Genomic DNA, 57,671 nt, shown 5'->3' on the forward strand with positions numbered 1-57,671 from the left:
CGTGCTTGCTGAGCGGCTCGTTGCGGTTGCCGCACTTGGGTGAGTGCACGCAGGAGGGGCAGCCGTTTTCGCATCCGCAGCTTTCGATTGCTTCGAGGGTGGCGCTCAGCCACTGCGTAACCGCGTTGAAGCCGCGCTCGCTAATGCCCGCGCCGCCGGGGGCGGCGTCGTAGACGAAAATGGTTGGCCTGCCGGTATCCACGTGAAGCAGCGTGGAGAGCCCGCCCAAGTCCCAGCGGTCGCTGGTGGCGATGAGCGGCAGCAGTCCGATGGCGGCGTGCTCGGCGGCGTGCAGGGTGCCGGGGCCGTCCTCTTCGGTCACGCCCGCGCCGAACAGGTAGCTGGGCTCGAAGGTGAACCAGACCGCCTCGGTCATGAGCACTTCCGGCGGCATGGGTTGTGCCTCTTCGCCCAGGTATTCGCCGCCGTAGACGGAGAATCGCCGGTACCCGGTGACCTGGTCGGTGACCTGAACCTGCCCGCGGTGCATGGTGAGCGGGGCAAGCTGCTGCGCGTCGGTTTCGGGGATAGAGATTCCGGGAACAGGCTCGCCAGGAGCAGACTCGGCGGGAATATGTTCGCCGGAAACTGCTTCCCCAACAGCGTTTTGCGCACCGTAACTAACCCGCGCACGCTCCGCCAGAATACGCACCTCGGTGCTCTCAACGGCGCGCGTGTAGTAGTCCGGGTAGACGCGGCTGAGCAGAATCACGCGCTCGCCCTCGCTGAGGGACTCGACCACGTACTGCGCGCTCTGATGAATATAGATTGCGCCCGGGTGCCCCTGGCTCATGGCGTGCGCGGCGTCCATGGTGCCAACCAGGGTGCCGTCTTCGGCGTCGATGAGCTGGTAGGGGCCGCCACCGGTACCGCGGATATCGACCAGGTCGGCGGCTGATTCGGCGTGCGTCCAGTACCAGCCGTCCGGGCGGCGACGCAGGTACCCCTGCTGCACCAGTCGATCCAGCAGTGCGGCGGTATGCGGCCCGAAGAGGCTCAGCTCTTCGGTGCGGATGGGTGCCTCCTGCGCGGCGGCGCACAGCTGCGGTGAGAGCACATACGGGTTCGTCGGGTCGAATACGGTTGCCTCAACCTCCTGCCCGAAAATCGCCTCCGGGTGGTGCACCAGGTAGGTGTCGAGTGGGTTGTCGTCGGCAATGAGCACGGCGAGCGCGTCCTGACCGCTTCGACCTGCGCGGCCCACGCGCTGCATGAAGGAGGCGCGGGTACCCGGCCAGCCCGCCACGAGTACGGCGTCCAGTCCGGAGATGTCGATGCCCAGCTCCAGCGCGGAGGTGCTCGCCAAGCCGAGCAGTTCGCCGTTGCGGAGTTTGCGTTCGAGTTCGCGGCGCTCTTCGGGGGTGTACCCGGCGCGGTATGCGGCGACGCGGTGGGAGAGGCCCTCCTCCACCTCGTCGAGGTAGCGTTGGGTCTTCTGCGAGAGGATTTCTACGCTGCGGCGCGAACCGGCGAAAACCAGGGAGCGGGTGCGGGAAAGCACCAGGTCGGTGAGCATTTGCGCGCCCTGCTCCACGGGGGAGACGCGGCGCGGCGCCTCCTGCTCAGCCTTCGACTGGACTGCCTGCTGCTGGGTGCTGCGGGCGCCCTTAGTGAGCTGATCGTGCGCCTTGGGCGGCATGAATTCGGGCTCCCAGAGCGCGACGGTGGTTTCACCGCGCGCGGAAGTGGACTCGGTAATGGCGGTGACCGCCTGCTGCGGCACGCCAATGAGCTTGGAGAAAGACTCGACCGGGTTGGAACTGGTCGCGGAGGCACCGTAGAACACGGGCACGGTGCGGTAGAGCGCGCAGACGCGGCGCAGGCGGCGCAGCAGGTTGGCGATATGCGCACCGAAAACGCCGCGGTAGCTGTGTGCTTCGTCGAGCACCACGTAGCGCAGCCCGCGCAGGAAGGATGCCCACTGCCGGTGGTTGCTCAGGATTGAGTAGTTGAGCATGTCCGGGGTGGTGAGGATAAAGTTGGCGTGTTCGCGGATCCAGCGGCGTTCGCCGGTGGGGGTGTCGCCGTCGTAGCTTGCCGCGTGGAGCCCCGGCAGGTTGTAGGAGGTGAGGGCGGTGAGCTGGTCGGCGGAGAGTGCCTTCGCCGGTGAAATGTAGAGAACGTTCGCTCTATTATTAAGGTTTTCAGCCCCGGAATACGCGGAAGTTGAGCTCACCAGATCACCGCACGATGCACGATAAATCGCATCCAGGGTAGGCATCAGATAGCTCAGGGTCTTGCCCGAGGCGGTACCCGTCGCCACAATCACGTGCCCGCCGCTGCCGGTGCTCTTTACGTCTTCGGCGTGCGCGGGAGTCGGTGCTTCAACCCGCTCAGCCTCAATCCGCCCCGCCTGCCAGCCGTAGCGTGCCGCACTCGCCGCCAGCGCCGCATCAAGACCCGCATGGGCGGCGTCTGCCGCCTGCACCTGGTGGGCGTAGGGCTCGGCAATACCGAGCGATTCGAAGGCCTCCACCACACGCGGATGCAACCACTGCGGCCACGGCGCGTAGCTCGCCTCTCTGGCGGCAATGGTGTGAATATGGGTCACCTGCTCGGGCAGGCTTCCGGTGCGTTCCGCCTCCGGCAACAGGGATGCCAGCACCTGCTGTGCGCTCGCGGGCAGCTCGCGGTAGCGTAGCGTTTTTGGGTGCGCTGCAGACTGTCCCTGCGGCTGTTCGGGCTGGTGTGTGGACTGCTGTTCGGGGTGCTGGTTGGCGTTCTGCGAAGGGGTGCTGTGCGGCATGGGTTCCATTGTAGAGCGGCGGGCTACAACACCCCGACCTGCCGCCGGTCATGTGCCGTCCTGAATCTGTGCCCCGTGCCTGTCTGAACCCCGCCTCGGCACCGCTTTTGTGCTGCCGACCCCGTAGTCAGCGCGCACATATCAAAAAATCTGCATGCTTTAGGCGTATATGACGATAAAATAGTTTCGTGGCTCAAAATAAGATTATTCTGTATTACCAGTTCGCCCCCATCGCCGATCCGCAGGCGGTCATGCTCTGGCAGCGTGCCCTCTGCGAGAAGCTCGGCCTGCGCGGGCGCATCCTCATTTCCAAGCACGGCATTAACGGCACCCTCGGCGGCGAAATCAACGCGGTCAAGGCGTACACCAAGGAAACCCGCAAGTACCCCGGCTTCAAGAACATGGAGTTCAAGTGGTCCGAGGGTGGCGCGGAGGACTTCCCCCGTCTGTCCGTGAAGGCACGCGACGAGATTGTGGCTTTCGGTGCTCCCGACGAGCTACAGGTGGACGAGAACGGCGTCGTTGGCGGCGGCGTGCACCTGAAGCCTGAAGAGGTTAACAAGCTTGTTGAAGAGCGCGGCGACGAAGTGGTCTTCTTCGACGGCCGTAACGCATTCGAGGCGAAGATTGGCAAGTTCAAGAACGCTATCGTTCCCGACGTGCGCACCACCCACGACTTCATTCGCGAGATTGAGTCCGGCAAGTACGATCACATTAAGGACAAGCCGGTCGTCACCTACTGCACCGGTGGTATTCGCTGCGAGATTCTCTCCGCGCTCATGAAGAACCGCGGCTTCAAGGAGATCTACCAGATCGACGGCGGCATCGTGCGCTACGGCGAGAAGTACGGCGATAAGGAACTCTGGGAAGGCTCGCTCTACGTCTTTGACAAGCGCATGCACATGGAGTTCACCCCGGACACCGTCACCATCGGCAAGTGCGAACAGTGCGGCGCCCCCTCGAACAAGTTCGAGAACTGCTCTAACGAGAACTGCCGTGAGCTGGTTCTGCTCTGCCCCGAGTGCGCAGCTGATGACGCGAAGCGTCATTGCGTGCCCGAGTGCTCGGTGGACCGCGAAGCAGCTGAGGCGAACGCCTAATGGCAGCCGCTAAGGGCGGCGCGGTTCAGATCTCTGAACCTCGCATTGAGGAGCACCCGGCGATGGTCGTTGCCGGCGTTTCGCAGGTGTTCCCCCTGGATGGCGACTTCTCCTCGCTGTGGGATGAGCTGAATCAGAAGGCGTCCCCGGCGATGCTGGATGTTCTGAACGTGACCCAGTATCTGGGTGTGTGCACTCAGCCGAACCCGAAGGGTCAGGTCCGCTACACGGCGGGCTTCCTGGTGTCGGAGCCGGCGAGCGCGGCGAAGCTTGGTCTGGGTGTGCTGGAGTTGCCTGCGAGCATCTACGCGGTGGTTGAGGTGACTGGCCCGATTTCGGAGTCTATTCCGGCTGGCTTTGCGAGCTTTGAGGAGGCGTTCTTCGCGAAGAATCCGCAGTATCGCCCGGTGGGTGGCCTTGAGGTGTACGGTCGCGGCGATATGCAGGCGGCTGATTACCGTATGGAGCTGTGGGTTCCGCTGGTGAAGCGTTCCTAGGGCAGCTTGTTTCTGTAGTTTTAGTTGCAGTTTTAGCTGTTGAATAGAAGGGTCCGGTGGTGCGATGCGTTCGTACCGCCGGGCTTTTCTGTGCCCTTTTCGGCTATATTTTGCGCCAGCATTTTGTGGCGGTATGTGTGCGCTGGGTGGGTGGGGCGTGCGGGCGGTGTGTGCGGCGAAAGTGGGGGGAGTGGTGCTCTGTGTGATACCCCGAAACAAAATACTTGACATGTAAAGTATCTGGGTTTAGATTTAAACCACCAGCCCGGCACTACACAAGCCCGAGCGCAACTCGCTAAGGAAAAACCATGAGAACCCCCACCACCCCCACCAACCCCGGCACTCCGCAATTCGATCCGCAGCTCGACGAATCCATCCGCATCAGCCACCTCGAACCCATGCGCGGCGACGAGAAGAAGCTCGGCTTCCTCTCCTTCGGCCACTGGGCTGAGGTTCCCGGTTCCCGCGTACCGAACGCTGCAGAATCTCTACACCAGGCAATCGACCTTGCCGTAGGTGCCGAAGACATCGGACTGGACGGCGCGTTCTTCCGCGTGCACCACTTCGACCAGCAGCAGGCGACCCCCTACCCGCTACTCTCCGCAATCGCCGCCAAGACCGAACGCATCGAGCTCGGCACCGGCGTGATTGACATGCGCTACGAAAACCCGCTCTACATGGCAGAACTTGCCGCCATGGCAGACCTCATTGCGGCGGGCCGACTGCAGCTCGGTGTCTCCCGAGGCTCGCCCGAATCCGTTATCCGCGGCTTTGAGAGCTTCGGCTACTACCCGGCAGAGGGTGAAAACGAGGGCGACATGGCGCGCCGCCACCTCGACATTTTCCTCAAGGCAATTGAGGGTGAGGGCATGGCGCCCAGCGCTCGCGTGGCGGGCAAGTATGCCCCTGTTCAGCCGCAGTCGCCGGGTCTGCGTGAGCGCATCTGGTGGGGCGCGGGCACTGATAGCACCGCCGTGTGGACCGCGCAGAAGGGCCTGAACCTCATGTCTTCAACCCTGATGCTGGAAGATAAGGGCATTCCGTTCGATCAGCAGCAGGCGCAGCAGATTCGCCTCTTCCGCTCCGAGTGGGTGAAGGCGGGCAATTCGGGTGTTCCGCGTGTTTCGGTGTCCCGCTCGGTGCTGCCCGTTATCGACGAAACCTCGGCACGCTACTTCGGTCGCCGCGCCGCGGAGGACTCGCAGGATTACACCGGCATTATTGACAACAGCTTCTCCCGCTTTGGTCGCAGCTACATTGGCGATCCGGCGGATATTGCCGAAGAGCTCGCCCGTGATGAGGCGGTCCAGGCGGCGGACACCGTGCTGCTGACTATCCCGAACCAGCTGGGTGTGGACTTCAATCTGAAGATGCTTGAGGCAATCGTGAAGGAGATCAAGCCCGCGCTGACCACCAAGTAAAGGTCCTGGGGTAAAGACCCCGTAGCACCTTCTGTGCCAGCTGGGTTTCGCGCCAGCGTGCCGCCGTCGCTTCCGTGATGGGCGGTGGTCGCTGATGAGCGCGAACTCTGCCGCCTCCTGAGGGCAAGGGCGCGGAGCACGTGCGGCAGCCAGCACAAGTGGACAATTGGTCAGTTATCACTGTATAGTCATCGTATGCTGACTATTGCTTCACACCTCGACGTCATGAACCGGCTCGGCCGCGCCATGGCCGACCCGACACGTTCCCGGATTCTGATGACCCTCCTCGGCGGCCCGAGCTATCCAGCCGTGCTCTCGCGCGAGCTGGAGCTGACCCGCTCGAACGTGTCCAACCACCTGACCTGCCTGCGCGATTGTGGAATCGTCGTCGCCGAGCCCGAGGGCCGCCAGACGCGCTACGAGATCGCCGACCCGCACCTCGCCGCGGCGCTGACGTCCCTGATCGACGTCACGCTCGCGGTGGACGAGGCCGCGCCGTGCATCGACCCGGCATGCTCGGCGTCGGGCTGCTGTGGAACGGCGGCGGGAGCATGAGCGAGACCCTGACCACCGCGCGCCGCGCGATGCTGCACCGGCGCGTCCGCTTCATCATCGGCTTCACGATCACGTACAACGTAATCGAGGCAATCGTCGCAGTCTGGGCAGGCGTCCTCGCCTCGTCCGCGGCGCTCATTGGCTTCGGGCTCGACTCGGTTGTCGAGGTACTCTCGGCCGCGGCCGTCACCTGGCAGTTCACCCGCAAGGACCCTGAGCGGTGGGAAACGGTCACCGTCAAGGCCATCGGCATCGCGTTCTTCGCGCTGGCGGCCTACGTCTCGACCGACGCGGTGCTGGCCCTGGTCGGCCAGGAGGGCCCCGACCACAGCCCGCTGGGTCTCGGTATCACCGCGCTGAGCCTGGTCGTCATGCCTCTGCTGGCGTGGATTGAGGTCCGCACCGGGCGGGAGCTGGGCTCCAAGAGCGTGATGGCCGACGCCAAGCAGCTCATCCTGTGCATCTACCTCTCCGGTGCAGTGTTCATCGGCCTCGTCCTCGACAGCCTGTTCGGCTGGTGGTGGGCTGACTCGGTCGCGGCGCTGGTCGTGGCGGTGCTCGCGGTGCGCGAAGGCCTGGAGGCCTGGCGCGGCGACGTCGAGTCGCCGTTCGAAGTGCTAGAGGACCTCGAAGACGACTGACCCGTCACCCGACGATGAAGAGCCAGTGCTGCAACCCAGACATGCGCTACGAAAACCCGCTCTACATGGCTGAACTTGCCGCCATGGCCGATCTCATTGCGGCGGGTCGACTGCAGCTGGGTGTGGACTTCAACCTGAAGATGCTTGACGCAATCGTGAAGGAAATTAAGCCCGCCCCGACCACCAAGTGAAGGTCCTGGGGTAAAGACCCTGAGGTAAAGACCCCGTGCCATGCTGTTTCCAGCGCTCTGTAATGCGCTGAGATGAGCTTGAGCCATACATACAGCGATGCCCCGGCAGGCACCCGCAAGGGTTCCGCCGGGGCATTACTATGCTCACGTTCTTAGAAATCCTTCTGTCTAAAAGTCTTTCGTCTTTTCCCAGGGCTCAATAGCGCCCGGAACCGCCTCAAACAGCGGATGTGCACACGCCGCCAGCTCGCCGCGTGCCGCCAGGCGCTCGTTCAACCGGTGCTCCCACTCGGGGTCGCGCCCAGCCACCTTGTGCCGCAGAAAGGCGAGCTCGTACTCCAACTGACCCAAAGGAACGGGAATACGCGCGACCGAAGCGTACGGGTCTTCCGCCTTGTCGGCACCGTTTTTACCTGCGCTATTTTCGCCCGCATCATCTTCGCCCGCGCCAATCAGTGCGCGGTTGAACGAGTAGCCGCGGGCATCCGCCTCATCCGCCAGCCCGGACAGGTAGGCGGCAACCGCCTCCAGCGGCTGCGGATGCGCGCGAAAACGAATCAGCTGCGGATGATTCGTGTACCCGCGAGTCAGACCCCGCAGCACCTTCTGCGCCAGCAGAGTTTCACGCCAGCAGGCGACCAGGGCGCGCCGATCGAGCAGACAGGGGTGAAGGGACCAAATGCGCACGCCTAGCCCTACGCTTCTGCAGTGTTTTCGCCAGCCGATTCTGCGCCCGCGTGCTCGTCGCTAAAGTGCAGGAAGCTCTTGAGGACCAGCTCACGCACCGCATGCAGCAGGGTGTCGCGCGGATGCTGCTCCTGCGTACCGCGTGCCGCGGCGGCCGCCCCGTCGTATTCGGGCCAGGACAGCAGCATGGCAAGAGCCGCCACAATCTGACCCACGGCAAGCTCGCCATCGCTCGCCGACGCAAAACCAGCCGTCTCGGTGGAGAGCAGCTGGGTGCGGCACAGACCCGAACCAGCACGCAACAAAATGACGCTGGGATGCTCGGCGCCGGGGCGGCCGTGGCGCTCCTCGGTGACATCCTCGGCGACCTCCAGATGCGCGGCAAGCAACGCCTCATCGTCCATGGCGGCGAGGCGGTCGTAGCGGCGCACGGACTCGGTGAGGGCGCGGGCGATGGGCTGCTGAATCGGGTAGGTGATCTCCTCGAAACGCTGCAGGGGCTCGGTCACGCCTGCCGCGGTCGCCTCGGTCGGGCGGCGCAGCCAAATCATGCCGAAACCAATAGAATGAACGTTCCGGGAAGCGAAGTCGTTCAGGTACGCCACGTAGGTCTGTTCGTAGTGGCTGCGGTCGCGGTTCTCGCTCGCGTCCTTCAACCAGGTCTCCGCGTAGGAGGCGGGGGTCAGCGCCTCACGCTGAATAAACCACGCCTCCGCGCCGCCGTCGGCAACCCAGGCGCGCGGGCGCTCATCCCACGGACGCGGTGCTTCCGGATCCGCCGAATCGCGAATAATTTCCCAGTTGCCCAGCATCTGCGCGCGGCCACCGGGCACCAGCACCGACGGCAGCTGACGCACCATCGTGCTCACAATTTCGTCACCGGGCAGGCCGCCGTCGCGGTAGGTGAACTGCTCCTCGGCGCTCTCACCGGCAACGCGCGGGGTAATCACGAACGGCGGGTTCGAAACCACCAGGTCGAAAAGCTCACCGGCGACCGGCTCCAGCAGGGAACCCTCACGCAGGCTCACGCGCGCCTGCGGGTTCTGCGGATCAATATTGAGTGCCTGCGCGTTCAGCAGCAGGTTAAAACGGGTGAACGCCAGGGCACGCTCCGAAATATCGGTGGCGGTCACGTGCTCAGCGTGGGCAAGCAGGTGGAAGGTCTGAATACCGCAGCCGGTACCCACATCCAGGGCACGCTTGACGGGGGTGCGCTCGGTAATCTGCGCCAGAGTCAGGGAAGCGTGACCAATGCCGAGCACGTGATCCTTACGCAGCACGCCGGGGCGCTGATGCGCACCCAGGTCGGCGGCAACAAAGATTTCGGTGCCGTCATCGGCGGCGTGCGGGCGCAAATCAACGCTCGCGGACCAGCGGGTAGAATCCGCCGAATCGCACTCAATCAGCGCGGCATTCTCAAAATCAACCAGGGTATTGCCGAAAACCTCGGCTGCCTCCGCCTCAGTGAGCGGGCGAGCCAGCAGGAAAAACGCCAGCAGACGCGCCAGGTTCTTCTCACCCACACTGTAACCGCCGCGCAGAATGTGCTCCACACGCCACAGGCCCGGAACCACCTGGTCGCGAGCCATCGCCTCAGCCGCCTCAACACCGAGCAGCTCCTGCACAGCGTCATAACTGTAGTTCAATGCCAACAGGCGTTCACGGATGCGGGTCAGGCGGGCGTAATCATCGCTGCGGGGAGCATCCGCAACGGCGGCGTACTCGGGAGCGAAAGAGGCGGCAGAAATAGTCATGCACACCATTCTACGCATCCGCCGCATCTGCCCGGGCGCGCCCACCGCGTATAGGCGGCAGTGCAATGACACAGCCCCGACCCACCCACTGACCAAAACCGTCATCTGCGCAAGAGCGCCCACCCCATCGCATACACTGAAACCATGAGTAACCTGTACCCCGATGAAAGTATCAGCGTCGACAAGTGCTGGGAGCGTCTGCACGCAAACACTCTCGGCCGCCTCATCCTCACTGACGGACAGCACGTTGATGTGCTGCCCGTGCTCTACGCCGTCGCCAGCCAAGACGACAAGCAGGAAATCTACATCCGCACCACCCGCGGCAACAAGTTCTCCTCCGTGGTGGTCAGCCGCCGCGTCGCCTTCGAAATCGACGAAACCCTCGAAGACGGCATCCGCTCCGTCATCGTGGTCGGTATCGCCCACTGGCTGCCGCCGGAAATGACCCCGCAGATTGTGCGCACCTTCGACCTGCCCGATTCCGAAACCCACGAAATGCAGTGGGTGCGCATTGCGCCGCAGACCGTGTACGGCCGCGAATACCCGCTGCTGCCCGCATACCTGGATGGCACCCACCCCGACTCTGACACCCTCACCAGCTAGAAACGCAGGTGAGCGGGTGCGGTGCGCCCCAGCGCTATACCCTGCATGAGTTCCGCACACACACCACCGTGCACACACCACCGCTCCGGTACCGTATGATGTACCGAGTACCCTGCGCACTTATGCAAGCTCAACACGCCCGGTCCTCATCAACCAGAACCGGGCCAGCTCGCCCGGTGCCGGGCCACCGCGCGCTCGCCGCATGAAACGCACAGAGCGCACCACATCAACCCAACATAAACTACACCCCCACCGATCACCTCACCCCACGTACACCACACCCCGCCGGCGCCCACAAGCGCCAGCGTAGGTTATGGTTGAATACGTAGCTTTTCAACACACAGATAGAGGAGTGCCGTGCCCGCTCAGGCAAAGACCGGAAAAGCCCTGCTGATTGTGGAGTCTCCCTCCAAGGTCAAAACCATTAGCAGCTACCTCGGCGAGGACTACCTTGTCGACTCGTCCATGGGCCATATCCGCGACCTTCCGCAGCCCTCCGAACTGCCCGAAAACCTCAAAAAGAGCCCCGTCGGCAAGTTCGCTGTCAACGTTGAAGAGAACTTCGAACCCTACTACGTGGTCAACCCCGACAAAAAGAAAAAGGTCGCCGAACTCAAGCGCAAGCTCAAAGAAGTAGACGCGCTCTACCTGGCAACCGATGGTGACCGCGAAGGTGAAGCCATCGCATGGCACCTGAAGGAAGTCCTCAAGCCCAAGGTACCCGTCTACCGCATGACCTTCCCCGAAATCACCCGGGAAGCCATTCAGCGTGCCTTCGGCGAACTGCGCGACATCGACCTGCACCTGGTCGACGCGCAGGAAACCCGCCGTATCCTCGACCGCATCTACGGTTACGAAATTTCCCCCGTACTCTGGCGCAAGGTCGGCCGCGGCCTCTCCGCAGGTCGCGTGCAGTCCGTCGCAACCCGCCTCGTGGTTGAGCGCGAACGCGAACGCATGGCATTCGTCGCCGCCAACTACTGGGACCTGACCGGACGCTTCCTGACCGCAGCCTCCGAAGGCTTCGACGCCAAGCTGGTCGCCGTAGACGGCAACCGCATCGCCACCGGCAAGGACTTCGCTGACAACGGCACCCTCAACACCTCCAAGGTCACCCACCTGAACGAGGAAGCCGCCCGCGCGCTCGCTGCAGCCCTGCAGTCCGCCGCGTTCTCCGTACGCTCCGTTGAGACCAAGCCGTACAAGCGCCGCCCCGCAGCGCCGTTCACCACCTCCACCCTGCAGCAGGAAGCCGCACGTAAGCTACGTTTCTCCTCCCGCGTGACCATGCAGGTGGCGCAGCGCCTCTACGAAAACGGTTACATCACCTACATGCGTACCGACTCGGTGGCGCTGAGCGAGCAGGCGATCTCCGCCGCACGCCGCCAGGCATCCGAGCTGTACGGCGCAGAGTTCGTGCCCTCCGCACCGCGCGTGTACACCTCCAAGAGCAAGAACGCGCAGGAAGCCCACGAAGCAATCCGCCCCGCGGGTGACACCTTCCGCACCCCGGACGCTGTGCGTGGCTCCCTGTCCAACGACGAGTTCCGCCTCTACGAGCTGATCTGGAAGCGTACCGTCGCCTCCCAGATGGCTGACGCGACCGGTTCCACCGCCTCCGTGCGCCTGGGCGCCGTGGCATCTAACGGCCAGGACGCCGAGTTTGCTGCATCCGGTACCGTCATCACCTTCCGCGGCTTCCTCGCCGCCTACGAGGAGGGCGTTGACGCATCCCGCGTGGCTGAGCGTGAGGCGAAGGACGCTGAGAAGCGCCTGCCGAACCTGACCACCGGCGAGGCACTGACCGCCGAGGCGATTGAACCCGCCGGCCACGAGACCCTGCCGCCTCCGCGCTACACCGAGGCATCCCTCGTGAAGACCCTGGACGAGCTGGGCATTGGCCGCCCGTCCACCTACGCGGCAGTTATTTCGACCATCATGGACCGCGGATACGTGAACGTTCGTTCTGGTTCACTGATCCCGTCCTGGATTGCGTTCTCCGTGGTGCGCCTGCTCGAATCCAGCTTCGGCCCCTACGTGAACTACGAGTTCACCGCGCAGATGGAAGAAGACCTCGACCGCATCGCACGCGGCGAAGAATCCCGCGTCGAATGGCTGGGCGAGTTCTACTTCGGCGGCGGCTCCAAGCGCGGTCTGAAGCCCATCGTGGACAACCTCGGCGAGATTGACGCCCGCAGCATCAACTCCATCCCGATCGCGGACGGTATTGTGCTGCGCGTGGGCAAGTTCGGCCCCTACCTGGAAGCCGAAGGCACCCTCGACACCGAGACCGGCGAACTGACCGAACCGATCCGCGCGAACGTACCCGCCGACCTGGCACCGGACGAACTGACCGAAGAGAAGGCACGCGAACTGCTCGAACAGGGCAAGTCCGACGGTCGCGTGCTCGGCGTTGACCCGGTCTCCGGCAACCAGATCGTGGCACGCGACGGCCGCTACGGACCCTACGTCACCGAAGTCATCGAAGAGATGACCGAGGAGCAGATCCAGGCGTACCTGGACGCGCAGCCGACCGAATACTACAAGAACGGCAAGCCCAAGCCGAAGAAGAAGCCCAAGCCCGCCAAGCCGCGTACCGCGTCCCTGTTCAAGTCCATGGACCTGGCGACCGTGACCCTGGAGCAGGCACTGCAGCTGATGAGCCTGCCGCGCGTGCTTGGTACCGACGCTGAGGGCGTGGAGATTACCGTGCAGAACGGCCGCTTTGGCCCGTACCTGAAGAAGGGCACGGACTCCCGCTCGATTGGCAGCGAAGACGAGATCTTCACGATTACGCTGGAGCAGGCGCTGGAGATTTACTCCCAGCCGAAGCAGCGCGGTCGTGCGGCGGCTAAGCCTCCGCTGGCTGAACTGGGCGTGGACCCGGTCAGCGAGAAGAAGATCGTGGTGAAGGATGGACGCTTTGGCCCGTACATCACCGACGGTATTACGAACATTACGGTTCCGCGTGCGGAGTCGGTCGAGTCGCTGACCCACGAGCGTGCGGTGCAGCTGCTTGCTGACAAGCGCGCGAAGGGCCCGGTCAAGCGTAAGACCGCCGCGAAGAAGACCACTACCGCTAAGAAGACGACTACCCGCAAGACTGCGGCGAAGTCTACTACCGCGAAGAAGACGACCACTCGTAAGACCGCGGCGAAGAAGACCGCCGAGTAATCTGCCGCGTTGTCAGCCGAGTAGCGTTTCTACTTGAAGGCGTAGGATGCGTCCCGAACCCCTTAGTGGGGTGGGGCGCCTCCTGCGCCTTTTGCGTGCCCGGGCTTTTGCGTGCCCGGCGCGTTCGGAGGTTCGGCACGATTTTTGTGCCCGCGCTGTGTGTCTTAGGCTTGCGCTGTGCTGATGTTGGGCATCCGTCCGGATTGTTTGCGGAGTGAGCCGCGCCTCTGACAGACTGGAAGAGGCGCCGCACCTGCGGTACCGCACACAGACAATATCCCGCCGCGGGGCGGGGGAGGGGAGCGCATCGTGCGCCTGGGAGTTCTGGATGTCGGGTCGAATACGGTCCACCTGCTACTGATCGACGGCAGCCCTGGAGCGCGCCCCGAACCGTACGCGTCCCATAAGATTCCGCTACAGCTCGTGCAGTACCTCGACGCCGAGGGCAATATCTCACAGGAGGGCGCGGACGCGCTGACCCGCTTCGTGACCAGCGCCCGCGACTTCGCTATCGAGAATGAGGCGGAGGACCTGCTGGCGTTCTCCACGAGCGCTATCCGCGAGGCGGGTAATGGCGCGGCGGTGCTGCAGCAGGTGCGTGAGCAGACCGGCGTGAGCCTGAACGGTATTTCGGGCGACCAGGAGGCGGCGATTACGTACTTTGCGGTGCGCCGCTGGCAGGGCTGGGGTGCGGGCCGCATCCTTGATTTTGATATTGGTGGCGGCTCGTTTGAGTTTTCGACGGGTACGAATGCGTTGCCGGATGCGGCGATGAGTGTGCCGCTGGGCGCGGGCCGTCTGACGCGTGAGTTTTTTGATGAGCAGCCGCCGAAGCCGAAACAGGTGAAGCGTCTGCGTAAGTATGTGCGTGAGCAGATCGCCCCGGTGGCGGAGAATTTGCTGCGTTATGGTGCGCCGGATATGACGGTGGGTACGTCGAAGACGTTCCGTTCGTTGGCGCGTATTTGTGGTGCGGCGCCGTATTCGGCGGGCCCGCATGTGAAGCGTGAGATGCATTTGCAGGATTTGCGATTGTGGACTCGTCGTATGGAGGCGATGACGGTGTCTGAGCGTGCTGACCTGCCGGGTGTTTCGAAGGCTCGTGCGGAGCAGATGCTGGCGGGCGCTATCGCTGCGGAGGCGGCGATGGAGGCGTTTGGGGTTGAGACGATGCGCGTGTGCCCGTGGGCGCTGCGTGAGGGCCTGATCTTGAAGCGTATTGAGCACCTGGCGGAGGGTACGGGTACTCCGGTCAACCCGAAGACCCTCCTGGGCGAGTAGACCATGATGATGAACCCCGCAGGCTGGTGCGTAATGGGCACCCGCCTGCGGGGTCACCGCATTTCTTTTGTATATAACCCGCCGACAAAGATGTAGGAAAGGAACAATCACCGATGAAAATCCAAGACATTATTGACGAGGTCAATGAAGCCTGGGGTGAAGAGCACGAAGAAAAACGAAAAAAGATATTTTGGGATAACCTTGTCCGTATCCCATGTGGGGAATTTTTTCTGTGGACTTTAGTTTATTTATCACCATTAATTATTCTACTTCCTGCTTTATTTATTTCGCCTGAAAAAACTGACAATCTTCCACTGCCTCTGGCTCAATTTTGGATTAATATACCATATTATTTGCTGGATATAAGGGCTGGAATTATTGTTTCACTTGCCAGTATTCTATTGAGCTTATATGTGAGTGTGGGTAAATTTGCTGATGGGGTAGAAGGAGTTAGTGGTGATGCGCGCCGAGCCACGTATAGAAAGTTTGCACGCATTGTTGGTGAAATTGTCTTTGTGGTGTTTGTAATTAATTTTTGGTATGGGCTTATTGCTGGGTATCTTCAAGGTACGTCTCTTGTCCCTCAAATATTTGGATCCTGGAGTGTTGGTCCAGGGTGGGGCAAACTCATTGTTTCCGAGCATATCAATCTTGCTCGCTATCAAGAAATTCCTTTATGGGTTCTGTTATTTTTTGCCTGGTTTACCATGGTCTCTTCTCGAATGCTTACTTATAGCGAAAAAGATATATTGGTTAGAAGCTCAATTTATCTTGATAGGTTAAAGAATGCGAATGGAAGCGGAAGCATGTCATATTCTAAAGAATACGACATAGCGAAATATGAGTTCGAAGAAGAATTTTTTGGAAAACAAACGGGGAAGAATGTTCTAGCTCTCCCCGGTGGATCTCTTCGGGGTAGGGAAGGTACCTACTCTGGAATGTTCTACTCCGGTGCAAGATATGTGGGATTTGGTGTTAATGTAAGTATGAAGTCTTATATTTTGCATTGGCAATTCCTGAAGATTTCTATTTTATGGGCTGCAGTGAGCGCGCTGGCGATAATTACTATGGGGATTAATGGTTTTATTTCTGTAGTCATCGGAAGTGTTTTTTATGGTATGTATTTATTTATGGTTATCCAGTCTAGTGTTAATCTTGACTCGGATATATATAAATTAAATGTTATGCGGTTGGATAAGGGGTATCGCAGGGTTCTTGAATATGTTTCGTTCTATTGGAAAAACTGGATCAATAGGGTTGCTGCTTATATATCTAGTGGTATTATATTTATATTTCTGTTGACTGAATATCAGGGCGAGATGGCTGATATATTTGAAATTCTTGGCCTTTCGAATGATGAGGCATCTGTACTTTTTATTATAGTTTTTTTGGTGGTTTCCGTAGGATTGACAGTTGTTATTGTTTATGTTGTGGAAAAGTTTGTCTATCTGTCAATGAGGCGGATTATAGGAGAGTACTCTACTGTTGCTCTGGAGAAAAATATAAAATATTCTGAATTTTCGGAAGAGGATAGGGGGAAAATCGACTTTTTGATGGTTGCTTATATCTATTGTTTAATGCTTGGAGTGAATAAATACTATATGGATTATAAAGCTGAAGTGGGGCATGCTGACCTATCGCCGAACCAATCTGAATTGATTAGAAGTAGGTATTCCAGACCGACTATCTATAAGACATTTAAAAGCTCCAGTCACAAGTAGTTTGTCCAAAGATAAACGTTGAGAAGTCACATTGAGAAGTCACATGTGTTTCGAACAGCCACATCATAAGTGGCTTCTCGAAACATATGTGGCTTTTCGCTATGAGGGAGCTGTACCCCCCGCAGAATTTGTGCCATGGTTTAGCTTTTTCGGTAATGGGTTAGTGACTTCGGGCTGGGGTTTTAACCATTACCAAAGACGCTAAGTCATGACTGAAATTGCTAAGTCATTACCAAATTTCCGCCCCGCACCGAGCAACCCAAACGAAACAGAGCGGCCCCGGACACACACACGCATCCGGGACTGTCTCCTTCGCTTTTTTGACGAATTCTCTATTGCTATTTTGATATAATCATAGGAGATGTAATTAATAGCCAGAAGGACTGGGCAATATTGATATATTGCAGAATTTTTTCATATTAAAATTTAGTGACGTAACAAGAGAAGTGACTCTATGAGAGGCTATTGGAGGTATCGATGACTTTTCTAAACTATAACAAAGATGAAAAGTTGGAATTTAACTATAAGAGGGCATGCGGTCTGTGGCTAATTGTGGTAGCGGCAGTTATAGCAATAGCCACCATGACCGGAGGAAAACAAATAATAAATATGCAAGTATTCAGCATTGGCTACGTTATTAGCTTTTTCTCGATCAACATGAACAAGAAGGTGCTGAATAGACTAGCCGATGGCCCTTCGAGCGAATTTCAAAAGAAAGTATCTTCACGTGCCGTTATTCTATTGTTTGTCTTGATGGTTTTGCTGGGCGGCCCATTCTTTGCAACTGAAAATTGGAGACTGATTTGGCTGGGAGCGCTGATGGCAACCGCGCTGCATTTCTTCCCATACTATTTTGTGCATGGAAAGTCAATGATATATCTGGGTCTTATCTGTGCCATCAACGTGTTTGCAGGATATATTTTTACCAACATTCCGTTAGAAGTAATCGCATATATCGACGCGGCGATTAAGATCATCTTCGGAGTCTATCTGCTATTCCTTTCAAAGCCGTCAAAGCAAATTTAAGGCAGTTCTTCGGCACAACAAATCAGGGCGGCCCCGGACGCACACGCATCCGGGGCCGCCCCTATTTCTGAAAGCTACTTCTTAGAACCGAACGCCCGCGTCCACGCCCAGCGGGTCAGCACCGCCGTACCCACCGCAACCGCCATCGGCAACCACGCACTCGCACCCTGACCCGTAAAACCAATCAACAACGTCAACGCAGATAGCGGCGCATTCATCGAAATACCCAAAAACGCCGCCGTACCCGTCAACGCCGCCGCATACAACACCATCGACGCACCACCCGGCACCCCGCCCAAACCCGGGAACGCCCACAGCACCAGCGCCGCCACACAAAACGCAGCTGCCGCACCCAACGCCAAACCCGGCGTCAACGTACCGCCATAAGAACCGAAACGCAGACTCAACACCACCACGGCAGCCTTCGCAACAGCCAACGCCAACACGTACCCCACCGCTGCCGCGGTCAAACCGCCCGCCGCCGCATCCAACGACACATTAAACGTGTGCTGAGTCAGCAGACGACCATTACCCAAAATCTCCGGAAGCCACAACGAAACCACCGCGACCAGCGCAAACGCCACAGGAATACGCCACAGAAGAGAACGATCCTTCGCCTTCAACTTCTCCGCACGCTGCGACAACGCCCTAAAACCCAACGCCAACGGAGTCAACACCACACCCGTCAGCGCCGCCACAGTCAGCGTCGTCGCATCCAACGGAAGCTGCGGCACCGGGTACGTCGGCTCATTGACAATCACCAGATTCGCCATGACCGTCGCCGTCCACACCGTCACCGCACCCACATACAGCGACCGCAAGCTCAAACCAACAGCCATCGCCTCCACAAGGTACACCAGGCCACCAATCGGCACCTGATACACCGCCGCCAAACCAGACGCCGCACCCGCTGCCACCAGCAGACTGCGCTCACGAACACCCAACAGCGGGGCACCATCAGCGCCCACAAAACCAAGACGCTCCAGCAGATTCGAGGTACGGCCAGCCGCCAAAGCACCCAGCTCACGAGGCGCGACCTCCTTACCCACAGGAGAGCCCGCACCCACCGCAACAATCTGAACCAGCGAATGCGAAATCTGCCGCCACAGCGACGGGGTGCGGTCCTCCTCTGTAGCACCGGCAATCTGCGACTTCACGCCGACCACACGACGCCCACCAGACTGCAGGTAGTACCAGACCAACGCCACAAACGGGCCCAGCGCCGCCAAAACCAGGGCACGACGTGCCGGATCAGCACCGTCAGTCACCATCGGGTGATGCCCCTCAGCCTGACCGAAAGTTAGCTCCTGCATAAAGTCCAGAACATAATGCAAGGCAATCGCACCCAAGCCGCTGAACACGCCCGTGACCAGTGCGGCAAGGGTCAGCCCCAGCAGGAGGCGAAACGAAAAAGAACGGAAACCCGCAGGATTCTGCGGGCTATTCGGGGAAGAACTCGAGGAAGAACCGGTATGAGAAGACATAGAAAAAAGGGGTTTGCGTGTTGCGTGCTGTGTGGTTTGAAGGCTTCATGCCCGGCACAAACTGCCGTGGGTGGAGCTGTTTTCATTCTACGCCCGCAGAATTACGCCCTCCCCGGCATGCCAGAACGTGAGAAGCGGAGCCCCGCGCATTGGGTCGTGGAGCATGAGGTGAAGCCGCCGCCCAGAAAACGCGGAAGAAACACGAGCCAGGTCACATGCCCGTAGCCGCACCCGCTATGCTGGAAGGGTACGCCTCCACGCGCCCGCCGCGCACCGAACAGTAGCCCCCGGAACACACCGGCGGCACGCCTGCCGGCACCCGGCGCAGGCACCCCATTAGGAAGGATCAACGATGACCGCAACTATCGCTTTTCTCGGCACCGGCTCCATGAACGGCTCCATCGCCGCAGGTCTGCTCGCTGCAGGCCACGACCCCGCCCACATCCGCGCTACCGTGCGTAGCGAAGAATCTCGCGCCGCCCTCGCCCAGCGCCTCGGCGACAAGGTAGAAATCATCACCACCGGCGGCGAAGCTGACGGCAACCATAGGGCAACCGCCCACGCAGACGTCGTGCTGCTCGGCGTGAAGCCCTACGGCATCGTTGAGCTTGCCCGCGACATTGCACCCGCCCTCGCGCCGAACGCTGTTGTGGTGTCAGTTGCTGCTGGCGTGACCCTCGAAACCCTCGCCGAGTGCCTTCCCGCAGGTCAGCCCATTGTTCGCTGCATGCCGAACACCCCCTCCTCCGTGGGCAAGGGCGTGCTCGCCATCTCCACCACCGACACCGTGAAGGACGAGCAGAAGAAGCTTGTCGAAGAGGTCCTGGGCACCGTCGGCCTGGTCGTTGAGGTCCGCGAAGACCAGATGGATGCGGTCACCGCCGTCTCCGGTTCCGGCCCGGCATACGCGTTCCTGCTTGCGGAGGCGATGGCAGCCGCCGGCGAGAAGCTCGGTCTGGACGCAGACACTGCCCTCAAGCTGGCCAGCGCAACCGTTGCCGGCGCGGGCTTCCTGCTCGACACCAACCCGGATGCGCCCGCCCTGCGCCGCGCCGTGACCAGCCCGAACGGCACCACCGAGCGTGCACTGAACACCTTCGTGGACGGTGGCCTCTTCCAGCTGACCGAGGACGCGATGCGCGCCTGTGCGGCACGTTCGGCGGAAATGAGCCAGCTGTACACTGCTGACGAGGACTAATCAGCGGGAACTAACCAGTGGAGACTAATACCGTCCGGTAGCATCCCCCTGACTAGGTGAAACTATAGAAAAACAGCCTCCTCCCGGCAGAACGGGAAGAGGCTGTTTTTCTATGTCTATTTGCTTTTCTATGTCTAATCACGGGCTCCTCAAACGCAGGTTCCTCAAAACCAGCAGAGCTGGGGAAGATAACCGCCGCAGCGAGGAAAAACGCGCTTAGGGTCGAGCCGCGAAGCGCTCGATCAAATCCACCTGACCGGACACAATCAGAATGTCACGCGAGTGAATGCGGGTGGTGGCGTCCGCGTAGGTGAAGTCCTCACCGGGCGACTTAATACCGACCACGGACACACCGTACTTGGAGCGGATATCCGACTCGGCGAGGGTAAAGCCGTGGGTTTCCTTCGGCGGGCGCATCTTCGCAATCGCGAAGTCGTCATCAAACTCAATGTAATCCAGCAGACGACCCGAGACCAGGTGCGCGGCGCGGCGGCCGGCGTCCGCCTCCGGGTAGACCACGTGGTGCGCGCCAATACGCTCCAGAATCTTGCCGTGCGCGGGGGTAATAGCCTTTGCCCAAATACGCTCCACACCAATGTCCACGAGGTTCGCGGTAATCAGCACGGACGCCTCCACGGAGGTACCCACACCCACCACGGCGGAACCGAAATCGTCCGCACCCAACTGGTGCAGGGTGTCGATATCGGTCGCATCGGCGGAGACCACGTGCGTCAGCACGCCGGACCACTTCTGCACCAGCTCGGGGTCCTTCTCAATAGCAAGGACCTCCTTGTTCTGCAGGCGCAGCTGGGCCGCCACCGCGGAGCCGAAGCGTCCCAGACCAATCACGAGGACGGGGGCGTTATGTGCACTAGCCAATGGTGGGCCTTTCTTCGGGGAACTTGTAGAGGCGGCGGCGTGAACGCAGCGCCAGGCCGGTCGCGGCGGTCGTGGTGCCCACACGGCCAATGAGCATCAGGCCGCTGAGCACGTAGATACCCGCCGGCGGCAGGCTGGAGGAGAGACCATTCGAGAGGCCGCAGGTAGCGAAGGCGGAGATGACCTCGAAAATGACTTCCTTGAGATCCGCACCGCTAATAATCAGAATCGACGCGGCGCCGACACCTACCACGGTAGCACCCATAACAATCACGGAGATAGCAATACGCAGGGAGGACTCGGGGATGGTGCGGTTGAACGCGACAACCTTCTGATCGCCTCGCGCCTCAGCAAGGATAGACAGGGCAATCACGGCGATGGTCGTGACCTTCACGCCACCCGCGGTCGAGCCGGAGCCACCGCCAATGAACATGAGCATGTCCGTCAGGAGCGTGGAGACGGGGGTAATGCTGCTCATGTCGACCAGATTGAAGCCGCCCGAACGCATCATTACAGAAGCAAAAATGGCGTTCAGAACCTTGTCGCCTGCGGAGTAGTCGCCGATGGTGGCGGGGTTGTTCCACTCGAAGAGACCCCAGAAGAACGCGCCAAAAGCAAAGAAAAACAGGGTCGTCACGGTGGTCAGCTTCGCGGTGAGCGACCAGTGGCGGGGGCGGAAAGGATGATGCTGAATCGCAATGAAAACAGGGAAACCGAGCGAGCCCAAGAACACGGCAATGCAGATGGGCACGAGCAGGAAAAGGTCATGACCGTAAGGCACGATGCCGTCGGAATGTGGAGTAAAGCCAGCATTATTGAAGGCTGAGATGGAATAGAAAATGCTGTGCCAGATCGCCTGGAACGGGTCTTCGCCGAGGGTCAGGAAACGAGGAATCAGCACAAGCGCAATGATTGCCTCGATGGAGAATGAAGCATAGGAGACGCTCTTGATGATGCCACCGACCTCGCCAAGACGGCTGATGTTCAGGTCTTCCTGTGCGATGAGTTTGGTGCGCAGACCCATCTTACGGCCGATAGCCAGCGCCAGCAGGGAGGTAATGGTCAGAGTACCCAAACCACCGACCTGACAAGCCACAAGAATCATTGCCTGACCGAAGGTGGACCACTGCTCGGCGGTGGAGACGGTAGTCAGGCCGGTCACGGTCACCGCGCTGGTAGAGGTAAAAAATGCGTGGTGGAAAGGCGCGGGCTGCCCATCATTGGAGGAGATGGGCAGTAGCAAGGTGAGCGTAAAGAAGATGATGACCAACAGAAACGCAGTGATTGCGGTGCGAGAAGGCGAGGCAAGAACGGTCACGTCAATAAAGTCACGGAACCGTTCGAGGGTCTGCAGATTGAACCCCATGGGGGCGCGCTTACGCTGAACCTCGGAGGTTTCGCTCACGTGGTCGCGTAGGGCGAGCAGACGATCGAGGTCAATACCGGGCACGCTCGTGAGGATGCTAAGGTTTTCGGCTTCGAGGCGGTCGCGGCGACTACGGCGGACTTGTTGCTTTTGGGGTTCGGAGGTGGCACCGCTGAGGGTGTCCCAGCGGCGGTTGAGCTGGCCCTGGGGGTGGTGGTGTCGGCGCCGGGTGCGGCGGATGATGCGTCCCATGCGCCTCCTTCAGCTGGTCTGGGTGTTGGTGTGTTGGGTGGCGGATATGTGCCTGTTTTGACGCCTTCTAGTGTATCGCGCCTAAGGTGTGCGGAGGGGGTTGAGGCTCTGGTGGTTTGGGGGTAAATATGTGAGCTTGGAGAAGGCGTGCGGTTGGTTTTGTGGGTGGAACCACGAAAACTATATATTCTGAATTAGCTATATAAGTATTGAGGGTCTGGGTGGCTCGCATATGCCTAGGATGAGATACAGGAAATCTCCACGAGATGTGATAGGCACTTCATGCTTTTCTCCCCTTCAGTGCTTCATATTGAGGTAGCATTCAGCGGTCTTTCAGAATTTTTGAAGGTAATTTCCGTATCAGCCTCATTCTAAGCTTGAGGCGTCACTTTATATGTCATAATCGCTATATGCATTCTGATGTTTTTTCTGTCATCGCGGATCCGACTCGCCGCCGAATTGTGCGTATTCTCGCTGAGCAAACCCACACGGTGGGTGCAGTGGTTGAAAAGCTGGGCATGAGCCAGCCGACCATTTCGAAGCACCTGAAAGTCCTTCGCGATGCAGATGTGGTCTCCGTGACCGTGGAGGGGCAGCGTCGCCTCTACTCCCTGAACCCGGATGTATTCGCCACTGTGACCGAGTGGATTAACGAGACCGTTCAGATCGCACGCCAGTCCAATGAGGCGCACGCACCCGTGGCACTGCCCGGTGGCGTGACTGCATCTGCCTCCGACAAGACGGCAGCTGAGAAGCCGGTCGAGAAGACCTCCGAAAAGAGTGCTCCGAAGCCCGAGGCGACCGACTCCGAAACTCTCACCGTTGAGGCACCCACCTCCGAGGAAATCGAGCAGGCTCGCATTCAGCGCGCCCGCGCACAGTACCTGACCCCCAGCGCGCGCATCTACTCGCGCCCTGCGGAGCAGGCTGGTGAGAGTGCCGCTTCCGAAGCTGTTGCTGAGAAGGCAGGAGCTACTGAGCCTACCCCGCAGGAAGAGGCAGTGGATAGCACCCCGATGCGTCCCTTCACTCCCGCAGCCTACGGTTACGACGCTGGGGTGACCCCCGCGGCGTCGGCAACCCCCGCTCAGGCCGCTACCCCTGCGGCACCTGCTGAGGCTAAGCCTGTTGTAGCGCAGAAGCCGGTGGTATTCCCTCAGCCTGCGGCTGTGGTGCCTTATGGCATCGACCCCGCTGCGGTTGTGGGTGGCTCGATTCAGCCTATCCCTGTGATCCCCGAGGCTGTTGTGCTTGAAAAGATTGCCGAGGAAAAGGCTACCGACGAAAAGGGTGCAGCTGAGAAGCCTGTTGCACCCGCTGAATCCGTCAAGGAAGAAGCAACCCGCAAGGAATTTGCAGCTGAGGATTCTGCCGCTGAAAAGTCTGTGATTGAGAAGAACGTAGTGGATGAAGCCGCGGCAGAAGAGCCCGTGAAGGCTGAATCTGTTGAGGCTGAGTCTGTTGAGGCTGAGTCTGTTGAGGAAGCAGCTTCGCCCGCAGAAGCTACTGAGATGGCTGAACTCGGTGAGGGCGAGCCTGCCAATGATGAGCTCACCAAAGATGAGCCTGTCGAGGGTGAGCCTGCTAAGGCTGAAACCTCCGCTGAGGAGCCCGAGTACCAGACCATGCCCTCCTACGATTCGGTGTACCGCCCCAGCACTGAGACGAACAGCGCTGAGGCGAAGGATAACCACCGCGGTGGTCTCTTCGGCTTCCTGCGTGGCCGCCGCCGCTAAGACGGGTGGCTAGGGTCTGCCCTGCCGATCACTTCCGGCATTAACTCTCTGTAAAACACACACTCTCACTCACTTTTTGACCGAAAGACGCATTCACGTGGCTATTCATCGTAAAATTCTGCGCTGGCTCGAGAACGAACTGTTCGAGGGCAACATTCAGCTTGGCCAGGACCTGCCCAGCGATAGCGAAATTGCGCGCGCTATTGGTGTGAGTCGTTCCCGCACCCGCGAGGCTCTGCGCACCCTGGAAGATATGGATCTGGTGCAGCTGTACAACGGCCGCGGCAAGGAAATGCTGGTGCACCTGAGCGATGAGCCGGCTTCCGCGGCGAGTGCCGCTCTGCGCCTGCACATGTCCAGCTCGCGTTACCCGACTCGTGACCTAGTGCAGACCCGTATTCTGCTGGAAAGCTGGGCGATTGCGCGTATTGACCCGAAGACCGCCTCCTTCGCGGAGATGGATGAGGTCCTGGAGCAGATGGAAGATTTCGATCTGTCGATTCGTGACTTCCTGGAGCTTCTGTTGACGTTCCACCACCAGGTGATGCGTTGTGCGGGTAATGAGCTGCTGATGGGTCTGCTCGCGTCGGTGCGTCAGCCGAGCTTTGAGTCGATGCTGTCGCTGGTGGGCCGTATGCCGCTGTGGAGTAGCGCTGTGGAGCGTTTGCGTGCTGAGAGTCGCGCTATTGCGGAGGCTCTGAAGGCTGGCGACGCTGCGACTGCGCGTGCCATGGTGATTGGTCAGCTGCGCGGCATGTATTCCGATGCCGGTATTGACCTGGAGCAGGAGGCGACCTCTGCGAATGGTCTGCCGGGTGAGCCGATTGCTTCTGAGTTTGCGCCGGTTGATGTGGATGAGTTTGCCGCTGATGACTTTGATGATTTGATGCAGGATGACCCGTCTTTCGCTGATGCGGAGGCTCTGCCCGCCGCAGATGCACCCGTTGCGGCACCCGCTTCTGTGGAGCCTGCGGCTGAGCCTGTTCAGGCTTCTGCTCCGTCTTCTGTCGTGGAGTACACGGTGCCTGAGGGCGATATTGTCTACATTGAGGAGACTGCTGCTGAGACTCCTGTGGAGCGGGTTGATGAGCCTGCTGAGGTTCTTTCTAGCTCTAACGCTTCTGGTTCTGACAAGGTAGAACGTTCCATTCCCGCTGTTGCTCAGCCCGCACCTGCTACTCCCGCGCAGCCTACCGCTCATACGGTGAGCGCGGATGTGCCGCTGAGCTTCGGCACCCCGCGCCGCAGCACCCCGGTAGCGCAGGCTGCCCCCGCTGCTTCTGCGGCTCCGGTATCTGGTGTCCAGGCGCCGGCCTCCCAGACTCTCAGCTCGCAGACGCTCAGCTCCCAGGCCCCCAGCGGCCAGCTGCCGAGCGTCCCTGCCGCGTACGCGCAGGAAGAGGCTGAGGGTCCCGCGAAGGTTCTGCGCGCCTCCACGGCGGCTCCGCGTCGTCGTAGCGGTCAGATTATTTCTCCGGTGCGTGCGACCATCATTAAGCCGGTGGATCGTAGCAAGGTGCTGACTGCGCCTGCCCGTACCGCCCGTCCTGCGGCTGTTGTGACTGCCGCGGCGCCTGCGGAGTCTGAGTCGGCTGAGAAGGTTCTGCGTGCCCCTGCACGCCAGGAGGTGCCCGCCGTTCAGCCTGCTGAGCCTACCCGCCTTGAGGCGGCAGCGACCATCCACGACACCTACGAGAAGCTTCCGCATGATGAGCCGGTGCAGGAGCGCGGCGGCATCTTCTCGAAGATGAAGCGTTTCTTTGGCGTGGATGTGTACGAGCCTGAGCATGACGAAGCTCAGGAGGGCACTGAGAAGGAGCAGGTTCTGAAGGCTGAAACGAAGCCCGAGTCCCGGCCCGTCATTGATGAGGAGGCGCTGGCTCGTGCCGAGGCTGAGCGTGCTGAGCGTTTGAAGGCGTTGCATGCGGCGGCTGAAGAAGAGGCGGCTGAGGAAAGCGCCGCTGAAGAGGTTTCGGTAGAAGAGCCGCTTGAAGAACCCGCTGAGGCTTCTAATCCCGCCCAGGAATCGGTTGCGGAATCGGTAGAGGCCGCCTCTGACGCTGATGAGAGCACTGCTGAGGGTGCTGTAGCTTCTTCCGGTTCGGTGCTGTCTCATGGCCGCGGTAAGGGCTCGAAGAAGTCGAAGAAGAAGCGTCGTTAGGGCTACCGAATCCCCGTTTTTGCCCCGAGATATCCTCGATATACCCGCGGGAAAAGCGGAAATTCAGGGAAAAACTCCTGAAAAGCCGCTCTCGAATGGTGAAAATGGGGGTAAACCTAGTACTCTAGGTAGGTAGCGCTCTAAAACGCAAGGGTATTTCTGTGCCTAAAATGCGTTTTGGATCGGTTATACCGGTATAAATATCCCCGGGTAGCTACCGAGTCGAATGGCTCGGCCGGGTACGAGTAAAGTGAGGAAATCCTATGGGTTCCGTTATCAAGAAGCGCCGCAAGCGTATGTCCAAGAAGAAGCACCGCAAGCTGCTTCGTAAGACCCGCCACCAGCGCCGCAACAAGAAGTAAATAGACTTCTTTCGCCCCGCCCTCCGTATGGAGAGGCGGGGTTTTTGCGTTCCTGCAGTTTTCGCGGGCTGGGTTTTGTACGCCAGGTTTTGTATTTGTAGAGGGTATGTGCGGGTTACCTGTTTGGGGTGCGGCGCGCTATCTGAGAGACTGGGATTATGACTGAAACTTCCACCATTAAAGTTCACCTCATGCGTCACGGCGAGGTGCACAACCCCGAGCGCATTGTGTACGGCCGTCTGCCCGGCTACCGTCTGTCCGATAAGGGCCAGCAGATGGTGCGTCTGAGCGCTGAGGAGTTCGCGGCTCGTGCTGAGCGAGGCGCCCGTTTCGTGCATCTGGTCTGCTCGCCGTTGCAGCGTACCCGTGAGTCTGCCGCCCCGGTTGAGGAGCTGCTGGGTCTGACCGCGCAGCCGGATGAGCGCGTCATTGAGGCGGATAACTACTTTGAGGGTCTGCACGTGAACGCGCAGGAGCTGCTGAGGAACCCGCGTCACTGGACGAAGCTGTACAACCCGGCGCGCCCCTCCTGGGGTGAGTCGTACCTGGATCAGATTCGCCGTATGGCAGCGGCTGTTCAGGATGCGGCGCGTACCGCCTACGAGCGCGGCGGTGAGGGTGCGGAGGCGATTATTGTGTCGCACCAGCTGCCGATTTGGATTACTCGCCTGGGCATTGAGGGTCGCATGCTACAGCATGACCCGCGTGCCCGTGAGTGCAACCTGGCGTCGATTACGACTCTGGCGTTTAGCACCACTGATTTTGAGCATGAGATGCCGCATTTTGTGGGGTATTCGGAGCCTGCTGCGCCGCTGTACGGTGGCGTGATTCAGCTGCCCGGTAGCTGAAACATCCGGTAGCTAGTTCCTGAAGCTGTTTTTGAGCATAGTAAGAGGCTGTGAGCCCATCCGTTGCGGATGCGCTCACAGCCTCTTTCTGTAAACCTTTAGGGGTGCGAGCCTAGCTACCCTGACTAGTTCTGCCCGTTGCCCTGATTCGGGGTGTCCTCTTCGGGGTCCTGCTTGTTGTTCGATTCTGCCTCACGGCTGCGGCGTTCGCGTTCTGCCTTTGCTTTGAGCCAGCGCAGGTATTCTTCATCGTCATCGGGGGAAGAGACCGAGGGGGCGGGGGCGCTGCGTCGCTGACCGAATCCGGGGCGAGTGCCTGCCGCGGGCTGTGCCTTGGGGCGGCCCAGGATAAGCCACATGATGGGGCCTACCACGGGGAAGAGCAGGGTGACGAGAACCCACAGCCACTTGGGCAGGGTTCGCGCCTCGTGTGCGGGGGTGCGGACGGCGTCCAAGAGGGTGTAGAGGGTCAGACCCACGATGAGGGCTGCGCCGCCAATAATCAGCATGGCTCGAATCATAAGCACTACTATGACACACCGCCGCGTTATTGCGGAACTGTGAACCGGGTGCCCGCCAACGGCGTAATGGCGCGGCAATCCGGTGCAGATTTGTACGTCGGCTTAGTAGCCGGTCTTAGTAGCCGGTAAACACCTGAACTTCGTGGCTAATAATATCCAGCGAACCCAGCCACACGGCGAGGGCAAGAATAACCGAGTACACGAGCGCCACAATACCCGCCTGCTTGAGCACGGGAATCAGCTCGCGGCCGCCGCGCGTCCACACGGTCACGCAGGAGTGGATGGTCGGGCCCACCAGCAGGAAGATGAGCAGGAACCAGGGGTTTTCATCGAGCAGGAGCACGCCCAGACCCAGCGCCAGAGCCATCTCCACAATGTAGGTGATGCGCGACCAGCGTTCACCCAGGCGCACCGCCATGGTCAGTTTGCCCGCCTCAATGTCGGTGGGGATGTCACGCACGTTATTCGCCATGAGCAGCGCGCACGAAATCAGACCAATGCCGATAGCACCCACCCAGCCGAGCAGAGTCAGGGTGTGCGCCTGCGTGTAGAGGGTGCCCAGGGTCGCGACCAGACCAAAGTAGACGAAGACGAACACATCACCCAGGCCCATGTAACCGTAGGGGTGCTTGCCGCCGGTGTAGCCCCACGCCGCGAAGACGCTGGAGGCGCCAATCGCCAGGAACCACCACTGATTCGCCAGTGCCACCAGGGCAAGGCCGGCGAGCATCGCCAGGCCGAAGCAGCCGAAGGCGGCGTACTTGACGGAGCGGGGGCTTGCCACACCGGAACCGACGAGGCGCAGCGGGCCCACGCGGTCTTCGTCGGTGCCTTTGATGCCGTCGGAGTAGTCGTTGGCGTAGTTCACGCCCACCTGCAGGAAGAACGCGACGAGGAACGCCAAGAACGCGTAGAGCGGCTTGAATTCGTTGATCTCGTAGGCGGCAGCTGAGCCGGCAATAATGGGGGCGACGGCGAGCGGCAGGGTGCGCAGGCGAGCGCCTTCAATCCATTGGGCGGCAGTTGCCACGGGGGTTCCTTCCGGGTCTAAGTGCGTATGATGCGTGGGTGCTGTGATGCGAGGGCCAGGGCGTGTGGGCGGCTGCGTGCGCGGGGTGAACCCCGCGGATGGGCCTGCTTTAGCCCTGACGGTAGTCTCTGTCCAGGATACTGTATATTTCTGCGCGGTCCGGTTTGCCGGTGCTGGTGAGCGGGAAATCCGGCAGGATGCTCAGCTGCTTGGGGGCGGCGGGCGCGCCGAGATTTTCGGTGCAACGGGCACGGAGCAGGGCGCAGAGTTCTTCGTTCAGAACAGTACTGGCACTGTCGCTTATCGCAGGGGGTACGAGCGTGACCGCGGCGGCAATGGCGGTGCCCCAGCGGGCATCGGGCAGGCCGACTACGCAGGCTTCACGCACGGCGGGGTGCTCTTCGAGCACGGTCGCCACGGCGCGGGCGGAGATTTTCACGCCGCCGCTGATGAGCACGTCGTCGCTGCGGCCGAGTACCTGCAGGCGCTGCCCGCTACAGTTCTCGTTGCTTTCGGGAGCTGCTACAGAGCTCAGCAGCCCGTAGTCGTCGGTGCGGTACCAGCGGGTGCCGTCGGCGGCGGTGAAGAAGTGCTCGGCGGTGCGGGTGGCGTCGCCAATGTAGCCGCTGGCGAGGTGCGCGCCGCTGATCCAAATACGGCCCACCTGCACAGACTCTTCATTCGCCGGCTTCCCCTCAATATCCGGTACGGCGGGCATGCCTTCTTCCGGTACGAGCTCCACCCGCACGCCGGGCAGTACGGAGCCGGAGTAGACGCATCCGCCGGCGGTTTCGGCACTGCCGTAGGTGGTCACCGTGTTCAGCCCCAGGGCAGTAGCGGCGGCGAGCAGGTCGGCGCTGGCGGGGGCGCCTCCAAGCAGGATGCCGGTGAAGGATCCGAGCGCCTCGTGAATTTCAGCGCCCAGGTGCGGATCGGCGTCCGCGCTTTCGAGCAGTTTATGGAGCTGGGTGGGTACCAGGGAGATAAACCGGCGTGCCGAGCTCATGCGCTCAACCGTCTGCAGGAACACCTCGGGGCTAAAGTGCACGGGCTCAATGACGGAGCGGGCAATGACCGGGGCGGTACCGGCGAGCACGGATCGGGCGAGCACCTGCGCACCGGCAATATAGTGCGCGGGAAGAGCCAGGAGCCACTGCGATGCCGTATCGGAGTTTGAGCCGAAGAAGCGTTCGGTGGCTGCGGCACTGGCGGCAAGAGCTCGCGCGGTCAGTGCGGTGCGTTTGGGGGTTCCGGTGGATCCGGAGGTGCCCACCACCAGGGCAATAGGCTCCGCAGCCGCGCCCGCATCCGCCGTGTACTCGCCCAGTAGCTGCTCAAAGGCATTCAGCATGGCGTGAGGGTCGGCGGGCTGATCGGCGCGCACCTGTACCGCCTGCGGGTGCAGGGCAGCCTCCTGCGGGGCGGGGGAGGGCGCGAGCCCGGGTACGGGGGTGTTCATCATGGCTAAATCCTTAGCGGCTGTTTGTAGCGGCTGCGTGCTGTCATGCGCCGGTGTCATATGCCGGTGCGGCATCAAATGCGCCGGAGCCGGATTCTTAGCTGAGGTTCTCAGGGTTGAATCCGGCTCCGAGCCTATGCATCTGAAACTACTTCTGTAGAAGGGCTGTCTCTTAGAAGTAGTAGGGGTAGTTGGACCAGTCCGGGTCACGCTTCTGCAAGAACGCGTCGCGGCCCTCCACGGCCTCGTCGGTCATGTATGCCATGCGGGTTGCCTCACCAGCGAAGACCTGCTGGCCGAGCATGCCGTCGTCGGGCAGGTTGAAGGCGTACTTGAGCATGCGGATTGCCTGCGGGGACTGGCGGGCAATGTGCGCCGCGTATTCCAGGCCCTTGTTCTCGAGTTCTGCGTGGGGGACTACGTCGTTGACTGCGCCCATTTCGTACATGCGCTGTGCGTCGTATTCCTTGGCGAGGAAGAAGATTTCGCGGGCGAACTTCTGACCCACCTGGCGTGCGAGCAGCGCCGAACCGTAGCCTGCGTCGAAGGAGCCGACGGTTGCGTCGGTCTGCTTGAACTTGCCGTACTCTTCGGAGGCGATGGTCAGGTCAGCAACTACGTGCAGGGAGTGGCCGCCGCCTGCAGCCCAGCCGGAGACGAGGGCGATAACGACCTTGGGCATGGTGCGGATGAGGCGCTGCACTTCCAGGATGTGCAGTCGGCCTGCGCGTGCCGGGTCGATGCTTTCTGCGGTGTCGCCGCTGGCGTAGTGGTAGCCGTCGCGGCCGCGGATGCGCTGGTCGCCGCCGGAGCAGAACGCCCAGCCGCCGTCCTTGGCGGAGGGGCCGTTGCCGGTGAGCAGTACGGTACCTACGTCGGAGGTCATGCGGGCGTGGTTGAGGGCACGGTAGAGTTCGTCCACGGTGTGCGGGCGGAATGCGTTGCGGACCTCGGGGCGGTCGAATGCGATGCGCACGGTGGGCAGATCGCGTAGGATTTCGCCGTTTTCGTTGCGCTGAACCTGGCGATGGTAGGTGATGTCGGTGAAGTCTTCGAAGCCTTCGACGACGCGCCAGTCGGCGGGGTTGAAGATGTCCGAGACCTTTTCGGGAAGTTGTGCAGTCATAGACCCTATTCTACGTTGCCCGGGCGCTGTCTGAGGCTGTGAACCTGGTTGCCCGGTATAGCGAACCTGGTTGCCCGGTATAGCGAATCAGGTTGCCGAGCATATAAGAAGGCCCGGACCGCGTGTGTGCGGCCCGGGCCTTAGAAGTTGGGTAAGGAAGCTTACCCGGTCTTGGTTATTTGTAGGCTACTTGACCTTTGCGAGCTCTACCGCGCGGTCGAACTCTTCGTCAATGACCGGGTTCTTCTTGTAGGTGACCAGGGAGACGATGATTGCGACCAGCATTGCCGAGGCGAAGCCGGGAACCATTTCGTAGAGCACGGACTTCATCGGGCTCTGGCCCCATGCGAATGCCACAACGGCACCGGTAATCATGGAGGCGAGTGCACCCTGGGTGGTCAGCTTACGCCAGTAGAGGGAGAGCAGAACGGTCGGGCCGAATGCCGAACCGAAGCCAGCCCAAGCGAATGCGACCAGCTGCAGAATGGAGCTGTTGGGGTTCCACGCCAGGGCACCGGCGACCAGCGCCACGATTGCCACGCCTGCACGGCCGAGCCACAGGGACTTGCCCGCGCTGAGCTTCTTCGAGGAGAAGATGCCGTAGAGGTCTTCCACCAGAGCGGAGGAGCACACGATCAGCTGTGAGGAGAGGGTGGACATAATTGCCGCCAGAACCGCAGCCAGAATCAGGCCCGCAACGAGGGGGTGGAACAGAATCTGGGCGAGGTCCAGGAAGACCGACTCAGCGGTTTCGGGGTTGGTGAGGGACGCCTCGGGGTGGCGTGCAAAGTATGCGATACCCATGAACGCGCCGCTCAGTGCACCGAACACGGTCAGGACCATCCAGCTGATGCCGATGCGGCGGCCGGACTTAGCGTCCGCGGGGGTGCGCATTGCCATGAATCGCACGATAATGTGCGGCTGGCCGAAGTAGCCCAGACCCCATGCGAGGGACGAAACGATACCGGCGAAGGTGGTGCCTGCGAAGATGCTCAGCGCGTCGGGGCGTACCTGGCTGATGGACTCAACCACGGGGCCCACGCCGCCGAGGTTAATAATAGTGACGACGGGAACGGCAATGAGTGCTGCGAGCATGAGCAGGCCCTGAACCATGTCGGTGTAGGATGCGCCCATGAAGCCGCCGAAGAAGGTGTAGAACACGGTGATGCCTGCCAGCAGGAGCATACCGGTGTGGTATTCCTGTCCGAAGGAGGACTTGAAGAACAGGCCGCCGGACACCATGCCGGAGGAGACGTAGAAGGTGAAGAACACCAGAATCACGACGCCGGAGACGATGCGCAGCACGCGCTTGGTGTCATGGAGGCGGTTGCTCAGGAAGACGGGGACGGTCACGGCGTCACCTGCTACTTCGGTGTAGCTACGCAGTCGCGGTGCCACGAACTTCCAGTTGCACCATGCGCCGATGGTCAGACCGACGGCGAGCCACGCCTGGGAGAGGCCGCTGAGGTAGACGGCGCCGGGCAGACCCATGAGGAGCCAACCGGACATGTCGGATGCGCCAGCCGAGAGTGCGGCGACGGTGGGGGAGAGCTGTCGCCCGCCCAGCACATAGTCGTCAAGACTGTTGTTTTTGCTATTTGCCCATAGGCCGATTGCGATCATGGCAACAAAATAAATCGCCAGCGCGATGACCTGGTATGTACTCGCGGCCATAATGTTCCTTCTCTCCTGGTGATAGTGTGCGCCTGTGTGTATTTATGCGCTACCCCATAACTTTATGAGTGGCATAGGATACAGTCTAGGCTTTTAGGGGCTGAAAATAAAGTCTATTTGACGCCTGGGAATGAGAGGCCATGGAATAAATATGTATTTTCTGTGTAAGTTCTATGGTCGTACAGGTGGGGTGCTGTGGGAGCGTGTGCGAAAAAGTGCCCGAAAAATCCCTGGATTTCAGGGTTTCGGGCACTTGAGTGAAAGATATGTAGTTGAAAAGCAACGCAAACGCTCAGTGGCATATGCATCTAAAACGAATTAAACGAAAAATTTAAAAGCCGTTCGGAGTGTTGAACTGTTACACAACAATGTCACAGAGGCTTAGAGATCCCTCACAACCCACGGCTCAGAAGCCATACGAGCCGGGTCAAAACGCTCCAAAATCGCCGCCGCATTAGGCACCGGAACATCCGCGGAATGGGCGGATCCATCAGCGTTATACACCGGAATAGACGCGGCAATCCAACCCAAAATCGTCGGGATTTCAACGCCGGCCTCATGCAGCTGCGGCAGGGTTACCGCCCCATCGCGCTTCGCCAGGCGCTTACCCTCCTCATTGAGCGCCAGCGGCACGTGAGCGTAACGCGGCTGCGTCAAACCCAAAAGTTGCGCCAAATACGACTGGCGAGGCGCCGAAGGGAGCAGATCATCACCGCGCACAATCTGCTCAACCCCCACAAACGCATCGTCCACCACGGAGGTCAGGTTATAGGCGTAGGTGCCATCATTGCGCACCAACACAAAATCATCCACCAGCCCCGTGTAGGTGCCGTAAAGATCATCCTGCACCGTGTAGCTCGTGCACTCGGCACGCAGGCGCAGAGCCGGCGGACGCTGAGCACGGCGCTCCTCCCGTTGCGCCTTGCTCAGCTCACGGCAGGTGCCCGGGTATGCGCCCGGCGCACCGTGCGGGGCGCTAGAAGCCTCCTGAATTTCGCGGCGGGTACAGAAGCACTCATAGACGAGGTTCGCCTCGCGCAGCTGCGCAACCGCCTGCTCGTAGGCGGCAAGGCGCGTGCTCTGATACAGTACGCCCGCCTCTTTGATCTCGGCTCCCTCAACGCGCTCTGTCGGGGCGCCGGGGCTCGCGTCCCAATCCAGGCCCAGCGCCGCCAAATCGGCAATCTGACGCTCTGCAGCACCCTGGCGCACGCGATCCAGATCCTCCACACGCAGGTAGAAGGGCTTGCCGCCGCGGCGCGCCATCGCCCACGCCAAAATAGCGGTACGCAAATTACCCAGATGCAAATCCCCCGAGGGGGAGGGGGCGTAGCGTCCGGTACCGCTGGGGAAAGGCTGAGCTGAGGGAGGGGTAGGGGAAGAAGTCATACTCCTATCCTATAGGGGCGTTAGATGCGGGGTAACCGTGCGCACGACTCTAGGTTGAGTGGCATCGTGGCATAAATATTGCTTCTACGGATGCGCGCCGGGCTTTTCGAGGGGCTCCTTTGGTGATGATGTGCTGTTCAAACAATCCGGAGAGGTTGATAAGGCTCACCACTTTCTTATCACTAGAGATAATTTTGTGCAAAATAATTCACTTTCATTGCCTTGAATTGTTACCGAACAGTAAATTTCTGTTCTCTGGAAGCCCGAATAGCCCCGCAAGTACCAAAAATTACAGTAGGGTTGTATCTATGGCTCGTACTATTGAACTCGCAGACGGCGTGTACCGCATTGCGACCGACAACTACCGACTGAACACCGGACTGGTCCTCGGACTGGAGCGTGCACTAGTCGTAGATACCGGCGCAGGTCCCCGTCAGGCAACCGAAATTTATGATGAGGTTCGCCGTCTCACGCGCCTTCCTATTACCGTTGTAAACACTCACGGACACTATGAGCGTTTCTTCGGCAACGATGTTTTCGCGGCAATGGGTACCGAAGAATTCTGGGCGCATCCTCGCGCCGCGCGTGCAATCCGTAAATACGGTGAGGCGCAGCGTCCCTACGTCGAGACGCTGGAACCGGAAATGGCACACAATCAGGGTGCCGCCACCAATATTGTCGTTCCCAACCGCCTGGTCGCCAATAGGGGCGACGGCATCACTTTCACCCCCATCGACCTGGGTGAGCGTAGCGCAACCCTCATGTACATGGGACCCGGCCACACCGACGGTGACATTATGGTCGGTGTAGAGGATGTGCTGTTCATGGGCGGTCTGATTGAAGAGGGTACCGACCCCTACTTTGAGGATTCTTTCCCCGACCGTTGGATTGATACTCTCGGTGCCGTGCTCGAATTTGATCGTTACCGCGTGTTTGTGCCCGGTAACGGTGAGCCGGTAGACCGCACCTTCGTGGAGCGTGAACGCAACACCATGGTGACCGCTATTGAGTCGATTCGTTCCTCCACTTTAAATCGTGATGACGAGGCGACGACCGCGGCAATGTATAAGTTGCCGTATGCACCGGGTGCTACTCGCTTCCTGCTGGATCGTTTGGCTCAGCTTGAAGGCGCACCGGTAGCGGCGTACCTCGAAGCGGATCACCCGGATACCAGTGGTTTCACGGGTCCGATTACTCTGGGTCAGGCTTCGTACTAAAACCCCGTATGCAATATGCCTCATGGGGCATAAATACAGGTGAGGGCTGGTTTCTATGATAGAAACCAGCCCTCACCTTTTATATACCCATAACCTTAGGGCACGTATTTAGCGCTGAACGTACTGGGCGCGCATTGCCTCGCAATCAGCCTGCAAAGAAGCCGGGACTTCACCCATTGCCTCGCAAAGCTGCACGAAACGGTGACGCCAATCCAGGTGCTGCAGCGCCTGACGAATCTGCTGCTCACCCTGCGCGGGGGTCCAACGGGAGACCGCATCGGCAACCTGCGCGAGGCCCGCGCGTGCATCCGCATGATCAATGTCGATGGTCGCGCCATCCCAAAGGATTTCACGTACGGTGGTGGTGTTCGGAACCTTGCCGACCACGGTCACGCCCGAAGCCAGGGCATCGGTCCAACGACCGGTGATGTACTCCTTGGTCGGGTGAGTGTACGGCGCCGGGCTGACCGAAGTGGAGAACGCCAGCAGGAACTTCGCGCGGTTCAGCGAATCCTGCAGATGCTGAGCCGACTCGCGGTCATTTGCACCGAAGGGCGGGCGGCCCTCAAAGCTCAGACCCAGCTCAGCGGCGAGGGCGGCGGTCGCCTCGTCATCTTCGTAGGCGGCGGGCTGACGGCCCACGCGCAGCAGGTCGGTGCTCTTTGAGCCCAGAGTAGCCAGACGGTCGCTGAACTTGCTCCAAACATCCGCACCCCAGGGCAGAACGCCGGGGTTCTTCACGCCCGCGGCAGTCCAGGGCTGAACGTCGTCAACATCCGCAACGAAAATACGGTCGTAGGTGGAGGACTTAGCCACCGCAGGAATACGGTCATCCCAGAAGCTATCAATCACCCAGCCGTAGACCGCGCCGTAGCGGCGGAACGCGAAGGAACGCTGCGAAATGGCGTACAGCTGACCGGGATCAGAAGCAATCACCAGGCAACGCTTCGAGCCGCCCTTGAGGCGGGGCAGACGCGCCAGAAGCTTGGTTTCCTTGCTGAGGGATGCGCCCACATCCACGGTGTGCACGGTGCCGCCGGTGTAGCGGGCGAGAAGCTCCGCCATGGCGTGTACGGGAACCCAACCGGCTCCGGAGGGGACAGCAACAATAATATCGAGTGAGCTCATGAGAATCCTTGGGGGCAACGTCCGCCGCATGCACCGGGCTCACCGGGGTAAAACCTCGGGTCGCGGGCGGTGTGCATCAGCGGCAAGAGCGTGAATGTCAATAAATGATAGATAGGGTGCCTTACGTCAGCAGGCGCGCAAAAAACGCGAATGCAGCGGCGAGTGAAACCGCTACGACCGGCTAGCGTTCAGCCACGGAAGGCTATGGCACAGGTAGTTTTCAGTATATCGGTCAACCCTGCGCACGGGGCTTAGCCTGCAGCCTTTAGAAACAGCTTTAGGGTGTGTGAATGCGCACCTCAACGCCCGATTCGGTGCCAAACCCGGCAGCCATGCGCGCCAAATCAGTATTCGGGGCGGCAGCCACCGTGAAGAAATGATCCACAGCCGCAGTGAACTGCTCCTGACGAGCCATATCACCGTGTTCAAGGGTCGTGAAAATACCGCCGCCGGCATCGTCAAAGACCTCAACGCGCAGTTCGGGCAGAAGCTCAGTATTCGGCAGATTCAGCGAGGACACATCGTGCTGGAAGGTCAAGTCACCGCACAGCAGGGTCACCGGCAGGGCGGCACCACCAATGACCGGGCGGGAGTTCTCATCCACACCGGCAGGGTAGTAGCCAGACAGCGACACACCAATAGCGGTTGCAATCGTGCCGTCAATACCGGCAAGACCGCGATTAGCAAACACGCGCGCGGGGGCGGGCTCGCCCAGGGAGGGAGCTGCCGCATCCAAATCACGCACCAGGTTTGAGGAGCCCAGCACCATGAGGCGGCGCTGAGCCACCGCATCCTGCCAGACGCGGCGCGCGTAGGAACGACCGGCGGTGCGGTTGCGGTAATCGGTGTAGTCAACCGAGCTCTCAGCGCTGCCTACTGAACTCTCAGCACCGGGGTGTTCGTAGGCGGCAATGGCGCGCAGGCACTCATCCTGCAGCTCGCGGGCGGGCTCAACCCACTGCTCTATCCAGCTCAGCTCGTCCACCAGCTCATCAGCGGCAGCAGAGGATGCGCACGCAAACTCGGCGAGCTCGTGCGGGGTCGACAGCTCCACGAAGGAGCGGGCGCCCGGCTCATACCAGCTGGCGCGGCGCGGGGCGTAGAACGCGCACTGAATATTTTCGCGAGCCAGTAGCGCCGTAATCGGGCGTGAAAGCGTCGGATGACCAAAGAGCACCACACGCTCAATCTGCGCGGCGGGCACGAAAGACTCATCGCCGAGCAGCTGTGGGTAGTGAGGAATGGAGGTTGCGCCGTGGCGCGCCTCGGAGGAGGGCTCAGCAAAGAGTGGCAGGTTCAGCACGCGCGCGAACTCAGCCGCGAACTCGCCGGCGCCGTCAGCAGCAACCACCACGGTGCGGTGCGCCGGGGTGAACTCCGACAGGTCAGCCTGGGCCTCCAAAGAATCCAGAAGCCAACGCTGCTCAGCGCTGGAGAGCCCCGAACCTTCAGCGCGGGCGGTGCGGGCGCGGCCCTCAGCCTGCGGGTCGTAATCCTCCAGCAGGCTCTGCGCCCACTGCGGCAGCATCTGCGCAAAACGGCCAGAAGGGGTCAGCGGCGTATCGAAACAAATGTTCAGGTGCACCGGGCCAATAGGCTCGGCAGACTGCTTGCGCCAATGCTCGGCGCTACGACCGGTCAGCGCGTTCAAGCACGCCGCAAAAGCCTGAGTCTGCTCGCCCTCCACTTGCTCGGGGTAGGAGGTCAAATCGGCTTCAGCACGCACAAAAGGATGGAAGAAACTCGCCTGGCGGGTCGTCTGATTCACGCCGCTACCGCGTAGACGCTCCGGGCGGTCAGCGCTCAGCACCGCCAGGGGCACGCCAGCGTGGTACGCCTCCATGACGGCGGGCACGTACTCGCCCAGTGCCGTACCGGAGGTGCACACCAGGCCCACGGGCTGACCGGACGCCTTGGCAATACCCAGGGCGGTAAAGGCTGCACTTCGCTCGTCCACGCGCACGTGCGCAATGAGGGCGCCGGCTTCAGCGGCGGCGGCAATAGCGTACGCAAGAGGTGCGCTACGGGATCCCGGAGACACGACAACATGCCGCATACCGGCACGAATCAGCGAATCGAGCACGGATACTGCGGTGAGCATGGCGGGGGTTGAGCGGTTTTCAGTCACCGTACCATTCTAATGCCGTAAGGTTTTTCATTCAGTTATGGTTACCCTTCACGGGCGCGACCTTGATAACTGCAGTCTTCACAGTCCGCAGGCGCGTTCCAGAACCCGGTAGCAGGCGGTGACGCGCTCCACCCACCACTGGCGGGTCTGCTTGTCGGTGGCAAGACGCTCCAGGCGCTGCGGGCTGGGGGTGATGGTGCGCAGGTCCATGAACCCGTCGCGGGCGATGAGCGGCTCGTCGGTGACGTCCTCAGCCATGAGGGAGACCGTGCCCAGACCGCACCCGTACCTCAAGGTCGGTAGGGAGGCCGCCAGGGAGGCACCGGTGGCAATGCCCACCGAAGACTCCAGCGCAGAAGACACCACCGCCGGAAGCTGCGCCTGCTCCACCAGCGCGAGCGCACGGCGTACACCGCCCAGCGGCGCCGCCTTAATAACCATGAGGTCCGCGGCGTTCGCGCGCGCCACCTTCAGCGGGTCTTCCGCCTTACGAATCGACTCGTCGGCGGCAATGCGGGCGGGCAGCCCCTCCTTGGCAATGGCAAAGCGGAGCGCAGTCATATCCTCAATGGATGCCACGGGCTGCTCTGCGTAGATAATGCCGTACTCGCAGAGCTTGCGCAGCGCATCAAGGGCACCGGCAAGGGTGTAGCCCATGTTCGCGTCCACCTTCAGGCGCGCATTCGGGAGGGCATCTCGTGCAGCCGCCACGCGGGCAATATCGTCGGCGAGGCTCTGACCCTTCTCAGCCACCTTGATTTTGAGTTCCTGAATCTCACCCTCGTACTTGGTGAGCACCTCCGGCACACGCTCGGCGGGTACCGCGGGCAGGGTCGCGTTCAGCGGGATGCGCGTACGCACCGGCTCCGGGGTGGGCAGCCACGCCGCCTCTAGCGCGCAGGCAAGCCACGCGGCAGACTCCTGCGCACCGTACTCGAGGAAGGGCGCGAACTCGCCCCAGCCGTACGGGCCGCGAATCAGCGCGCTCTGGCGGCTGTTGACCCCGCGGAAGGTGACCGTCATCGGAATTTCGACCGTGAACAGGTTCTCCAGAACCTCCTGTAGCGGCGGCAGGGGAGTGTTCGTGAGGTGAAAACCGTAGCCGAGAGGCGGCACGCTCATACTGGTGTTCAAGGTATCTGCCCTTCTTTGATGCGCTATGAGCTCACCATAACATTCTGGGGGCGGGTGGGTGCGCTCGCACCCTGTCACGCATTCTCTGGAAACTCTCAGGTTATGGTCGAAAAAACTTTAGTTTTTCATAGCTTAACCTGGGATAGTAGGTAGTTATTCGCCCGAGAACTCGGACGGTGCTTCGCATAAACCGGCAGCTTGGGGGCTACCGTTTTGAGGGGCTGGCATCGGCGGGCTCGGGTATCACTAACAGACATGAGGGCGAGAAGGTACAAAGGGTTATGAAGAAGAAAACACCGGCAAATACATCGGGTTCGGAAAACTCCGGTTGGGAGAGCTCCGAAAACCTCGATGCTACCAGTGTGCTTCACCCCGCTGATGTGCATGCGGCCGCTGCTGACAATGCGCCCACTACGGTGTTTTCCTCTGATGAGACTGCGGTGCTCTCTGATTATCAGGACCCGACTCAGGCGCTTTCTGATTATCAGGATCCGACTGCGGTTCTCTCCGATTATCAGGACGCTACCCAGGTGCTCACCTCCCACGAAACGGCTACCCATGCCGCTGCACAGAGTGATGACCGTACGAAAGTCCTGACGGATTACGGTTCATCGCCGGCTAACGAAGCTGCGCCTGTAGGTTCTGCAAACGCGGCTTCTGCGAACGCAGGTTCCGTGAACGCTGAATCGGCGAATACCGAAGTTATTTCTTCGCATCCCGACACCTCAGAGGTTATTGGCGCGACTCGTCCTTTGCCGCGCGCTTACCGTGCCCCCATTAAGATTCCTGAGACGATTCCCTCGCCGCAGGAACGCGCCTCGCAGGGTAACTACAGTGCGGATGAACCGATGCAGGCTACGCGCCGTCTCGATCCGCCGAAGCCTCCGGTGAGCGGTTTCCCGCTGAATAATCAGATGGGTGCGCCTCAGATGGGTGCTCAACAGCCTCTTCCCACGCGTGCGATGCCTCCGCAGCCGGTGGCTTATCCTCCCGAGGCGTATCCTGCCGCCGCCTACCCGAACGGTGCGTATGTTCAGACCGGTCAGGTTCCCGTGGATGCTTCGGGCCGCCCGGTGAATCGTCCCGGCGAAGAGCAGGGGCATCATCTTCCGAGTACCGGTATTTTGATGCGTCACGTGATGGCGTTGCTGTTCTTGGGTCTGTCTCTCTACGGTGCGTTTGTGTTCTTCATTTACACGGCGACCGGCCAGCAGGTTGATGAGCAGGCGTACACCGAGTATGCGCATCAGTTCAAGAGTTACCGCGGTCCGACCCTGACTGCGCTGGATTCTTTACCCACGATTGTTGGTGTGATTGCGGTGCTGGGTCTGATTGCGGTGCTGATTTGGAAGCACCGGTTCCTGCCCTCGCTGATTGGCGTGCTAGTTGGGGCTGCGGCGGTGACGAGCACGTACCTGCTCAAGCACTACCTGATCGTGAAGCCCGACCTGGGTGTTCAGGAGGCGCTGAGCAACTCGGCGCCCAGTGGCCACACGACCTTCGCGGCGGCGGCTGGCGCGGCGCTCTTCCTGGCGGCGCCTCGTTTTTTGCGGCCCACGGTGGCTCTCTGCGCGGCGTTGGCAACCTGCCTGACGGGTGCCTCCACGATTATTAACGGTTGGCATCGCCCGGCGGATGTGGTGACCGCTATTCTGGTCACCGCCATCTGGACGGTCGTGGGTATGGGCGTGTTGCGTTATGTGCGTCCGGCAGATTTTGCGGTGCCGGCGCGCGGTGGTTTGGTGCTGGTGCCGTTGATGACGATTGCAACGCTGTTCCTGTCGTTCTGCGCGGTGATCCTGTATCTGATTGCGATTTTTGCGCCGATTCCCGGTGGTGCGTTTACCGCGGCGACCTGCATGATTATTGCGGTGAGCTTTGGTATGACGGCGTTGATGGTGAACCTGTTGCGTCCGCGTAATAGTAATCGCTCCGCCTATTCGAAGGTGTGGAGTTATCAGTAGACGTTGTTCCCCTCCCTGCTCGGGGTGTTTCAGCTCGGTGTGAGTTGAGGTATTGTCCGGGTGCGGGGAGGGGAATACAATATAAGTAATTTAGTATTTTAAATACCAATAATAGGGAGGGGGTTGCGCACCCCCTTTCACTCACCCCTGAAGAGAAAGGTGCATACCATGGCAGGTACCCATGAAGGCCGCGTCCTCGTATTCCCCCAGCTCACCGAAGCGCTGACCCCCTTTGAAGATAAGCCCCAGGCCCGCAAGATTGTTGATGCCGACGGCGGCAACCTGACCCTCATGGAACTGGCTGCAGGCCAGTCTTGGCACGAGCACCACAGCGTGCACCCCGTCTTCGTGCAGGTGCTCAAGGGCGAGGTGATTTTCCACGTGAAGGACCGCGATATTACCCTGGTACCCGGCAAGCCGATTCACGTGACCGCCAAGCTGCTGCACTCCCTGCGCGCCGTGAAGGACTCCACCTTGCTGGTGACCATGCTGACCGGCGAATCGCACCCCGAACCCAAGGTCAATATTGACGTCGAAGAGGTCTAATCCCCGGCCTCTAAACCCCTGACCCCAAAACCCCCGACCTCAAAACATTAGCTCGCCGCCGCATCTGCGCAGGATGCCGCGGCGAGCTTTTTCTCTGTCCTCCTGCCCTCACATATGCCGGCGAGAATACCCTCAGGCTACGCCCTGAGCTTTCTGCACGCTCGTACACCCCCGCGCGGGCGTACCCTGAGAAGTACACTCCCGCTAACATCACAGGGAGCAACCCGAAAGGATACGCAATGCCCAAGTCACTGCAACGCCCGGTCGTTCTTCTCACCGGCGCCAGCTCCGGTATCGGCTACGACGTGGCGCCGCTACTGGTGCGCTACGGATACACCGTCTACGGTGCCGCCCGCCGCGTTGAGAAGATTGAAGAGCTCGCCTCCGAGGGCGTGAAAGCGCTCAGCCTGGACGTTACCGATGAGGCGTCCATGGAAGCCGCCGTGCAGCAGATTATTGACGCAGAAGGCCGCATTGACGTGCTCATCAACAATGCAGGCTACGGATCCTACGGCGCCATTGAAGACGTCCCCATCGACGAGGCACGCCGCCAGTTCGAGGTGAACCTCTTCGGCCTGGCGCGCCTCACCCAGCTGGTGCTGCCGCATATGCGCGCACGGGGCAGCGGGCGCATCCTGAACATCTCCTCGATGGCGGGGCGTATTACCTCGCCCCTGGGTGCCTGGTACCACGCCACCAAGTACGCCCTCGAGGCGTTCAGCGATGCACTGCGCATGGAAGTTGAAGAGTTCGGTATTGACGTGGTCATTATCGAGCCCGGCGGCATCAAAACCCCCTGGGGACTCATCGCGGCAGACCACCTCGAGGAATCCTCCCGAAACGGCGTCTACGCGGCTCAGGCGCAGCGGGTTGCGGCAAATATGCGTAGGCTCTACTCTCCTTCATCCAATCTCTCGGAGCCCAAGGTTATCTCTAACGCTATTCTGCGAGCCCTGGAGGCGCGCCGCCCCAAGACCCGCTACCTGGTAGGTTTCGGTGCTAAGCCCTCCGTGTTCCTGCATACCGTGCTACCGGACCATCTCTTTGACAAGGTGGCGCGCCGTATCTTCTAGAACCGAAATAGCGGCGAACTAGAGCATTCAAAAGCGGGCGGTGCTGCGCGAAACAGAATGTTTCGTACAGCACCGCCCGCTACGTTTTTCAAGAGCTAGTACTAGTCTACTACGGCGTGGGTCGGATCGAGCACGCGCGCCAAGAAAGCCCGAGTACGTTCGTGCTGGGGGTTGCCAATCACCTGATCGGCGGGGCCCTCCTCCACGACCACGCCATCGGCCATGAAGACGACCTTATCGGCGACCTCGCGGGCGAACGCCATCTCGTGAGTTACCACGATCATGGTCATGCCCTCGTCAGCAAGGTTGCGCATAATGCTCAGAACCTCGCCGACCATCTCCGGGTCGAGTGCACTGGTCGGCTCATCGAAGAGCATCAGGTCCGGGTTCATAGACAGCGCACGCGCAATAGCCACACGCTGCTGCTGACCACCGGACAGCTGAGCCGGGAAGCGGTCTTCCTTGCCTTCCAGACCAACCTTGGCGAGCTGCTCGAGGGCAACCGCCTCCGCCTCAGCCTTGGAACGGCCCAGAACCTTAATCTGAGCGATCGTGCAGTTATCCAGAATGTTCAGGTGGCCGAACAGGTTGAACTGCTGGAACACCATACCCATGTGGGTACGCACGCGGTTAATGTCTACATCCGGGTCGGTGACCTCGGTATCGCCCACCATGATGGTGCCGTCATTCGGCTCCTCCAGCAGGTTCACGCAACGCAGCAGGGTGGACTTACCGGAACCCGAAGGACCGATAAGGCACACGACCTCGCCCGGCTCGACCTGCATGTCAATGCCCTTGAGAACCTGAACCTTGCCGTAAGACTTGTGCAGGTTAGAAATGCGCACCGAGGAGGCGGCCATGGATGAAGTTGAAGCAGTCATAGTATCTTCCGTAATCCGTATTTGTCGTTGCGCTTACTTGCGGCCCGCAAGCTGGGTGCGGCGCTCAAAGTATGCGGAGAGCTGGCCCAGCGGAACAGTGATAATCAGGTAGCACAGACCCGCAACCACCAGGGGAGTCAGGCCCGCGTTAGCGGCGGTCAGGCCCTCACGGCCGAACTTCGCCAGCTCGTACTGAGAAACCGTCACGCCCAGCAGGTACACGAGGGAGGAGTCCTTGGTCAGCAGGATAACCTCGTTGGTCAGCGGGGGTAGAACCACTCGGAACGCCTGGGGAATAATGATCGAAATCATCGCACGAGTGTGGGACATACCCAGGGAGCGTGCCGCCTCCATCTGGCCCTTCGGGATCGCCTGCAGGCCCGCACGCAGAACCTCACTAATGTAAGCAGCCGAAACCATACCCAGGGACAGGGTCACCGGAATCAGGTTATCCACGAAGCGGATCTTGAACGCCAGGGGAATACCGTAACCGAACGCGAAGAAAACCAGCAGCGCCGGGATGCCGCGGAAAAGCTCCACGTACAGGGTCGCAATCCAACGGTAGGGAGCGATAGAGGAAATACGCATCAGCGCCAGCAGCAGACCGCCGGAGAGGCCCACGATGAAGCCCAAGGTGGTGTACAGCAGGGTGTTCTTCAACGCCACGGTGATGACGTCAGGGAACTGCTGAGCCGCAACGTCCAGGTTGAATACCTGCTGGCTGAGGGTCTTCCAGTCAGCCAGAAGAATGGCTGCCAGGGCGATAACTGCCAGAAGGGCGTACTGTGCGTAGCGGAAGAGCTTCTGCTTCTGACGGGGTGAGAGTTTAGAGGACATGCGCTTTCTTATCCGTGTGCTGTTTATCCGTGTGCTGTTCGGTCAAGAGCGTTCTACACGCTCACAAGGGTGAAGGCCGGAGAATCCCCCAACCCAAAAGTAATAAGGGTACTCCTGAATTGGGGGAGAGACTAACCGGCTAGATGCTTAGGAAGCGGAGGAAGAGGCGCTCGCGGAGGTGGAGGAAGTGGCACCAACCCACTTTGCCTTAATCTTGTCGAGTTCGCCGTTTTCCTTGAGCTTGGCGATGGTGGCGTTTGCCTTGGTCAGCAGTGCCTTGTTGTTGGAGGAAACTGCTGCGGCAATCTGCTCGGTGTTCTCGGAATCCTGGTAGGCAATCTTGAAGGAGTCCGGGTCGTTGGTCAGCGCCTCGGACACCACGGAGAGGTTCGCTGCGACTGCCTTGACCTGACCGGTCTTCAGAGCGGAGAACATGAGGGAGGTGTCTTCGTACTGGATGACCTCTGCACCGTTTTCCTTGGCGTAGGTTTCACCGCTGGTTGCCTGCTGCGCACCAACGCTCACGCCCTTCAGGTCTGCGGCGGAGGTGATGGAGGAACCCTTGGGGACCAGGATTGCCAGGTTGTCGTCGAAGTAGACGGTGGTGAATTCCATCTTGCTCTTACGTTCATCGGTCACGCCGATACCCGCCAGGGCGATATCGCACTGACCGGTGGCAAGACCGGTACCGGAGTCCAGACCCTCGAAGCTGATGGAGGTCAGCTGAGCCTTCACGCCCAGGTCGGAGGCGATAGCGTTGGCGATGTCTGCGTCCAGGCCGACGATGGTGCCGTTTTCTTCGTATTCGAAGGGCTTGTAGGGGGTGTTGGTGCAGACGCTGAGGGTGCCGGACTTGACGAGGCTGACCTCGCCGTTGGCGTCGGAGTTCTCGTTGGCGGTGGAGACGCAGCCGGTCAGTGCCAGGGGTAGTACTGCCAGCAGTGCGAGGGGCTTGAGGGATGCCTTCTTGAGGGATGCGGTGTTCATTGGGATGCTCCTGTGTGGGGTGTGCTCTATGAAATCTATGGTCTATTGTGCGCGCCTATGTTAAAAAATGCAAGCATACACATAAATATTCATAAATTTTTGCTGAATATGCATAATTCACACCCCCAAAAACTGAATAAAACCCCGAATTAGCAACTCGAAAACCACTCCGGAACGCACCTTAACGCACCGTGCGACACTACTACGGTTTACCCAACTATCGAATCTAGTAACCTCCATGCCACAATTGAGAGCGTGAACGCAGAGAAGAACACCCGCGCAACCCGCGCAACCCTAGACAAGAAAACCAGCGACATCGCCGCCATGTTCGATACCGTCGCCGAACGCTACGACCTCATGAACGGCATCCTCTCCCTCGGCCAGCACATCTACTGGCGCAAGCAGGCAGTCGCAGCCGTAGACGCGCACCCCGGCCAGAAAGTGCTGGACGTAGCCGCAGGTACAGGCGTCTCCTCCGAACCCTTCGCCGACGCCGGCGTGGATGTCATCGCAGCAGACCTCTCCGAAGGCATGCTCGACGTGGGCCGCCGCCGTCGCCCCGACATGACCTTCGTGCAGGCAGACGTCACCGCCCTACCCTTCGACGACGAAACCTTCGACGCAGTGACCATGTCCTACGGTCTGCGCAACGTCGCAAACTACCCCAAGGCACTGAGCGAAATCTACCGCGTGCTCAAGCCCGGCGGACGCATCGTCATCCTCGAGTTCTCCACCCCGACCTTCGCCCCCTTCGGCGCGGTCTACAAGAACTACATCATGAAGGCGATCCCGCCGATTGCCCGCGCAATCTCCTCCAACCCCGAATCCTACGAATACCTTGCCGAGTCCATCATCACCTGGCCCAACCAGCAGGAACTGGCGCAGAAGTTCAAGGAGGCGGGCTTCACCTCCGTACAGTACCGCAACCTCACCGGCGGCATCGTCGCCATTCACCGCGGTTTCAAGCCTGAAGCACACAACGCATAGATACCGCGTTCACACACCACCGAAGACACCAACACCAAGAAGATAGAAGACACCGTGAGCAACGCAGAGCAGCCCATTGCCGCAACCGACCTGCTGGGAGATCTCGACCTGAAGCTTCCCGCAGGCTTCGAACTCATTGCCGCAGACCCCAAGCTGGGTCCGCAGATTCTTTCCTCCCTCGCGCGTATTGAGGAGCGCCTGGCAGAAGCAATCGCCCAGACCGACCACCTGGCGGACGTAGCATCCCGTCACCTGCTCTCCGCGGGCGGCAAGCGCGTGCGCCCCCTGCTGGCTCTGCTCTGCGCAGCCGTAGACGGCGAAATCAACGACGAGGTTATCGAAGCCGCCGTGGTCGTTGAGCTGACCCACCTGGCAACCCTCTACCATGACGATGTTATGGATGACGCCCCCAAGCGCCGCGGCGTGGACAGCGCCCAGATGATTTGGGGCAACTCCGTCGCAATTCTGACCGGCGACCTGATCTTCTCCCGCGCATCCCTGCTGGTCTCCGAGCTAGGCACCCGCCCCATGAAGATTCAGTCCCAGACCTTCGAACGTCTGGTGCTCGGTCAGCTCTTTGAGACCACCGGCCCCCGCGAGGGTCAGGACCTGCTCGACCACTACATCGCGGTCATTGAGGGTAAGACCGGCTCCCTGATTGCCGCAGCCGGCGAGTACGGCTCCCTGCTTTCGGGCGCTTCCGAAGACGTTATCTCCATGGTCAAGGCGTACGGCGAGCTGGTCGGCGTGGCATTCCAGCTCGCTGACGACGTGATTGACATTGTGAGCGACGGCAAGACCAGTGGTAAGACCCGCGGCACCGACCTGCGCGAGGGCGTGCCCACCCTGCCGACCATCCTGCTGGACCGCGCGGTAGCCGCCGGCGACGAATCTGCTATCAAGGTTCGTGCACTGCTGGATGCCGACCTCAGCTCCGACGAGGCACTGGAAGCCGCTGTGGAGGCGCTCGCCGCCCACCCGGTCACCCAGGAAGCATGGCAGATCGCCTACGACTGGGCGGACCGCGCAATCGCCGCGATTGCTCCGTTGCCCGAGTCCACCGCGAAGGCTGCGCTGGAGTCCTTCGCTCACGCTGTGGTTCACCGCGAGGGCTAAAATACCTCACCACGTAGCGTGTGCGCTGGCGTAAGCGCTGATGCGTCTCATACTTCAAACCCCCGCTGAATCTGACTGGATTCAGCGGGGGTTTTTATGCATTATGGCTAGTCAACGCCGTTTTTCAGGGTGGGTGTGAGCGAGTGCCCTGTCCCGCATAGTTCCGTATGCTGGGGTCTCCTTGACCGCTATATGCCTTTAAGGTAATCCTTATAGGCATGCCTGAGGCGCACATCCACTCTTCAGACGTTTGACGGCTCCCACGCCCACCCCGTGTTGGAGAGCCGTTTACTATTTCTGGACGCGAGCAGAGCCCAAACACCCCGACGGGTTATTCTCGCACCAACCATCCGCGTCCCCACACATTCGAGGTTTACAACTATGGGAGCATCTACCCCTAAGGCGCCCACGAAGCGCGAAGGCTTCTCTAGCCGTCGCGTCTTTATCTTTGCCGCCATCGGTTCTGCTGTTGGTCTGGGCAATATTTGGCGTTTCCCCTACATCGCATTTGATAACGGCGGCGGCGCCTTCATGATTCCCTATATTGTCGCCCTGCTGACCGCCGGTCTGACCTTCCTGTTCTTTGACTACGCGATCGGTCACCGCGCGCGTGCGTCGTCCCCGCTGGCTTTCCGCCGTCTGAACCGTAAGACCGAGTTCATCGGCTGGTGGCACATGGGTATCAACTTCGTGATTGCTATCTACTACGCCGCTATTGTGGCGTGGGCTCTGCGTTACATGGTTTTCTCTTTCACGAATGAGTGGGGCGATAACCCGAAGGCGTTCTTCCAGGGCGAGTTCTTGAAGGTCGCAAAGGATCCCGGCGTCTCCTTGGACTTCAACATGAACATCCTGATTCCCATGGTTCTGGTGTGGGGCGTTCTGCTTGCTGTGATGGCTCTGGGCGTTCAGAAGGGCGTGGGCGCAGCCAACATTATCTTCATCCCGCTGCTGCTGGTCATGTTTGTTGGTTTGGTGATTTACTCGCTGACCCTGCCCGGCGCTGTGGACGGTCTGAACGCTCTGTTCACCCCCAGCTGGGACTCCCTGGCTAACCCGGACGTGTGGGTTGCTGCTTACGGCCAGATTTTCTTCTCGCTGTCCATTGGCTTCGGCATTATGGTCACCTATTCTTCCTACCTGAAGCCTAAGACTGACCTGACCGGTTCTGGTGCTGTGGTTGGTTTCGCGAACTCCGGCTTCGAGCTTCTTGCTGGTATTGGTGTGTTTGCGGCTCTGGGCTTCATGGCTCAGGCTGCTGGCACCCAGGTGAGCGAGGTTGCGACCAGCGGTATTGGTCTGGCGTTCATCGCGTTCCCGACCATTATTTCTCAGGCGCCCGGCGGCGTGCTGATTGGTATCCTCTTCTTCGGTTCCCTGCTTTTTGCTGGTTTCACCTCCCTCATTTCGATTCTTGAGGTGATTATCGCCGGTATTCAGGATAAGTTCGCGACGTCCCGTCTGGCGTCTACCATTCTGGTGATTGTTCCGATGGCTCTGATTTCGCTGCTGCTGATGCCGACCACTACCGGCCTGTACGTGCTGGATATTCTCGATAACTTCGTGAACCTCTTCGGTATTCTGGCTGCCGGCCTGTGCGCCATTATCGTGGTTGCATACGTGGTGCGTGCTCTGCCCGCTCTGGCTGAGCACCTGAACCGCTACTCCTCCATCAAGGTCGGCAAGATCTGGATGGGTCTGCTGGCTGTCGTGACTCCGCTGGTTCTGGGTTACTCTCTGATTCAGAGCGTTATCAAGCTGATTGCAACCCCGTATGAGGGTTACCCTGCGGACCTGCTGGCGATTTTCGGTTGGGGTATGAGCGCACTGCTTCTGGTTGGCGCAATTGTTGTTTCTCTTCTGCCCTGGTCGAAGAAGTCTCGTGCGGCTGAAGAGCCTCCGGCACCTCCGGTGATTTCCGGTCAGGTGGAGCACGGCCACGTTGATTCGACCATTACCCGTTAGGAGCCCTCATGTCTATCTCCGCAATTGTGATGCTCGTTGTGGCAGTCCTGATCATTTGGGGTGGCCTGGGTTTGGCTCTGCTGAACCTGCACCGTCATCCGGATTTGGATGCTCTCGACGATGCTGCTGAAGCTCAGGGTTCTGAGCTTTAGAGTGTGAACGCGACATAAAGTGATGCCCCGCTGGCGTTAGCTGGCGGGGCATCACTGTGTTTTGTGCGGGGCTGTGTTTTATCCGGGTTGGGGAGAGCTACTTGCTCTGTACGTCTTCAGCTTTTACGAGCGGGATCATGCCGGTTTCCGGGTTGGACAGCGCGGAGGCGCGGTAGGAGCGGGAGGCACGCACCGCATCCACGGTGAAAATGATGAGCGCAATCCAGATGAGGCTCAGACCCAGCACCTTATCGGCGCTCATCTGCTCGTGCAGAACGGTCAGCGCCAGAACAAACTGGATGGTCGGGCCCAGGTACTGCACCATGCCAATGACTGATAGCGGTAGAGCCTTGGTAGCCGCCGCAAAGAGCATCAGCGGAACAACGGTAACCACACCGGTGGATGCGAGAAGCCAGAAGTGCCCGGCACCTTCGCTGAAGAGGGTCATTTGTCCCTGAGCATTGAGCACAAAGAGGGTGGCAATGCCGAAGGGCGCCAGAATCAGAGTTTCGAGAGAGAGTGAAACGATGGGGCTCACGTCGTGGGCTACGCGTGCCTTGAGCAGGCCGTAGATGCCGAAGGAGAACGCCAGGCCCAGACCCGTCCAGGGCACCTGACCGTAGATGAGGCTCATCATCAGCACCGCGATACATGAAATTGCGACGGATACCCACTGCGCGGTGCGCAGGCGCTCCTGCAGGAAAATCACGCCCAGCACCACGGAGACCAGCGGGTTAATGAAATATCCCAGGGACGCATCAATCGTGTGACCGCTGGTTGTTGCCATCACGTAGATAAGCCAGTTCGCGCAGATGAGGAACGATGCCGCCGTCAGCACCAGCATGATGCGGCGGTCCTTGAGTGCGCGGCGGAAGTCCGCGGTTGCCCGCACAATCGGTAGTAGCAGGGCGCAGAAAATGAGGGAGAAGACCACTCGCGCCACCACAATCTCAATCGGGCCTGCCGGCGCCATCAGCACAAAATACAGGGGGAGCAGACCCCAAATGATGTAGGTGCCGATGATGGTGATAAACCCGTTACGGGTGGTGTGCTTCTGCGTTTCTGACATGGTTTCGTCTGACCTGATTCTTCGGTTACGTTCTTCTAAGCTATTCATCGGGATGCGCCGGCTGGGTACCCACACAGGTTTCGATGCGCGCACACTACTGTACCCGATACGGGGTGCAGCATACGCTAGGGACGCCGCAGGCGCGGTACCACGAGGATACCGCGCCTGAGGAATGCTGCGTATTCGGTTTAGAGGCCGAAGAAGCGGGAGAAGAAGCCCTTCTTCTTGGGCTGCTCTGCCTCGCGGCGTGCGGCTTCTTCCTGCTCGCGGCGGGCTGCCTCTTCGTGCTCTGCCTGCAGGTCGGGAGCTGCGCCAGCGTTGCGGATGGGCTCCACGTGCTGCTCTTCGTATTCTGCTGCGGGCTGCTCGGCCTCTGCGGGCTGCTCAGCTACAGTCTCAACGGCGACCGGCTCCTCAGCGTACTCTGCGGAAGCCTCAACGGTCTCGTACTCGGGCTGCTCGGCGCCGATGGACTCGTCAGTGTAGACGCGAGCCTGCTCGGTCTCCTCTGCCTCGTACTCGCCGGGCAGGGTCTCCACGGTGACCAAGCCGGGCTCTGCGTACTCTGCCGGCTCCTGATCGAAGGGAGCCTCGTCGGCGGGGTAGAGGTTCTCGGTGCTCTCGACGCCGGGTACCTCGGTCTCTGCGACCGGTGCGTGCTCGGCGATCTCGACCGCGCGCTCAGCTTCGGCCTCGGCACGTGCGGCGGCGCGTTCTGCTGCCTCCTGCTCGCGCTGTGCGTTCTGAGCGGCTGCCTCTGCGGCTGCCACGCGCTCAATCTCGGCGCGCAGTGCGGCGAGGGATTCGCGACGCTGTGCGGCAGCGGCTGCGCACTGCTCCAGAACCTCGGGGCCAACCTGGGGCTCAGCCTGCTCGATGCCGCTGATGCGACCCTCGTCGAACCACAGGCGCAGGGCACCGTCGGTTGCGGTCAGCACGGCGGTTGCCTCGGTGTCCCAGGCGATGTGGAAGCCGCGCTGCTGAGCGTAGGAGTCCACCGCCAGAACCTGGTTGTGGATTTCTTCGCTCTGCAGGGTCTTCGCGATTACGCGACCGATACCCTTGTAGGTCGGGGCCTCGAGGGTCAGCTCGGCACCCTCCAGCAGGGTCCATGCGCGCACGCCAGCGCCCGCGGGCAGCGGGTAGTGTGCGTACAGGCCGCTGATGGTCTTGGTTGCCAGGGTCAGGCGGCGTGCCAGGGACTCGGAGAGGGGCAGCTCGTCGGTGGTCAGTTCGGCCAGGCCGTCACGCTCACCGGTTTCGCGCGCCTGAATAGCAGCGGAAACAACGGAGTCGGGGAAGTAGCCCAGCTGCTGCCAAGACCAAATCCAAGTACCGCGGTTCTCGGATTCGGTGCCCAGCAGGTGCGGCTTGAGCGAAAGCGGGGGAGTGGTCTCAAAATCCAGAGACTGGGAGGTGAAATCCACGTTCCACTCGGAGGTACCCACGAGCTCAGCGAGTCGAGCCTGGTACTCGGTGGAGATAAAAATCGATGCGTCGATAAGGTCCTGCAGAGAATTCGTCATGCTTCAAGATTATCAACCTTTTAGCGTTCACTATGCCGTGTATCCCCGGTTTTGGGGTGCGCTTTAGGCGTATTGGACGTTAAGAGGGTCGAATGGGCCGTCTAGAGAGGTACAGGGGAGAGGTAGAGCATATATCTTTCGGCGTAAACTATCTGCGTTGAGTGCCCGTGTTCGTTAGAATCGAAGAGACGGCTTCTTCCGGCACCCTGTAAGCCGACACTACGACCGAACACGGATGCCTCCAGCCGCGCCGTATTCACACTCAAGGATGTATGAACTATGACTGAACCCCGCCTTGCCGAGACGAGTAGCCGTGCCGCGCGCATCCAGGATGCGCTGAACAACATTGGAAGCTGGCTGCTGGACGTCGTTAGTGTTGACCCCGGCTGGAGCGAAATGGTGCTGGACGTCAAGCCTCTGGCAGGTCAGATTTTCGTGCGTGTGCGTGAATTCCGCGACGGTGAAGAGGTCATCGGCACTATCGGCCCGCTCAAGGACGGCTCGCCCATTATCGCGGAGGTCCGCAAGTTGCAGCGTGCCGCCTACGACGGTAACCGCGGCACCTGGTTCACCGCCTCCATCGTGGTGGCGGCAACCGGCTGGCCGAACCCGCAGTTCAGCGTGGGTGCCTCCTATAACCGTGACGATGAGCCCGCCAGCTGGAAGAATGAAGGCACCCTGACCGCAACTGACGTGCGTGAGCACCTGGCTGAGTTCCCTCGTGATGCTTCGCGTATCCCTCAGTGGGCTCGTGAGCGTATGGAGGGCCGTGCACGCCATTCTGCCGCAGAGTCACTGTCTTCGAGCGAGCATGAGATTCCGAACCCGTACCTGGTTGCTGCCTTGGAGACCTTCCGTAACGATGTGCAGGAGCGAACCCTCATTAACGTGGTCCGCACGATGCTCGGTGGCGACGTTCTGCTCGATGCGACCGGCTCCCTGCTGATTCCTTCTGAAACCGACCTGATGGGCCCCGAGTCGGTGCTGACCCACCAGGTTATTCGCATGCCCGAGACCGGTATGCAGGCGCTGTGCGTGTTCTCCTCCTCCGAGCACATTGGCAAGAGCTACGTGCGTCAGGAGTCCGAGGGCGACGAGCTGATTCTGCGCGAACCGGCGATGAAGGTCTTTATCGATTTCCTCGGCAACGAGGCGCTGGACCTGATTGTGGTTGACCCCGGCACCGACCACGAGTGCTACATTGAGCGCGCTCAGGTGCAGTGGATTATCACTTCTCCCCGCAATGATGGCGCGAAAATGGCGCTGGTGCAGGACAACATGCAGATGCTGCTCGGCTCGCTGGTGTCCCCGGCGTCCGTGCTGCTGGTGGGTGTTGACCCTGCCGACCCGTCCGGTACCTCCTTCGTGTTTGATCCGGATGAGAACGGCAACCCGCAGAGCCTGCTGGTGTTCACCTCGGCCATTGAAATTGCGGCACTGGATCCGCATATTGAGGTGCGTTCGGCGAACGCCCTGGATATTCTGCGTTACGCCCTGGAGATCGGTGCACCGAGCGTGAAGGTGAACGCGATTAACCCCTCCACCGTGCTGAGCGCGGCGCAGATCCGCGAGCTGTTGGAGATTGTGGGCTCTCAGCCCCGTATGGGCGCCTAAGTTCGTGCATTGAATAACAGCTCCTGCATTGAATAACTTAAACCGTTGAGGCGGCGACACGAGTAGTGTCGCCGCCTCAACGGTTTAAAAACGCTCATGACCGAGCCTGCCCGGATTCCCAGGCTATAGGGTTATGCCGCCAGGATGCGTGCTGCTGCTTCCTGCTGGGTGCGGGCGAGTGCCGCCTCCTGCTCGGTCTGGCAGTCTACACATACGCCCTGGTAGAGCACGTCTGCGCTGAAGAGCGCCATACCGTGAAAATCGCTGGGGGTCAGGCAGGGCGCGGAGCCGACCGCGCAGTCCACATCTTCGACCTTGCCGCAACGTACGCAGAAGGCGTGGTGGTGGTTGTCGCCCGTGCGGGTTTCGTAGAGGGCGGGGGTTCCCGGCGGCTCGAACTTACGCAGCAGGTCGATGTCGGTCAGATCGGCAAGAATCACGTAGACCGACTGAACCGTAATGGCGGGGATGCGCTCGCGGACTGCCTGCACGATGGTGTCCGCGGTGGAGTGCGGGTGCTCCTGTACTGCGTGGAGTACGGCGAGGCGCTGCTTGGTGACGCGGCGGCCCCTGGCGCGCAGTCCGGTGGTCCATGCTTCTTCGAGCTGTTCGGGGCTCATTGCGGAGAGCAGGGGCAGGCCGGTGGTGTGGGCGCAACCGGTATTGTGATGGTCTGGGTGCTGGGTCTTCTTCGTATCGGAGGTTGTCTTTGCGTCGGTCATAAGTTTAAGTCTACACATTATTATGAGAAATTCATCATTATTTTATGAAAAACTCATAATAAGCCGGTGGAGCGTCCCTTTCATCCACTCTGTGGCGCCCCTCCTCGTCCCGGTCTCGGGTGTGAAGAGATGCCGTACAATCAAAGAACCTAGAGTAACCCGCACCGGCGATCACCATCAAGGAGGATAGGGTCATGGTGTACGACTTCACAAACCCCATCTACATTCTGCTGATGATTCTGCTCTTTGGCGTGCCCATCGTGACCCCGGTGATTTACGGCCAGTACCGCAGTACTACCACCGGTTTTGACCTGGAGGGTCAGCTGATGCTCGGTCTGCTCTTCATCCTTTTTCTGGGCGCGTATGGCACGATTCTGCTGCTCGGTATTTTTCCGACTGCTACGGCACAGGTGCTGGAGCAGGTGCCCCTGGTGAATATTCCGGGCGCCATTCCCTGATTCTTTTTGCGCTTTTGGCACATGGGTGACGCTCTGGGTGAATCCGCGCTCCAGAAGGTGCACACGCGGGTGCTTGCACGTATTCTATAGAGTCAAGTACACGCTATACGCACTGACCTAATTGTTCAGGAGGATACCCATGCACAGCCATAACAACGGACTGAAAACTGCCCTGTTGATGGGCTCCATGGTGGGCATGATGCTGCTCATCGGTGGCCTGCTTTCGGCGACTTTCCGCACCTCCATTTTCATCTGGGTTATGGGCCTGTTTAGCTTGGGTTCGGTCATCTACACCTACTGGAACTCCGATAAGCTCGCCCTGCGCTCCATGAACGCCTACCCGGTCAGCCGCGAAGAGGTTCCGGTGCTTTACGACATTGTGGAGGAGCTGTCCTCCCGCGCGGGCCAGCCCATGCCCGCCCTCTATGTGGCACCGACCATGACCCCGAATGCGTTTGCAACCGGTCGTAACCCGCAGAATGCAGCCGTGTGCTGTACTGAGGGTATTTTGCAGTTGCTGGATGAGCGCGAGATGCGCGGCGTGCTCGGCCACGAACTGATGCACGTGTACAACCGCGATATCCTCACCTCTTCGGTGGCAGCGGGTATCGCCTCCATCATCGGTACGATTGCGCAGATTCTTTCGTTTGGTGCGATGTTCGGTGGTTCCAGCCGCGATGGTGAACGCTCGAACCCTCTCGCGATGTTTGTGATTGCGCTGCTGGCTCCCATCGCTACGCAGGTTATTCAGATGGCTATTAGCCGCACCCGCGAATTTGATGCCGACGAAGACGGTGCACGTCTGACCGGTGACCCGCTGGCTCTGGCTTCGGCGCTGAACAAGCTGGAGAGCGGTGTGTCCATGTATCCGATGGACCCGAACAACCGCAACACGGAGGCGGCGAGCGCCATGATGATTGCGAACCCCTTCGGTTCGCTGAAGAACATGCTCTCTACTCACCCGCCGATGGACCAGCGTATTGCGCGTCTGCAGCAGCAGGCGCGTGAGATGGGGCAGTACTAAGTCTTTTCTTCGCTGAATCATCCGGGCTCGAATGTGACGTTGTATGAATGCGGTGCTGTACGAATATGACTCAGGGTGACGATTGTGACCCGCGATGACGGGTCGGCAGACAAAAAATCCTCGGGGTGGCTACTGTGGAAGTAGTCGTCCCGAGGATTTTTTGCGCTCGATGGTGCGCGTCGGATGCGACGGGTGCATCCGCCGGCTCCATTGGACCCGAGCGCTTAGCGGTAGTTGACGAACTGGAGGTCGACGTCGAGG

Annotated in this window: 48 protein-coding genes and 1 pseudogene (1 of these 49 cut by a window edge); 27 read left to right on the plus strand and 22 right to left on the minus strand. The window is 60.3% G+C overall.

Annotated features, from left to right (window positions below):
• Positions 1–2,755, minus strand: a 2,755-nt coding sequence (locus tag HMPREF2999_RS01630; protein WP_070697695.1) for a DEAD/DEAH box helicase, incomplete at its 3' end; no start/stop codon positions are given.
• A 179-nt stretch (positions 2,756–2,934) separates the two neighbouring features.
• Here HMPREF2999_RS01630 and HMPREF2999_RS01635 point away from each other — a divergent pair.
• The 6 genes and pseudogenes from HMPREF2999_RS01635 to HMPREF2999_RS09665 form a co-directional block, all read left to right on the plus strand.
• Positions 2,935–3,846: an oxygen-dependent tRNA uridine(34) hydroxylase TrhO gene (locus HMPREF2999_RS01635; RefSeq protein ID WP_049338579.1), complete on the plus strand. Its 912-nt coding sequence runs from the start codon at positions 2,935–2,937 to the stop codon at positions 3,844–3,846.
• Positions 3,846–4,343, plus strand: coding sequence for a GyrI-like domain-containing protein (locus tag HMPREF2999_RS01640; RefSeq protein ID WP_070674772.1), 498 nt, complete (start codon positions 3,846–3,848; stop codon positions 4,341–4,343). The genes HMPREF2999_RS01635 and HMPREF2999_RS01640 overlap by 1 nt, the downstream gene beginning before the upstream one ends.
• A 308-nt stretch (positions 4,344–4,651) precedes the next feature.
• Positions 4,652–5,764 (plus strand): LLM class flavin-dependent oxidoreductase, encoded by a 1,113-nt coding sequence (locus HMPREF2999_RS01645; protein ID WP_070674775.1) that lies wholly within the window; start codon positions 4,652–4,654, stop codon positions 5,762–5,764.
• 195 nt (positions 5,765–5,959) lie between these two features.
• Positions 5,960–6,319, plus strand: coding sequence for a Cd(II)/Pb(II)-sensing metalloregulatory transcriptional regulator CmtR (locus HMPREF2999_RS01650; protein WP_070674778.1), 360 nt, complete (start codon positions 5,960–5,962; stop codon positions 6,317–6,319).
• On the plus strand, positions 6,316–6,960 hold the full coding sequence (locus HMPREF2999_RS01655) for a cation diffusion facilitator family transporter (protein ID WP_070674781.1): 645 nt from the start codon (positions 6,316–6,318) through the stop codon (positions 6,958–6,960). Before HMPREF2999_RS01650 ends, HMPREF2999_RS01655 begins: the two co-directional genes overlap by 4 nt.
• A gap of 38 nt (positions 6,961–6,998) precedes the next feature.
• Positions 6,999–7,085, plus strand: a pseudogene (locus HMPREF2999_RS09665) (luciferase); the annotation flags it as partial.
• Positions 7,086–7,319: 234 nt separating this feature from the next.
• Here HMPREF2999_RS09665 and HMPREF2999_RS01665 read toward each other — a convergent pair.
• Both HMPREF2999_RS01665 and HMPREF2999_RS01670 read right to left on the minus strand, forming a co-directional pair.
• Complete coding sequence (locus HMPREF2999_RS01665; protein WP_070674787.1) at positions 7,320–7,838, minus strand: pyrimidine dimer DNA glycosylase/endonuclease V; 519 nt, start codon at positions 7,836–7,838, stop codon at positions 7,320–7,322.
• Positions 7,839–7,846: 8 nt separating this feature from the next.
• Positions 7,847–9,592, minus strand: coding sequence for a DUF7059 domain-containing protein (locus HMPREF2999_RS01670; protein ID WP_246823056.1), 1,746 nt, complete (start codon positions 9,590–9,592; stop codon positions 7,847–7,849).
• Positions 9,593–9,736: 144 nt separating this feature from the next.
• Here HMPREF2999_RS01670 and HMPREF2999_RS01675 point away from each other — a divergent pair, with 144 nt between their 5' ends.
• From HMPREF2999_RS01675 to HMPREF2999_RS09570, 5 genes are all read left to right on the plus strand, one after another.
• Positions 9,737–10,195, plus strand: a complete 459-nt coding sequence (locus tag HMPREF2999_RS01675) for a pyridoxamine 5'-phosphate oxidase family protein (RefSeq protein ID WP_044145909.1) — start codon at positions 9,737–9,739, stop codon at positions 10,193–10,195.
• A gap of 357 nt (positions 10,196–10,552) precedes the next feature.
• Positions 10,553–13,369 (plus strand): type I DNA topoisomerase, encoded by a 2,817-nt coding sequence (topA, locus tag HMPREF2999_RS01680; RefSeq protein WP_070674793.1) that lies wholly within the window; start codon positions 10,553–10,555, stop codon positions 13,367–13,369.
• 309 nt (positions 13,370–13,678) lie between these two features.
• Entirely contained in the window at positions 13,679–14,650 is a 972-nt protein-coding gene (locus HMPREF2999_RS01685; RefSeq protein WP_070674796.1) for a Ppx/GppA phosphatase family protein, read from the plus strand.
• A gap of 113 nt (positions 14,651–14,763) precedes the next feature.
• Positions 14,764–16,371, plus strand: coding sequence for a hypothetical protein (locus HMPREF2999_RS01690; RefSeq protein WP_070674799.1), 1,608 nt, complete (start codon positions 14,764–14,766; stop codon positions 16,369–16,371).
• A 477-nt stretch (positions 16,372–16,848) separates the two neighbouring features.
• Positions 16,849–17,397: a DUF6609 family protein gene (locus tag HMPREF2999_RS09570; protein ID WP_070674802.1), complete on the plus strand. Its 549-nt coding sequence runs from the start codon at positions 16,849–16,851 to the stop codon at positions 17,395–17,397.
• A gap of 74 nt (positions 17,398–17,471) precedes the next feature.
• Here HMPREF2999_RS09570 and HMPREF2999_RS01700 read toward each other — a convergent pair whose 3' ends face one another.
• On the minus strand, positions 17,472–18,881 hold the full coding sequence (locus tag HMPREF2999_RS01700) for a chloride channel protein (RefSeq protein ID WP_070674805.1): 1,410 nt from the start codon (positions 18,879–18,881) through the stop codon (positions 17,472–17,474).
• Between the two features lie 352 nt (positions 18,882–19,233).
• Here HMPREF2999_RS01700 and proC point away from each other — a divergent pair, with 352 nt between their 5' ends.
• A complete protein-coding gene (gene proC / locus HMPREF2999_RS01705) occupies positions 19,234–20,079 on the plus strand; it encodes a pyrroline-5-carboxylate reductase (RefSeq protein ID WP_070593778.1) in 846 nt (281 codons plus the stop codon).
• Positions 20,080–20,295: 216 nt separating this feature from the next.
• Here the strand turns inward: proC and HMPREF2999_RS01710 are convergent, their stop codons facing one another.
• Together HMPREF2999_RS01710 and HMPREF2999_RS01715 are read right to left on the minus strand one after the other, a co-directional pair.
• Positions 20,296–20,958, minus strand: coding sequence for a potassium channel family protein (locus HMPREF2999_RS01710; RefSeq protein WP_005504725.1), 663 nt, complete (start codon positions 20,956–20,958; stop codon positions 20,296–20,298).
• Complete coding sequence (locus tag HMPREF2999_RS01715) at positions 20,951–22,576, minus strand: TrkH family potassium uptake protein (protein WP_070674808.1); 1,626 nt, start codon at positions 22,574–22,576, stop codon at positions 20,951–20,953. The genes HMPREF2999_RS01710 and HMPREF2999_RS01715 overlap by 8 nt, the downstream gene beginning before the upstream one ends.
• Before the next feature lie 410 nt (positions 22,577–22,986).
• Between HMPREF2999_RS01715 and HMPREF2999_RS01720 the strand changes: the two genes are divergently transcribed.
• The 4 genes from HMPREF2999_RS01720 (at position 22,987) to HMPREF2999_RS01730 (ending at position 27,683) form a co-directional block, all read left to right on the plus strand.
• Positions 22,987–24,312, plus strand: a complete 1,326-nt coding sequence (locus HMPREF2999_RS01720) for an ArsR/SmtB family transcription factor (RefSeq protein WP_070674811.1) — start codon at positions 22,987–22,989, stop codon at positions 24,310–24,312.
• A gap of 97 nt (positions 24,313–24,409) precedes the next feature.
• Positions 24,410–26,473 carry a FadR/GntR family transcriptional regulator gene (locus tag HMPREF2999_RS01725; RefSeq protein WP_070674814.1) on the plus strand — a complete coding sequence of 688 codons (2,064 nt, stop codon included), beginning with the start codon at positions 24,410–24,412 and terminating at the stop codon, positions 26,471–26,473.
• A gap of 263 nt (positions 26,474–26,736) precedes the next feature.
• Complete coding sequence (locus HMPREF2999_RS09250) at positions 26,737–26,835, plus strand: 30S ribosomal protein bS22 (protein WP_005504750.1); 99 nt, start codon at positions 26,737–26,739, stop codon at positions 26,833–26,835.
• A 158-nt stretch (positions 26,836–26,993) separates the two neighbouring features.
• A complete protein-coding gene (locus HMPREF2999_RS01730; protein ID WP_070674817.1) occupies positions 26,994–27,683 on the plus strand; it encodes a histidine phosphatase family protein in 690 nt (229 codons plus the stop codon).
• Positions 27,684–27,808: 125 nt separating this feature from the next.
• Here HMPREF2999_RS01730 and HMPREF2999_RS01735 read toward each other — a convergent pair whose 3' ends face one another.
• The 6 genes from HMPREF2999_RS01735 to gluQRS form a co-directional block, all read right to left on the minus strand.
• Positions 27,809–28,204: a PLD nuclease N-terminal domain-containing protein gene (locus tag HMPREF2999_RS01735; protein ID WP_070674820.1), complete on the minus strand. Its 396-nt coding sequence runs from the start codon at positions 28,202–28,204 to the stop codon at positions 27,809–27,811.
• 115 nt (positions 28,205–28,319) lie between these two features.
• Entirely contained in the window at positions 28,320–29,234 is a 915-nt protein-coding gene (locus HMPREF2999_RS01740; RefSeq protein WP_049363321.1) for a 1,4-dihydroxy-2-naphthoate polyprenyltransferase, read from the minus strand.
• 109 nt (positions 29,235–29,343) lie between these two features.
• Positions 29,344–30,696 (minus strand): AMP-binding protein, encoded by a 1,353-nt coding sequence (locus tag HMPREF2999_RS01745; RefSeq protein WP_070674823.1) that lies wholly within the window; start codon positions 30,694–30,696, stop codon positions 29,344–29,346.
• Between the two features lie 169 nt (positions 30,697–30,865).
• Positions 30,866–31,819, minus strand: coding sequence for a 1,4-dihydroxy-2-naphthoyl-CoA synthase (locus tag HMPREF2999_RS01750; RefSeq protein WP_070674827.1), 954 nt, complete (start codon positions 31,817–31,819; stop codon positions 30,866–30,868).
• Between the two features lie 186 nt (positions 31,820–32,005).
• Positions 32,006–33,493: a sodium/proline symporter PutP gene (putP, locus tag HMPREF2999_RS01755; RefSeq protein WP_070674830.1), complete on the minus strand. Its 1,488-nt coding sequence runs from the start codon at positions 33,491–33,493 to the stop codon at positions 32,006–32,008.
• Positions 33,494–33,874: 381 nt separating this feature from the next.
• Entirely contained in the window at positions 33,875–34,882 is a 1,008-nt protein-coding gene (gluQRS, locus tag HMPREF2999_RS01760) for a tRNA glutamyl-Q(34) synthetase GluQRS (RefSeq protein WP_070674833.1), read from the minus strand.
• Positions 34,883–35,190: 308 nt separating this feature from the next.
• Here gluQRS and HMPREF2999_RS01765 point away from each other — a divergent pair, with 308 nt between their 5' ends.
• Entirely contained in the window at positions 35,191–36,099 is a 909-nt protein-coding gene (locus tag HMPREF2999_RS01765; RefSeq protein WP_049356271.1) for an MBL fold metallo-hydrolase, read from the plus strand.
• A gap of 108 nt (positions 36,100–36,207) precedes the next feature.
• Here the strand turns inward: HMPREF2999_RS01765 and HMPREF2999_RS01770 are convergent, their stop codons facing one another.
• The 3 genes from HMPREF2999_RS01770 to HMPREF2999_RS01780 form a co-directional block, all read right to left on the minus strand.
• Positions 36,208–37,227 carry a glycosyltransferase gene (locus tag HMPREF2999_RS01770; protein WP_049341039.1) on the minus strand — a complete coding sequence of 340 codons (1,020 nt, stop codon included), beginning with the start codon at positions 37,225–37,227 and terminating at the stop codon, positions 36,208–36,210.
• Between the two features lie 277 nt (positions 37,228–37,504).
• Entirely contained in the window at positions 37,505–39,355 is a 1,851-nt protein-coding gene (gene menD / locus HMPREF2999_RS01775; protein ID WP_070674836.1) for a 2-succinyl-5-enolpyruvyl-6-hydroxy-3-cyclohexene-1-carboxylic-acid synthase, read from the minus strand.
• A 78-nt stretch (positions 39,356–39,433) separates the two neighbouring features.
• Entirely contained in the window at positions 39,434–40,477 is a 1,044-nt protein-coding gene (locus HMPREF2999_RS01780) for an o-succinylbenzoate synthase (protein WP_070674839.1), read from the minus strand.
• A 293-nt stretch (positions 40,478–40,770) separates the two neighbouring features.
• Here HMPREF2999_RS01780 and HMPREF2999_RS01785 point away from each other — a divergent pair, with 293 nt between their 5' ends.
• The 3 genes from HMPREF2999_RS01785 (at position 40,771) to HMPREF2999_RS01795 (ending at position 44,072) form a co-directional block, all read left to right on the plus strand.
• Complete coding sequence (locus HMPREF2999_RS01785) at positions 40,771–42,453, plus strand: phosphatase PAP2 family protein (protein WP_070674842.1); 1,683 nt, start codon at positions 40,771–40,773, stop codon at positions 42,451–42,453.
• Between the two features lie 168 nt (positions 42,454–42,621).
• Entirely contained in the window at positions 42,622–42,999 is a 378-nt protein-coding gene (locus HMPREF2999_RS01790) for a cupin domain-containing protein (protein ID WP_005504776.1), read from the plus strand.
• A 239-nt stretch (positions 43,000–43,238) separates the two neighbouring features.
• Complete coding sequence (locus HMPREF2999_RS01795; RefSeq protein ID WP_070674844.1) at positions 43,239–44,072, plus strand: oxidoreductase; 834 nt, start codon at positions 43,239–43,241, stop codon at positions 44,070–44,072.
• 101 nt (positions 44,073–44,173) lie between these two features.
• On the opposite strand, the gene HMPREF2999_RS01800 is transcribed toward HMPREF2999_RS01795, so the two are convergent.
• The 3 genes from HMPREF2999_RS01800 to HMPREF2999_RS01810 all read right to left on the minus strand — a co-directional run bounded on the left by HMPREF2999_RS01800 (position 44,174) and on the right by HMPREF2999_RS01810 (position 46,777).
• The gene (locus HMPREF2999_RS01800) at positions 44,174–44,953 is read right to left on the minus strand and encodes an amino acid ABC transporter ATP-binding protein (RefSeq protein WP_070674848.1); all 780 of its coding nucleotides are present in this window, start codon (positions 44,951–44,953) and stop codon (positions 44,174–44,176) included.
• Positions 44,954–44,986: 33 nt separating this feature from the next.
• Complete coding sequence (locus tag HMPREF2999_RS01805; RefSeq protein ID WP_005504788.1) at positions 44,987–45,790, minus strand: amino acid ABC transporter permease; 804 nt, start codon at positions 45,788–45,790, stop codon at positions 44,987–44,989.
• A gap of 147 nt (positions 45,791–45,937) precedes the next feature.
• The gene (locus tag HMPREF2999_RS01810; RefSeq protein WP_070674851.1) at positions 45,938–46,777 is read right to left on the minus strand and encodes an ABC transporter substrate-binding protein; all 840 of its coding nucleotides are present in this window, start codon (positions 46,775–46,777) and stop codon (positions 45,938–45,940) included.
• A gap of 255 nt (positions 46,778–47,032) precedes the next feature.
• On the opposite strand from HMPREF2999_RS01810, the gene HMPREF2999_RS01815 reads away from it, so the two are divergent.
• The 4 genes from HMPREF2999_RS01815 (at position 47,033) to HMPREF2999_RS09255 (ending at position 50,997) form a co-directional block, all read left to right on the plus strand.
• Positions 47,033–47,764 carry a demethylmenaquinone methyltransferase gene (locus tag HMPREF2999_RS01815; protein ID WP_005504795.1) on the plus strand — a complete coding sequence of 244 codons (732 nt, stop codon included), beginning with the start codon at positions 47,033–47,035 and terminating at the stop codon, positions 47,762–47,764.
• A gap of 54 nt (positions 47,765–47,818) precedes the next feature.
• Positions 47,819–48,880: a polyprenyl synthetase family protein gene (locus HMPREF2999_RS01820; protein ID WP_049353826.1), complete on the plus strand. Its 1,062-nt coding sequence runs from the start codon at positions 47,819–47,821 to the stop codon at positions 48,878–48,880.
• Positions 48,881–49,261: 381 nt separating this feature from the next.
• On the plus strand, positions 49,262–50,845 hold the full coding sequence (locus HMPREF2999_RS01825) for a sodium-dependent transporter (protein WP_049353378.1): 1,584 nt from the start codon (positions 49,262–49,264) through the stop codon (positions 50,843–50,845).
• A gap of 8 nt (positions 50,846–50,853) precedes the next feature.
• Positions 50,854–50,997, plus strand: coding sequence for a methionine/alanine import family NSS transporter small subunit (locus tag HMPREF2999_RS09255; RefSeq protein WP_083314071.1), 144 nt, complete (start codon positions 50,854–50,856; stop codon positions 50,995–50,997).
• 97 nt (positions 50,998–51,094) lie between these two features.
• Here the strand turns inward: HMPREF2999_RS09255 and rarD are convergent, their stop codons facing one another.
• Both rarD and HMPREF2999_RS01835 read right to left on the minus strand, forming a co-directional pair.
• Positions 51,095–52,066, minus strand: coding sequence for an EamA family transporter RarD (gene rarD, locus HMPREF2999_RS01830; RefSeq protein ID WP_070674854.1), 972 nt, complete (start codon positions 52,064–52,066; stop codon positions 51,095–51,097).
• 188 nt (positions 52,067–52,254) lie between these two features.
• Complete coding sequence (locus HMPREF2999_RS01835; protein ID WP_070674856.1) at positions 52,255–53,592, minus strand: DUF6882 domain-containing protein; 1,338 nt, start codon at positions 53,590–53,592, stop codon at positions 52,255–52,257.
• A 279-nt stretch (positions 53,593–53,871) separates the two neighbouring features.
• On the opposite strand from HMPREF2999_RS01835, the gene HMPREF2999_RS01840 reads away from it, so the two are divergent.
• The gene (locus HMPREF2999_RS01840) at positions 53,872–55,206 is read left to right on the plus strand and encodes an SseB family protein (protein ID WP_070674859.1); all 1,335 of its coding nucleotides are present in this window, start codon (positions 53,872–53,874) and stop codon (positions 55,204–55,206) included.
• Positions 55,207–55,337: 131 nt separating this feature from the next.
• Here the strand turns inward: HMPREF2999_RS01840 and HMPREF2999_RS01845 are convergent, their stop codons facing one another.
• The gene (locus tag HMPREF2999_RS01845; protein ID WP_070674862.1) at positions 55,338–55,928 is read right to left on the minus strand and encodes a Fur family transcriptional regulator; all 591 of its coding nucleotides are present in this window, start codon (positions 55,926–55,928) and stop codon (positions 55,338–55,340) included.
• Positions 55,929–56,122: 194 nt separating this feature from the next.
• On the opposite strand from HMPREF2999_RS01845, the gene HMPREF2999_RS01850 reads away from it, so the two are divergent.
• Together HMPREF2999_RS01850 and htpX are read left to right on the plus strand one after the other, a co-directional pair.
• The gene (locus HMPREF2999_RS01850) at positions 56,123–56,386 is read left to right on the plus strand and encodes a hypothetical protein (RefSeq protein WP_005504804.1); all 264 of its coding nucleotides are present in this window, start codon (positions 56,123–56,125) and stop codon (positions 56,384–56,386) included.
• Positions 56,387–56,525: 139 nt separating this feature from the next.
• Entirely contained in the window at positions 56,526–57,410 is an 885-nt protein-coding gene (gene htpX, locus HMPREF2999_RS01855) for a zinc metalloprotease HtpX (RefSeq protein ID WP_070674865.1), read from the plus strand.
• 224 nt (positions 57,411–57,634) lie between these two features.
• Here htpX and HMPREF2999_RS01860 read toward each other — a convergent pair.
• On the minus strand, positions 57,635–57,671 hold part of the coding region annotated (locus HMPREF2999_RS01860) for a nucleotide-binding YajQ family protein (protein ID WP_141757027.1) (this coding region is incomplete at its 5' end). The annotated region continues 106 nt past the right edge of the window; 37 of 143 annotated nt are visible.

It is taken from the genome of Rothia sp. HMSC066H02, from assembly GCF_001814995.1.
GTDB classification, from domain to species: Bacteria; Actinomycetota; Actinomycetes; order Actinomycetales; family Micrococcaceae; genus Rothia; species Rothia mucilaginosa.

Excerpts from the sequence above, each read along its gene's own strand:
- HMPREF2999_RS01640 (WP_070674772.1), top strand. The coding sequence starts at position 3,846 with ATGGCAGCCGCTAAGGGCGGCGCGGTTCAGATCTCTGAACCTCGCATT.
- HMPREF2999_RS01645 (WP_070674775.1), top strand. The coding sequence starts at position 4,652 with ATGAGAACCCCCACCACCCCCACCAACCCCGGCACTCCGCAATTCGAT.
- HMPREF2999_RS01650 (WP_070674778.1), top strand. The coding sequence starts at position 5,960 with ATGCTGACTATTGCTTCACACCTCGACGTCATGAACCGGCTCGGCCGC.
- HMPREF2999_RS01655 (WP_070674781.1), top strand. The coding sequence starts at position 6,316 with ATGAGCGAGACCCTGACCACCGCGCGCCGCGCGATGCTGCACCGGCGC.
- HMPREF2999_RS01670 (WP_246823056.1), bottom strand. The coding sequence starts at position 9,592 with ATGACTATTTCTGCCGCCTCTTTCGCTCCCGAGTACGCCGCCGTTGCG.
- HMPREF2999_RS01675 (WP_044145909.1), top strand. The coding sequence starts at position 9,737 with ATGAGTAACCTGTACCCCGATGAAAGTATCAGCGTCGACAAGTGCTGG.
- HMPREF2999_RS01690 (WP_070674799.1), top strand. The coding sequence starts at position 14,764 with ATGAAAATCCAAGACATTATTGACGAGGTCAATGAAGCCTGGGGTGAA.
- HMPREF2999_RS09570 (WP_070674802.1), top strand. The coding sequence starts at position 16,849 with ATGACTTTTCTAAACTATAACAAAGATGAAAAGTTGGAATTTAACTAT.
- HMPREF2999_RS01700 (WP_070674805.1), bottom strand. The coding sequence starts at position 18,881 with ATGTCTTCTCATACCGGTTCTTCCTCGAGTTCTTCCCCGAATAGCCCG.
- proC (WP_070593778.1), top strand. The coding sequence starts at position 19,234 with ATGACCGCAACTATCGCTTTTCTCGGCACCGGCTCCATGAACGGCTCC.
- HMPREF2999_RS01715 (WP_070674808.1), bottom strand. The coding sequence starts at position 22,576 with ATGGGACGCATCATCCGCCGCACCCGGCGCCGACACCACCACCCCCAG.
- HMPREF2999_RS01720 (WP_070674811.1), top strand. The coding sequence starts at position 22,987 with ATGCATTCTGATGTTTTTTCTGTCATCGCGGATCCGACTCGCCGCCGA.
- HMPREF2999_RS09250 (WP_005504750.1), top strand. The coding sequence starts at position 26,737 with ATGGGTTCCGTTATCAAGAAGCGCCGCAAGCGTATGTCCAAGAAGAAG.
- HMPREF2999_RS01730 (WP_070674817.1), top strand. The coding sequence starts at position 26,994 with ATGACTGAAACTTCCACCATTAAAGTTCACCTCATGCGTCACGGCGAG.
- HMPREF2999_RS01735 (WP_070674820.1), bottom strand. The coding sequence starts at position 28,204 with ATGATTCGAGCCATGCTGATTATTGGCGGCGCAGCCCTCATCGTGGGT.
- HMPREF2999_RS01745 (WP_070674823.1), bottom strand. The coding sequence starts at position 30,696 with ATGATGAACACCCCCGTACCCGGGCTCGCGCCCTCCCCCGCCCCGCAG.
- HMPREF2999_RS01750 (WP_070674827.1), bottom strand. The coding sequence starts at position 31,819 with ATGACTGCACAACTTCCCGAAAAGGTCTCGGACATCTTCAACCCCGCC.
- putP (WP_070674830.1), bottom strand. The coding sequence starts at position 33,493 with ATGGCCGCGAGTACATACCAGGTCATCGCGCTGGCGATTTATTTTGTT.
- gluQRS (WP_070674833.1), bottom strand. The coding sequence starts at position 34,882 with ATGACTTCTTCCCCTACCCCTCCCTCAGCTCAGCCTTTCCCCAGCGGT.
- HMPREF2999_RS01765 (WP_049356271.1), top strand. The coding sequence starts at position 35,191 with ATGGCTCGTACTATTGAACTCGCAGACGGCGTGTACCGCATTGCGACC.
- HMPREF2999_RS01770 (WP_049341039.1), bottom strand. The coding sequence starts at position 37,227 with ATGAGCTCACTCGATATTATTGTTGCTGTCCCCTCCGGAGCCGGTTGG.
- HMPREF2999_RS01780 (WP_070674839.1), bottom strand. The coding sequence starts at position 40,477 with ATGAGCGTGCCGCCTCTCGGCTACGGTTTTCACCTCACGAACACTCCC.
- HMPREF2999_RS01785 (WP_070674842.1), top strand. The coding sequence starts at position 40,771 with ATGAAGAAGAAAACACCGGCAAATACATCGGGTTCGGAAAACTCCGGT.
- HMPREF2999_RS01790 (WP_005504776.1), top strand. The coding sequence starts at position 42,622 with ATGGCAGGTACCCATGAAGGCCGCGTCCTCGTATTCCCCCAGCTCACC.
- HMPREF2999_RS01795 (WP_070674844.1), top strand. The coding sequence starts at position 43,239 with ATGCCCAAGTCACTGCAACGCCCGGTCGTTCTTCTCACCGGCGCCAGC.
- HMPREF2999_RS01800 (WP_070674848.1), bottom strand. The coding sequence starts at position 44,953 with ATGACTGCTTCAACTTCATCCATGGCCGCCTCCTCGGTGCGCATTTCT.
- HMPREF2999_RS01805 (WP_005504788.1), bottom strand. The coding sequence starts at position 45,790 with ATGTCCTCTAAACTCTCACCCCGTCAGAAGCAGAAGCTCTTCCGCTAC.
- HMPREF2999_RS01810 (WP_070674851.1), bottom strand. The coding sequence starts at position 46,777 with ATGAACACCGCATCCCTCAAGAAGGCATCCCTCAAGCCCCTCGCACTG.
- HMPREF2999_RS01825 (WP_049353378.1), top strand. The coding sequence starts at position 49,262 with ATGGGAGCATCTACCCCTAAGGCGCCCACGAAGCGCGAAGGCTTCTCT.
- HMPREF2999_RS09255 (WP_083314071.1), top strand. The coding sequence starts at position 50,854 with ATGTCTATCTCCGCAATTGTGATGCTCGTTGTGGCAGTCCTGATCATT.
- rarD (WP_070674854.1), bottom strand. The coding sequence starts at position 52,066 with ATGTCAGAAACGCAGAAGCACACCACCCGTAACGGGTTTATCACCATC.
- HMPREF2999_RS01835 (WP_070674856.1), bottom strand. The coding sequence starts at position 53,592 with ATGACGAATTCTCTGCAGGACCTTATCGACGCATCGATTTTTATCTCC.
- HMPREF2999_RS01840 (WP_070674859.1), top strand. The coding sequence starts at position 53,872 with ATGACTGAACCCCGCCTTGCCGAGACGAGTAGCCGTGCCGCGCGCATC.
- HMPREF2999_RS01845 (WP_070674862.1), bottom strand. The coding sequence starts at position 55,928 with ATGACCGACGCAAAGACAACCTCCGATACGAAGAAGACCCAGCACCCA.
- HMPREF2999_RS01850 (WP_005504804.1), top strand. The coding sequence starts at position 56,123 with ATGGTGTACGACTTCACAAACCCCATCTACATTCTGCTGATGATTCTG.
- htpX (WP_070674865.1), top strand. The coding sequence starts at position 56,526 with ATGCACAGCCATAACAACGGACTGAAAACTGCCCTGTTGATGGGCTCC.